We start from the raw sequence: 57,671 nt of genomic DNA, 5'->3' as shown, positions 1-57,671 counted from the left end.
GCAAATTGCTGGCCGCGGCACCCGACGCTTTGCCACTACCGCCGAATTTTCACGAGTATCAGGGAAGTATTAACCTGGATGGTGTCGTCTATACCGCCGTCCTTAATCCCTATGACGCACGCAAAGACTGGCCACAGATGATCAACGCCTTCTGCGAAGCGTTTCGCAACACACCCGATGCAACACTTCTGATCAAGCTTACCCACCACGATCCAGCCGACCTTATCCCCGAAATGCTTGAGGCTATCTACACCATGGGCCCTTCGGCATGTCGCGTATTGCTGGTCCATGCCTATTTGGAAGAAACTCAATATAACGCCCTGCTTCGCAACACGACGTACGCCCTCAGCGTGTCCAGGGGCGAAGGGCAATGCCTGCCATTGATGGAATACATGTCCGCCGGCGTTCCCGCCGTCGCCTGTCGCCATACATCGATGCTTGACTATATCGACGATGACTGTGCTTTCGTGATTGACTCCAGCCTGCAAATAGGTGCATGGCCCCACGATCAACGACAGGCCTACCGCACACTGCGCCAGCGCGTGCACTACCAGTCTCTGGTGAACGCCTATCGCTGCAGCTACTACGTCGCACGCCATGAGCCTGAGGTCTACAGGTCAATGAGCGAGGCGGCTGTTGGCTCACTGAAGCGGTACTGCTCCAATGCCGTTCTGCTGCCTCGTCTTCGGCAGTTTCTCGAGGAGCGTATCTCATCCTCCTCCACTGGGGAGAAATCCACGCCCTCCCTATCTGCCGGCGCAACATGACCTCATCCCGCCGGAACAATGAAATCGAATGCTTACGCGCCATCGCGGTGCTGGGCGTCGCTGTTCACCACATGCAAGGCAATCTGTTCAAAAACAGCCTGCCCTTCCTGGATGCCATGTTCAAACGCTGCGACTTCTGGTTCGGCGTCGATCTTTTTTTCGCCATTTCGGGGTTTGTAATTGCCCGCGGCCTGCTCCCTGAGTTGACTGTATTCAACGGCACACTGCGCCAGCAGGCAAGGATCATCGTCGCCTTCTGGATTCGGCGCGCCTGGCGACTTCTGCCATCGGCCTGGCTCTGGCTCGGGTTTACACTACTGGCCGTCCTCGCATTCAATGACAGCGGCGCCTTTGGCCATGTGCGGCCCAATCTGATGGCCACACTTGCGGGTATGTTGAACGTGGCCAACTTCCGTTTCGCGAGCACGATATTTCATCGTGAATACGGTGCCAGCTTCGTCTATTGGAGCCTGTCGCTCGAAGAGCAGTTTTACCTTTTGCTACCGCTGCTGGTGCTTTGCCTGCGTCGGCGCATCGATGTCTTCATGGCCGGATTGGTCGTAGCCCAATTCAGCCTGATACGAATGCCCCCCTTAATGGCATTTCGCACCGACGCGCTGGCATGGGGCGTGCTGCTGGCCTGCATGACGCGTTCGGCTACGTATATCGCGATCGAACCTCGGTACCTTCTTCGCCTGGGGCCCTTGCGCTTGATCGTACCGGCCTTGCTGCTGGCCGTCCTGGCCTTGCTGGCCGCACCGTTCACCGCGGTCTGGCATACCCGGATCGGTTTGATCGCCGTGTTGTCAGCAACCTTGGTTTGGATCGCCTCCTATGACCGGGGTTACCTGTTCCCACGAAACGGCGCGTCGCGATTGCTCGCCTGGATAGGGGCTCGCTCATACGCGATTTACCTTATCCACATCCCCACGTTTTTCTTTATGCGCGAGATTTATGACCGACTCGAAATCCCCTCTCCTGCGACTTGGCTCTCCGCGATACCACTGTGCACGTTCGCCGTCGGCCTGAGTGTCTTGCTGGCCGAACTCAACTACCGATATATCGAGCAACCACTACGACGTCGCGGCATTCGTATCGCGGAACATTTCTTGAATCACCAGCTTCGAGACGAACCGCAGGGGAGCTCTACCCTCATGCAATTAACGACAGACATGGGGCCAGACCGATTAAGCTCACCGGTCACGCAGGACTGACCTCTGCCGCCTGAAGGTCAGCCGAACGATGTCGCGCGTGCATCCAGATCAGGCACGGACGCTCCAAGATATGCCAGGATAGGGCGGCCAACACCACCGTGATCGGGATGGCGATCGCCACGCTCAGATAGTTACTCAAGGTTGGATTCACAGCCACGATAGTCTGCTGAATGACGAAACCATACAGATAAATCCCGTACGAATAATCGTATTTCGGCTTGAGCCAGCGCAATTGGCGAAGCGATGCAAGCCATAGCACCCCATAAGCAAAGGCCGGGTACAGCAAGATCGTACCCATCGGCGTAAAACGAAGCGCAACGTATCCCACCAGAAGCGATAAAGCCGGCAACCAATGCAATATCACCCGAGTACGGAACGAATACAGCAGCATGCCAAGTAGGAAAAATGGAACAGGATAGAACGAGTAGAGAATCCGCTTGACGAAGAACCCTCCGAGGGTGATATGCACGGGAGGATGCTTGACAAAGTATGCGAAGATCACACCTACCACGCCAACCACGATGATAGTTCCACGCCGCGAATTCGCTCCCAGTCCCAATGTCCCTGCGATCAGAATAATGGCATAGCACTCCAGTTCGATCGGCAATGTAGTGACCGCTCCATTGACTACGAATCCCAGGCGATTTCTATCAAATACGCCTGGAAGCGATCCTCCGACACTGCCGATCAGTGACATGTTGTGCGCGAGCCATCGATACGTCGCGGGATTGGAGAAGTACTCAGCCAAAGGAATGCTGGTAAACAAGGGACCCACCACCAAGGCTGTAAACATTGCGCAAACTATCGCGCCGGGCCATATGCGTGCCGCACGCAGTCCAACAAATCGGGTTGGCGAAGATTGTCTGGCATAACTTGCCGAGACCAGTAATCCACTGATCAGGAAGAAGGCATATACGGCCAGGCTGCCGAACGATTCGCGGTGTGTGAACCGCACCAACAGTTCAAAGGAACGGGCACCACAAATGCCGTATGAGTGCCCCAGCATGACCGCGAGTGCCGCACACAAGCGGATCAAGTCGAAGTTATTCCCATCGCGCGCCAGTGTTTCCGAAAGAGTCTTCATTCGCTCGCATTCTCATCCAAGCGCCACCCGCACACTCGCCAGGTATACCGCTGCCGCGTCCCTGGTATAGACCGCATCCTGATGGACTCCTGAGTCACCAAGCCACCGGCATATACGGCGCTACGCCCCATCGATGTCGGGAGAATACCCGAACAGCCTGCCTCGCGCTGTTTTGCGATGGCAATAGCCAATGCTAGAACCTACACTAGGCTCGCTATCTACCCTGGATTATGTGACCGCCATGAAGACCAGTGAAGCGGACCAATTGCAAAGAGCCTCTGATCTGAGCTTGTATGACGCTATCCTGAGTGGCTGGTACCAAAACGACACCAACGAAGTTTTCCGTGGCATCCCGGTAGGGCCTGGGGATACTGTCGTGGACGTTGGTTTTGGCGGCGGCGGCAGCAGTCTTTTTTGCGCCAGGCGCGGCGCCCGCGTCATCGCCATCGACCACGATCCGCCAGCGGTCGCGGCCATGGCTTCGAAACTGGCCGAGCTGGCGCCCCATTCGCACCGGGCACTGGTTGCCGATGCCCATCAGCTTCCGCTGGAAGACAACTCGGCCACCTGCGTTATCTGCACCGAAGTTCTGGAACATGTCGACGATCCGAAACGGGTTATGCAGGAACTGGTTCGCGTTGGAAACCCGGGCGCACGTTACTTGCTATCCGTCCCCGGATTCCAGTCGGAAGTCCTGCAGTTACAGATTGCGCCACCCATCTACTTCCAAAAGCCCAACCATATCCGGATCTTCACACAGCAGCAGTTTGTCGAACTCGTAACCGCCTCTGGCCTGTTCGTCGAGGCACAAACGCAATTCGGCTTTTACCACTCGATCTGGCAAGCACTGTTCTGGGCATGCGATGTCGATATAACTCGCCCGGATCACCCTGCGCTTCTGCACTGGTCCGAGTCATGGCGAGCCATTCTAGACGATACGCGATCGGGGCCTTCGCTCAAGAAGAAGCTCGACTCGGTCCTGCCCAGCTCACAAGTTGTCGTGGCGCGCAAACCCTGATCCGGGACAGGCGTTTACTGGAACACCCCGAAACGTTGAACACATAGACCCGTACCGGCATGAGCCCTTCCATTATCAAAGCCATCTGGCGCTATCGCGGCTTTATCCTTGGCAGCGTCAAACGCGAATTTGAAGCACGCTATCGCAACTCCCTGCTCGGCGCCGCATGGACGATATTGCAACCATTGGCAATGATCACTGTTTACACCGTAGTGTTCTCCGAGCTCATGCGCACAAGACTGCCCGGCATGGGTAGCCCCTATGCATACAGTACGTTTCTTTGCGCCGGACTGCTGACATGGGGCTTGTTTTCGGAAATCCTTCAGCGCGGACAGAGCGTTTTCATCGAAAACGGCAACATCATCAAGAAACTCAACTTCCCACGCATTTGCCTGCCAGCGATTACGGTATTAAACGCACTGATCAACTTCTGCATTGCCTTTGCTATTTTCCTGGCATTCCTGTTGGTCACGCGAAATTTTCCAGGCTGGATTGCGCTTTATGCAGTACCCATACTTATCGTGCAAGTAGCATTTGCGATCGGACTTAGCGTGATCGCCGGCGTGCTGAACGTGTTCTTTCGTGACGTCGGGCAATTCGTGGGCATCCTGCTGCAATTCTGGTTCTGGTTCACGCCCATCGTCTATTCGACTGCCACCCTGCCTCAATCGGCGCGAACCTTGATTCGCATGAACCCGATGACACCTCTAGCCCAGGCCTACCAAGGTATTTTTTTATACAAGCAAACACCGATATGGCGCGACATCTGGCCAGTGGCGCTGCTCGCCGTTGCACTTTGCGGGCTTGGGCTTTTCTTGTTTCGCCGACATGCGGGCGATATGGTGGATGAGCTCTAATGGGCGCGATTCAGATCAAAGGGCTTGGCAAGGCTTATAAGCAGTACCCTAGCCAGTGGGCACGTCTTGCAGAATGGATAGTGCCCTTCGGTGCTCAGCGCCACCAGAAGCACTGGGTTCTGCAGGACATCAACTTCGAGGTGAAGGCGGGCGAAGCGGTAGGCATAGTAGGCAGCAACGGTGCCGGCAAAAGTACCTTGCTAAAGCTGATTACCGGCACGGTGCGCCCTACGGCAGGCGAAGTAGTGCTGCACGGTAGAGTAGCTGCCATGCTTGAATTAGGCATGGGCTTTCATCCCGACTTTACCGGCCGTCAAAACGCGATCATGGGCGGTCAGCTATTAGGCTTGTCGCTTGAAACGATCAATAACCTCATGCCCGCCATCGAGGCATTCGCAGAGATCGGCGACTATATCGACCAGCCTGTTCGAACCTATTCGAGCGGCATGCAGATGCGCCTGGCTTTCAGCGTCGCGACGGTACAACGGCCCGATATCCTGATCGTCGACGAAGCGTTGTCAGTAGGCGACACCTACTTCCAACACAAGAGCTTCGACCGCATTCGTACATTTAGAAAAGAAGGGACAACACTATTGATCGTCTCGCATGATCGCTATGCCATTCAAACGGTGTGCGATCGAGCCATCCTGCTCGAAGCCGGCCATGTCAAAATGGAAGGGCCGCCGATCGATGTGCTCGATTACTATCACGCGATGATGGCCGAGCGGGATCACTACAAGATTCGGCAACTCGCACTGGCCGACGGTCGCGTGGCGACCATTTCGGGAACCGGAGAGGTATATATTACCGATGCACAGCTGCTTGACGAGAGCAACCAGCCGGTCAAGTCGGTCAAAGTCGGCCAGGATCTCAATCTCGTGGTATCCATCAAGGCACGTGTCGATCTGCCTCGGGTGGTTCTCGGTTTCATGATCACGGACCGGCTTGGCCATTGCATCTATGGCATCAACACGCATCGCCTGGAACAGCCATTGGAAAACATGGTCGCTGGCGAAGAAGCCACTTACTGCTTCCGCTTCCCGGCACGCCTAGGCAAGGGCAGCTATTCGCTATCGCTATCGCTTTCACGCTTCGACTCTCACCTGGACAAGAACTTCGAGTGGCGAGACAACGCGCTGATGTTCCATGTATTCAACACCAAGCGGGAAGACTTCGTCGGCAGCAGCTGGCTTGACGCCAAAGTGGACATAACCCGCCAGCCCATGCACGAATGACGCCCATTCAATTGGGTGCGTGATACATCCAGCGCAGCGTGTCGGACAAACTGAATGACGGCATGGCGCCGATACGTGACTGCAAGCGCGAGGGATCGCCGGCGAGGCGGCGAATCTCGTTTTCGCGCACAAAGGCCGGATTAACCCTCACCTCAATGTCATATCCCGCGATATCGGCCATCGCCGCCAATACCTCGCGCAACGAGTGGGGTACACCGGTACAGATATTGAACGTGTCGTCGCCGTTATCTGTTTCCAACAAACGACGATACGCCCAAACCACGGTCCGGACGTCCATAAATTCTCGCCATACATCGAGATTTCCAAGCTCGATATGACGATCACCACGGCTAAAGTGACTCACGATCTTGGGTACAAGGAAGCGGGGATCCTGACCAACACCGGTGTAGTTAAACGGTCTGCAAAATACCAGGCGAAAATGGGAAGACCATGTCCTTGCCATGTATTCCATGGCGAGCTTACTGACAGCGTAGTCGTTGGCCGGACGCAGCGGAGAGTTCTCATCAAGCGATGATTCACTGTCCGAAGAATTTCCATAGACGAGAGCGCTGCTGGCAAACAATACCGTCTCAGGCTTTTGCTGCAGTTCCGCCAACGCGGCCAGCAGATGCCGGCTTCCTACAATATTGGTGCGGTAGACCTTATCGACGTCACTGTGTGCCGCAAAAGCCACACCGGCGAGGTGAATCACCGCGTTGGGTTGTATACGTGCAACGGCCGTCTTAACCGCCGCTTCATCCAGCAGATCAACATGATCGTTGCCTCCTGGCGATACCAAGCCATGTACGGCGTATCCGGCCTCCTGCAACTCTTTTGCGAGGTAACGGCCTGTAAATCCCCCTAAACCGGTGACAAGGACTCGCTTGCCGCTCTTTTCAGAATGAAATGCCATGGGTATTTCTGCGCAGGTCTGCCTCGATCATCATCCGACACAGGGACTCCAGGGAAGTTTCGGCAGCCCAACCCAGCGCCTTGCGGGCCTTGGTCGCGTCTCCGATCAATAAGTCCACTTCGGCCGGGCGATAATAGCGGGGATTTATCCGCACCACGGTTTTTCCGGTGCGCACATCAATACCTCGCTCCTCCAGTCCCTGGCCCTCCCATGCCAACGGCATATCCGCCGCCGCGAATGCCAGGCTGGCGAAATCACGCACCGTCTCGGTTCGCTCCGTGGCCAATACGTACGTATCCGGAATGTCCGCTTGCATCATGCGCCACATTCCTTCGACATACTCCTTCGCGTAACCCCAGTCTCGCCGTGCGTCCAGGTTGCCGAGCTCAAGCTGGTCAAGTTTGCCCAATCGAATCTTGGCTACGGTATCGGTGATTTTTCGCGTCACGAATTCACGCCCGCGCAAGGGGGATTCATGATTGAACAGGATGCCGCTGGCGCCAAATAGCCCATAGGACTCGCGGTAATTAACCGTGATCCAGTGCGCGTAAAGCTTCGCAACGCCATAGGGGCTACGTGGATGAAACGGAGTGGTCTCTGATTGGGGAACGGCCTCCGCCTTGCCAAACATCTCTGAAGTGGATGCCTGGTAATACCTTATGCGCGGATTGACCATCCTGATGGCCTCCAGGAGGTTCAACGCCCCTACCCCCGTGATCTGGGTTGTGGTTACCGGTTGGTCGAAGGAGACACCAACGAAGCTCTGCGCGGCAAGATTGTAGATTTCGTCAATGCCAAACCTATCCAGCAAGCGTACCGCCGCACCCATATCATTCAAGTCGAATTCGGCCAGCTCAAGCTGAGGATGCTCGGTGATACCCAGCTCCTCGATACGCCAGAAATTGGTTGAACTCGTGCGCCGATACGCACCGACAACCTTGTATCCCTTTTGCAGCAGAAGTTCGGCCAAATAGGCACCATCCTGCCCCGTGATGCCGGTAATCAATGCAGCCTTCATGCCTGAGCCTTAAGAGATGGATGCCAGCGATGTTACGCGTGTACCTGCTGCTGTCAATTCGCCATGCCGGCCGGACAAATTACGAATCTTGGCCGGACTTCCACAACGTAAGCCACTGCGCATGATCAGGATCAAGCAGCATTTGCCCCAACCTGGCCGTCGTCACTTGCCAACTTAGCCCAGCCTCGCCAACTGACAGCGTCTCCTTTTTCGCTCCTGCCGAGCAAGCCCGGATGACATCGGCCAGATCATCAACGGAATTACCATCAAAATACTGCGCGAACGCCGAAGCCACTTCTCGAAAAACGGGAATGTCTCGGGCGATAACAGGCACGCCTCGATGGGCGGCCTCAAGCAGAGGAAGTCCAAAGCCCTCCGCTTCGGACGAGGCGATAAGTGCTCGAACCACGCCATACAGCGCTTCCAGGTATTCGTCACTGGCATTTTCCAGCCAGACCAGCCTGGATTCGCGCGCAGCAAGCGCGCGCAATCGAGCCGCCAACGCATCCGACATCCAGCCAAGCCGGCCGACAATCACCAGACATGCCGCGCTGCCTTCCGTCCAGAGGCGCTCGAATGCATCAAGCACCATGGCATGGCCCTTACGTGGCTCGACAGTTCCGACCATCAGGAAAACAGGCCGATCGCGCAAACGTCCCAGGAGCTCATTTGCATCCGCTGGCAAGCCTGCGCTAGGCCGCGTCGCCATCAGATCGCTGCCTGGATAGAAATAGCCCAAAGCTAATGATTCTTTACGCTGCGGTGGATGCAGTTCAAACCACTGATGAAGATCATTCACCACGGATTTCGAGATACCGATCAACGCATCTGCATAACGTCCAATGCAGGCCAGCCAACGCGCATGCATGGGAGCGATCTCTGCCGGAAACCATTGTGGACGAAGCACCGGCAGCAGGTCATAAACCGTAAACACTATGCGAACACCTCGCGCGCGCCATGCGGCAAGCAGACTGGCATTGGCGGGCAATTTATCAGCCACCCAATCCAGACCTAGCAAGAGATCTCCCGCATCAGGCCGCACTTCCGCCTCAAGCAAACCGACATCAGGGTGGTCAATCAGGTGCAATGCATACGCATGAGCAAAAACATAGCGGCCATCAACCAGCTTCACCGGCTCGACTCGCCACGGCAAATTCTCATCCCGCAAAAGCTGCGACAAAACTCCGCGCACGACACGCTCTATGCCGGTATGCAACGTGCTTGAGGAAGTAGCTGTCACATCGACGAACATTCGCGGCCGATAAGGCCGATGGCGGTTCAACACCACCAAATCTCGCGCATCGGCCAGTAGTCGCGCGTTCTCGGTCGAAGCAGCCTCATAGCGCTGAAGGTCAGCCAGCAACTTATTGCTATTGGCACCCGCCGATCGCCTTGCAAGCAGCTCGATTGCATCCTTGTATCGCGAGGCGGCCTTGGCCGGATGATGCCGCTCCCTCACCCATTCTTGACCCGCCTTGCCCAACGTCATCCGCAAGGATTCGTCCTGGTGCAGGCACTGCAATGCGACTACCAGGTCGTCGTCGGCGAAGGCGTCGTCGATCTGTAGCGTAACGTCGCGCGATAGTTCGGCCGAGGAACCATGTGCATTGACTATCAATGGGATGCCCTGCGCCATCACATCGAAGATCGCCGCAGACGTTTCGCCACGCGAGTCCGTTCTCAATTGCACGGCCACATCGCAGGCCGCCAGATAATCGGTATAACGGTTGGCGTCGACGAAACCGGTGATATGCAGGCGCCGCCTGCATTTGGCTGCGTGCATGACGGCAAGCAGCTCCCGCCCATAGTCACCACCATGATTTTCGCCGACAAAAATGAGATGGCATCGCAAGTCTTCCGCGAGCGAAGACTGCAGCCAGGCATCGAGCAGCCGATGATTCATCTTGGTCGGCGCCAGCATGCCAAAGCTGCATACCACATAATCATCGGCACCTATACCGAGCGCTCGGCGCGACGAATCACGATCTCCGTGCGTAACAGCCCGGGAAAAGGGGGCCACCATGAACTTGGACGCCGCGACTGGGCCATAGCGGCGACGCGCCAAATCCACCGCATGATGCGAATGCACGATCACACCCTGTGCAGCATCAATAACCTCAAGACTGACTGGATACGTGTTGATGGCAGCACCGCGCCCGTAGTGCAAGTCACGCAACAGCGCCGGATAGCCATGACTCCTGTACAGATCCTGCTTGAAAAGCCTGTCATCCCGAGCTTGATGTGCCATCCAGTTGCGGACCGCCCCCAGGAAGAAATCGTGCAGGACAACGACGCCTGGACGCTCCCTGAGTGCTTCGAACATGCCTGCATGAAGCGGCGAATTTCCTACGTGATAGAGAATACGCAGGTCGGCATTGACAGGAGATTTCAACCACTCCAGCGAACGAATCGGGAAGTTGGCACGTACCCACGGATCCCTGACTTCCAACTGATCGGCGACCACATCAATGTCGTAATGGGTGGCCAGCTCTCGCAGAAGGCGCGCACTGTAGTCCGCTATTCCGGACCGCTCGGGCGGCAGTGGCGACACATAAATAAGACGGGGGCGATTTCCCCGCAAAGTAGTTGTTGCCTTACCGGGAAGATGATTTTCAATGGCTTCCAGCGCCCTTCGCGCACTATCGGACCAGGCAAATTGACCCGCCCTCAAACGCCCATACTCGCGAAGCTGCTTGCGCATGGCAGCATCACTGAGAACGTGCTGCATCTTTTCAACCATTGCACTGATGCTGCGCGGATTAAACAGCGCATCGGCCCGACCGATTACCTCGGGAAGGCTCGCCGTATTCGACCCGATGACAGCCGCACCGCAAGCCATAGCTTCCAGAGCGGGCAGACCAAAGCCTTCGTGAAGCGAGGGCGCCACAAACAATTCGCAACTGGAATAGAGCTTCGCGAGCTCGGCATCTTCTACGCCACCGGTAAAAAGAACCGCCCCCTCGCTCAATCCTGCACGACGCGAATATATGCGCAGCTGCCGCTCGACCAGAGGATCACAGCGCCCGGCCAGCACTAACACATGCTTCTGTCTTGTAACCACAGGTAATTCGGCATAGGCCGCAATCAGTGCGTCGACATTTTTATGCGCATCGTACCCCCCGGCATAAAGAAGAAAGCCGGGACGGATACCGTAATCTCCGCGCCAACGCTCCCAATCCAGCCCACTCGCGGGCATGGGTTTGAACGCTTCGTCAGCAGCGGCATGTACCACTGCCACACGAGAGGGCTCCAGGTCCAGCCGCTCAATGACTTCGCTGCGCGAGGATTCGGATATCGCCAGGAGCAGGCCGCAACGTTTCAGCAGGCCCAATCGCCTGTAATACCAGTGCTGGTATTTGGGATCATGGAGATACCGATCCGGATGTAGCAGCGGAATGAGGTCATAGAGCGTGGCAACATGTCGCTCATCATCCTCCCCGGCTCCGAGCGCCGCGATCGAGTCATCGCCCCAGCCCTCGAACATGCTGCTGTGCCAGATGCAATCAGCATTCATATCCGCAAAGAGATCCGCCTGCACTGCCTCCGCAATGCGCGCACGTATCTGGTTATCGGGAATGCACCCCGCGATATCCTGTGGCAACTCTCTAACAACAATCCGCGAACGCGGAATCAATCCATGGAACTGCTCTACCAGTTCTACCGTGCTATCGACGTGACGCCCATTCAACACGAGCCATAGTTCGTGCGCGGAAGCGACTTTTGCGAACGCCTTCGCCATTGAAAGGGTGTAGCGTCCGATACCCCGATGCCGACTATTCGACTGAGCCCCCTGCAAATCCAGAGCAATCTTCATCTAGTCAATCTCGTCACTGGCATGACCACATATCGCGCGCAGCTCGATTTGGCATGCCCTGCATTGCGGATCATTGCGCATGCAATCGGGCACGCCATCGCAGACTCAAGCTGGGGAACATGCGCGCGATCAGCCGAATGACCGGCCTCACAACCGGCCGCTTGACGAGCCAACGGAGCACAGTCCGCAATGTAGCCTTCACATGTGTCCACCGATGTGCCGATCTCCTCAAAGGCGCCGTCACTCGCCATGATCGACTGGTTACAAGCGTTGCCAATTCACGTTCGAGATTACGGATGCGCAGCAATTGCCCGTCTCGCTCCCGCAATAGCCATTGCTGTTCGGACTGCAGCATGTCCAAACGATCCCTCAACGTCGAGACATCGTGCTCGGCGGTCACAAGCAGCGCGAGCCTACGTGCAGCCAGCTCTCGCCAATGGACAGTATCTTGCTGACTCATCTCGGAAGGACCCGAGGGAGGCGTCACAGCAGGTTGGTCACCATTTTCCATCATCGTCATTCCATCAAACAGTTTGGCGCCTTTGCACCAACGGATTAACCAACTCGAGAACCCATAACCGGCGCCTGGCACGCATCATCGAGTTGATTCAATCGCTGCTCAAGTACAGCCATGCAAGCATCCGCCGAAAAACGTCTTTGCATATCAGCCAATGCCTTTACCCCGATGCGCGTACCGAAGGCGCGATCCTCGTACAGCTTCCGCATGTGCTGCGCTGCGTGCAGTGGATCTGGCTCTGCCCAATACTGGCCCTTGCCATGCTGATATTCACCTTCCCGCACGGGAACCATGTCGAAATCCACGAGGCAGCTGTTGTCCGGCGTCATGTACTCCATGTTGCCCGAATAAGACGTCGCAACGACGGGCTTCCCCATGCACATCGCCTCCGCCATGCCCAGTCCGAAACCCTCGGATCTATGCAGTGAGACATGCACATCCACACAGCGATGCAGGGCTTGCAGATCGGACCGCTCCAGCATGTCATCGCGCAACATGATCCGGTGATCGGCTGCCGCAGCGGCAGCCAGTTGCATCAGGAGGACGATGTCACGATCACCATTGAACGACTTGATGAGGAGACTCACCTTCTCATCCCCGCGCGGGAAGGCCAGGCAAAAAGCCTTGATCACAGCAAAGGGATTCTTCCTGGCAATCGATGAATTGAAATCGAAGGAGCAAAAATAGACGTAGCTATGTTCATCCAGTCCGAAATGATGACGCATCAATCCGCTATCTTCGCCCAGAACAACCGGCAATGGCACGCGCGTAATCGGCTTGTCAGTAACGCCACGCAATGCACGCTCGACGAATTCCGAAGAGACCATAATTTCATCAACGCTATCCAGCGCAGGTAACCACGCGTCGGGGAAACGCTCCAGCTCCCAGAACCAATAACCGATGGTGTAGCGGTCTCGCCCTCCCCCGCTTCCGTAGAGCCTGCCCAGGGCGTCATCCCAGTGATCGGGATTAACAAAGATCAAGTCGCGCCGGTACTCCGGAGCCAGCCGGAAATGTCCCGCCAATGTACGGTCATGACGCGCGTGCGGGATATCAATATCCACATCGTGCAGCGATACCGGGAATCCTGATTCCAATAGCGCCCGGGCATAAAGTCTTGCGCATTCGCCAAGCCCCAGCCAGCGAGACAGGAATCCGTGTAAATCAATACCCTGCGCCTCGGCCTTCGCATGCGCCGCAAGACGATGCGAGAAAGGGTGAGCCACCTGCACTGATTCGCCCCCCCACCCCAGGTCCCGGTTGAAGCGGAAGTCGCGATACGCCGAGGTCGCCAATGCCCCACGAACGCGAATCCGCCAGGAAAGGGGAATCCAGGACCGAAGCATCGACCAGTAGCGGTGATTGAGCACGCCAGTAATCAGTCGCCACTTCGTAAACCGTGGTGTGCACCGGAAATAAATCGACACTTTTACCTCGCACGGCTCTTATTTGCTACCGACCGCCGCTTTCCTGTGGCGAAGCCGACTGCATGAACATTGTGGTGCGAACGCCCCCTATCGACTCCGACCATGAACAGCTGGCCCACTCACCCTTGGGGCCACCCAGCCCAAGTCGATCCGCTCTGTGACAGAATAATCGTTCTATTTGGAGTTATACATGAAACCTTTGCTCGTTACCGGTGGAGCCGGCTTTATCGGGGCCAATTTTGTCTTGCAAGCGGTGGCGGATGGGCTGCAGGTGATCAACCTGGACAAGCTCACCTACGCCGGGAACCTCGACACCCTCGCTTCCTTGCAAGGTAATCATCGACATGTTTTTGTGCAGGGCGACATAGGGGACCGCGCCCTCGTCGCAAAACTGCTCCGTGAGCACGAGCCTCAGGCAATTGTCAATTTCGCCGCTGAATCGCATGTTGACCGGTCGATCGATGGCCCCGCCGCCTTCATCGAAACCAATGTCGTGGGAACACTGGGCCTGCTCGAAACGGCGCGCGATTACTGGCGCGAGTTGGAGGGCAGCGCAAAGGATGCCTTCCGTTTCCTGCACGTTTCCACCGACGAGGTGTATGGCTCACTGGGCGAAGCAGGCCAATTCACCGAAACCACCGCTTACGCGCCCAATTCGCCCTATTCCGCATCCAAGGCCGCGTCAGACCACCTGGTCCGCGCTTTTCATCACACCTATGGCTTGCCGACGCTTACCACCAATTGCTCGAACAATTACGGGCCTTATCAGTTCCCCGAGAAGCTGATCCCACTGATTATCCAGAAGGCGCTGGCAGGCGAACCACTGCCCGTCTATGGCGACGGCCTCAATATTCGCGACTGGCTGTTCGTCGGGGATCATTGCTCGGCGATCCGCCGCGTGCTCGAGGCGGGCCGTCTGGGTGAAACCTACAATGTCGGCGGCAATGCCGAGCAAACCAACATCACGGTCGTAAAGACCATCTGCGCCCTGCTCGACGCTCGCCAACCGTTGGCTGATGGACGCCCGCGCGAGTCGCTGATCACCTACGTGAAGGACCGGCCGGGTCACGACCGGCGCTACGCCATTGACGCCAGCAAGCTGAAGCGTGAATTGGGTTGGCAACCTTCCCAAACGTTTGAAACGGGTATCACGCAAACTGTAGATTGGTATCTCTCCCATCAGGCATGGGTGAAGCGCGTACTCGACGGTAGCTATCGGATGGAGCGCCTGGGCACATGACCGCACGCAAGGGCATCATTCTCGCCGGAGGTTCCGGCACAAGGCTGTACCCGATCACGCAGGCGGTGAGCAAGCAATTGCTGCCCGTCTACGACAAGCCCATGATTTTTTACCCGCTGGCTACCCTGATGCTCGCGGGCATCCGCGAAATCCTGATCATCAACACGCCGCATGAGCAAGCACTGTTCCAGCGCTTGCTGGGCGATGGCTCCCAGTGGGGCATCCGCATCGAATATGCCGTCCAGCCTTCACCCGATGGCCTGGCCCAGGCCTTTCTGATCGGCCGCGACTTCATTGGCAATGATCCAAGCTGCCTGGTGCTTGGTGACAACATCTTCTATGGCGTCGGACTGACGGAACGACTGAAACGCGCGAGCTCGCGTGATCACGGCGCTACCGTATTCGGCTACTGGGTAAGGGATCCCGAGCGCTATGGCGTGGCGGAATTCGACGCCAACGGCCGCGTGATCGGCCTGGAAGAAAAACCGTCGAAGCCGAAGTCTCACTATGCCGTGACGGGCCTTTATTTCTACGATCAACGGGTATGCGACTACGCGGCGGACCTGAAACCGTCCCCTCGCGGCGAGCTGGAAATTACCGACCTCAACCGGCGCTATCTCGAAGACGGCTCGCTGCATCTTGAACAGCTTGGCCGTGGCTACGCGTGGCTTGATACCGGCACGCACGAATCGCTGATGCAGGCCGGCAATTACATCGAAACGATCGAGAACCGTCAGGGCCTGAAGGTGTGCTGCCCGGAGGAAATTGCCTACGCGCATGGCTGGATCGATGCAGAGCAAGTCATGCGCCTGGCCGCCCCTCTTGCAAAGACCGGCTACGGGCAATACCTGCAGCATCTGATTGAACAAGGGCACGTAGAATGAAAATCATCCAGACCACACTGCCCGGCGTAGTAGTGATCGAGCCGCAAGTGTTCGGGGATGCACGCGGATTTTTCTACGAGAGCTACAACCAGGCGAAATACGTTGCTGCCGGCATTAGCGCAACGTTTGTCCAGAGCAACGTTTCGCGCTCAAGCAAAGGCGTATTGCGCGGACTGCATTACCAGTGGCCCAATCCACAGGGCAAGCTGGTCAGCGTGCTTGAAGGTGAAGTGTATGACGTCGCGGTAGATATCCGCCGTGGATCTCCCACCTTCGGCCAGTGGGCCGGTGTCATGCTTACTGCCGACAATCACCGGCACTTCTGGATACCCGAGGGTTTTGCACACGGCTTCTGTGTGCTGTCCGATTTCGCGACCTTCACTTACCAGTGCACGGCGCTCTATGACGCCAAAGCCGACGCGAGCATCCGCTGGGATGACGCAAGTCTTGGCATCGATTGGCCGATCAGCGGCCCGCAGCTTTCCGAGAAAGATCTCAAAGCGCCGTTGCTTGCGGATGTATCCGCCGACCGGCTCCCTGTGTTCACCGCATGAACATCCTGCTGCTCGGCGCCAACGGCCAGCTAGGCCGCAGCTTTCTTGAGCACGGCGGACTTGCAAGACTCGGTCAAGTTACGCCGGCCAGCCGGGATGGCAAGCGCACGGATGGCGGTGTCGCGGTGGTTGCCGACCTCTCCGCACCTGACACGCTGCCGTCTCTGTTGGACACGATACGCCCGCAGCTCATAGTGAATAGCGCCGCTTACACCGCGGTCGATCGCGCCGAGCAAGAGGAAGATCTCGCCACCCGCATCAACGGAGAAGCAGTCGGGGTCATCAGCCGTTGGGCCGCGGCCAACGATGCGTTGGTCGTGCATTACTCCACCGACTATGTGTTCGACGGCAGCGGATCGACACCTTATCGGACAGACGCCGCTACCGCGCCCATCAGCGCCTATGGCCGAAGCAAGCTGGCAGGTGAAAAAGCACTGACGGCCAGCGGTGCAAATCATCTGCTGCTGCGCACCGCCTGGGTGTATGCAGCGCATGGCCACAATTTCCTGCGCACCATGTTGCGCCTGGGCGCGGAACGTGAGGAGTTGCGCGTCGTGGCCGACCAGCACGGCGCACCGACCAGCACCGACCTGATCGTAGGCGGCACCCTGGCGGCCATCCAGGCCTGGCAGCAGGCAGATACCGCGCAGCGCCAAGCCATGCAGGGTACGCATCATCTGGTAGCTAGCGGACATACCAGCTGGCACGGCTTCGCCACCGCCCTGCTCCAGGCGGCGCATGCGAAAGGTCTGCTTCAGCGCATGCCACGGGTTGTTCCCATCACCACGGCGGAATTCCCTACGCCGGCCAAGCGCCCGGGCTGGTCCGTGCTGGACAACACCAGTTTCCAGCAGCGCTTCGGCTATGCTCTGCCGGAGTGGCAGGACGGCCTGCATCACGTTATCGAGAAGCTCCACCTTCAGGCTGGTTGAACCATGCTGATTCCTTTGATTCTTAGCGGCGGCAGCGGCACGCGTCTATGGCCGGTTTCCCGCCGAAACATGCCCAAACAGTTCCTCTCCCTGACGGGCCAGGACACGCTTTTCCAGCAGACGGTGGCACGCACGCGCCTATTGCCGGACGTCGCCGCACCGGTTGTGGTTGCCAGCGAAGACCACCGTTTCCTGGCGGCGGACCAATTGCTCGAAGCAGGGGTCCAAGGTGCCACGATCGTGCTGGAGCCTGCAGCCCGCAACACTGCGCCGGCGATCGCGCTGGGGGCGCTGAAAGCACTGGAACTTGATGCAGAGGCCCTGCTGCTGGTGCTGCCAGCCGATCACCTGATCGGTGACACCCAGAGCTTTACCGCTGCCGTGCAACAAGCCCTCCCCGCCGCGCGCGATGGCTGGCTGGTGACCTTCGGCATTCGCCCGGACCGCCCGGAAACCGGCTTCGGCTATATCCGCCGGGCCGAATCGATCGGCGGTAGCGCCTTCCGCGTGGCGAAGTTCGTGGAGAAGCCGGACCAGGTCACGGCTCAGGGCTATCTCGATGATGGCGGTTACGACTGGAACTCCGGCATGTTCCTGTTCAAGGCCGCTCGCTATCTGGAAGAACTGGGTCAGCACGCCCCCGACATGCTTGCTGCGGTACGCGCCGCGTACGCCACCGGCCACGGCGATCTGGACTTCGTGCGCGTGGATGGGGCGGCGTTCGCCAAGGTGCCTGACAACTCGATCGACTATGCGGTGATGGAGAAAACCGCCCGCGCAGCCGTGATCCCGGTGAGCTGCGCGTGGAGCGATATCGGCTCGTGGTCGGCGCTGTGGCTATCGGGCAAGCACGACGAACAAGGCAACCAGCGCGAAGGCGACACCATGGCGGTGAATACTCGCAACTCGCTGCTGCGTTCGCATGATCGCCACATGATCGCCACCGTGGGCGTGGACGATCTGATCGTCGTCAGCACGCCGGATGCCACGCTGGTGGCTCACCGCGATGCCGCACAGGACGTGAAAAAGGTGGTCGATCAGTTGAAGGCCTCGGGCCGCACCGAGCACTCCTTCCATCGCGTCGTGCATCGTCCGTGGGGCAGCTACGACTCACTCGAAGCGGGTAGCCGCTTCCAGGTGAAGCGCATTGTGGTGAAGCCCGGCGCCAGCCTGAGCCTGCAAAAACATCATCATCGCGCCGAACACTGGATCGTGGTCTCCGGTACCGCCGAAGTCACCTGCGATGACAAGGTGTTCCTGATGACCGAAAACCAGAGCACCTATATCCCGCTGGGCAGCGTCCATCGTCTGAGCAACCCGGGCAAGGTTCCGCTGGAGCTGATCGAAGTGCAATCCGGCAGTTACCTGGGCGAAGACGATATCGTCCGCTTCGACGACGTCTACGGTCGCTCCTGATCACGCTTGACGCGGCAGCATTCATGGCAGTGCTGCTTTCGAGAGCCTGCCCTGGCCGATTGTCTCGCCATTCATTCCCGGCAACCAAAACAAAGCGCCCCCTGGAAAACCAGGGGGCGCCTATATTCACACCTGTGAACGACTCACCAGGCTGAGGCATAAACCAGGTTATAGGCATTCACCGAACCGATGCCGGTGGCGAAATCCCAGCCCGTGCCCGTGCCATAGGCCTTGTCGTAGGCTGAGGTAGAGGTCGACAACACCCCATACGTACCCGATGGCTTGTAGCAGCTGTGCGAGCCTGTGCAGTTCACGTCCATGTCACCCTGGGTGACGTCGTAGAACACGCACGAGCTACCCACCGTATCGCCGTCGCTGGAATTACAGGTGGCGCTACCCGCCGAGCCGTACTCCGTCTTGGCGATGGAGTAATAGGTCGGCGCCGGATTGCCTGCACCGGTGGTAAAGCTGTTGTGCTGATCCACCAGCGCCTGGATGCCCGCCATGATCGGCGAAGCGAACGAAGTGCCACCTGCGCCGGCCCAGCCACTGGGCGCACCCGTACAAGCTGCCCCTTCACCCTTGGTGTTGCTATAGCAATAAACGTAGTAGTGGCCCAACACACCGTTCGCCGCGAACAGCGAAACGTCGGGAATGTCACGCACGCCATCGCTGGGATTCCCCACCAGGCCGGACTGCCAGGAAGGCTTGGACCACCCCGCGCAACTGCCACTCACCACACCGCTGGTACTGGGCGAACCTGTGGCGCAACCGCTTGGGCCGCCACTACCCGAAGCCGTGGTCAGGAAATCTTCCTTGCCCACGCTGCTATTGCAGAAACCGCTCTTGCCATACGGCGTGCTGTAGCCCTCCTTGGAGGAGATCAGCGAGCTGGCGCAGGAATCGTTCCACGGAATTTCCGGGATGTAAGACAGCGCCGAACCGTAGGTCGAACTGTTGCTCGAACTCCAGTAGGTACTGTTGGTGCCGGCATAGGTGTCGCCAAAATCGGTGCCGCCCACGGCCACGTTGTAGGGCGTGGACGCAAAACCGCTTACCCCGATACCGTGCGTGGCATTGCTTTCGTCAGCGTCGCAGCTGGCGGCGCCTTCGTCACCCGCAGAGACGAACACCGAAATGCCTTCGGCGGCGGCGCTTTCATAGGTGGAACTGTATGCGGCATTCTGGGTCGCGCCGTTTTCCGCTTCGCACTCCCCGTAGCTCACACTCCAAACGGTCGGCGCATGGCCCGCTTCAAGCAGGTTCTCCATCGCGATCAGGCCACCGAAGGTGGTGGTGGTATCGGCGCAGGAAACCAGTTCAAGCGTGGCGCCCGGAGCTGCGGCACCGGCATATTCCACATCGAGCTCCGCCTCGCCATCGTTGCCGACCACATCGCCGGGGTTGGTGCAGCTTTCCGGATGAACCTGGCTGAAGCTGGCAGTGGGCAGGCCGAACGTGGAGCGGAACGTGGTGATGTCGCTGGTCGAGTACACATTGGTGTCTTCGATCAGCGCAATCGTTTCACCACTACCGTTGATGCCCGCACTGAATAGCGGCTTGAGGTTATAGATTGTCGCCAGATCAGCCGGCGTCACCGCGTAGTAGGTGGATCCGCTTTCGGAGAAGGTGTAATCCAGATGCTGCTTGTAGTTCACATGCGGGCGGAAGTCATTCAGTGACACCACGCCCTCCACCACGCCGGCCAGCGCAGCCGGAATCTGCGGCTCACTCATGTTGCCGATATGCGCCTCGCCGTTGACGTTGAGATGATGGATCTCGGTGCCGAACGCCTGGCGCACCTGTCCGGCGTTGCCGGAGAAGTCAATCGTCATGCCATTCTGATAAACCTTGTTGACCGCGAAACCCTCGGACTTCAGCCAACCGGCAATGACATCGATATCCATCTGGGATGGACCGTACTGCTCACCCAGCTCTGCGTTGGTCAACCACTTGTGATAGTTCGACGAACCCTTGGTGAGCTGCTGCTGCATCAAGGCCTGCAACGCCAGCTCACGATCAGCTGGACGCTTGAGCTGCAACTGCATGTTGTTCATAGCCGTCGAATCGTCGACGCGGCCATGGTCGTTGGCGGCCGTGGCAAAAGCCGAAACATTGCCCGGTATGGTGACGCGATCGTTGTTGTTCGGCGCCTGGGTAATTTGCGGCGTTGAAAGCAGGCCGATCGTAACGGCTGCATGGCTGTGCGTGGCGTAGGACGATGCCACGCTGGCTGCCAAAAGGGTCAAGGCAAGCTTGGCAGCACGGCGGCCGCCAGAACGTACGGATGCAAATCTCACGTGTGTTTCTCCCCAAGGATTTTTGTAAGAAGCGGTGCCCGTGAATGGGCGATGCGTCCCATGTCAGCGGCATGGCGGGACCACGCCGCACTGAACGCACATCGACAACTGACATCTTCGGTAAGAACAACTCCCCCACTTGCTTCACTGCGATGCATCCAGCACGAGCCCATGTGCTGCAGATCGCTGCCTTCCCCCTGTGGGATCTTTCTAACATGCAAATTGCGTGATCGATAGATGACACTTACATGAAATCAATCACACTTTTTTGTAGGTGAGAAAAATGCCGCACGCATGCGGTTTCACTGCACGCGCACAGCTGGCCGATCAACACACGTGCATGCATCACACTTCGCCGCGTGATACATCGATCTAAATGTTTATCGCTTCGTTCTCGCCCGCATTTGCCTCGAGTTAAGGCAGGACAAATGGAAACGCGCTGCGGCGTTTATGCACATGCGCGGCAATCGTTACGGCGACCTGCGCGCGTATGTTGCGTATGCACACGCACGCATCATCGTGATTTGGTGTGACACGCTCGCCCACCCCTCAAGCAAGCCGGGTTATCAACACGGCTTGCTTTAAACGCTCGCCGGTGGGCAAGCGCATGACCCCACATGCATTAATGCGCTGACAGCGGAAAATCATCTTCCTCAAGCACCGACAGCCGCGAAGCCAGCTTTTCTGCCGCCACCAGCGCCACGTTGCGCCTTCATGTGCGTTTGCAGCGAAAACGGATGTCATCCGGCCGGACTTTCGTCCCGGCTTCCCTATTGCGCTTGTAATGTTATTGTGAAGCCCGCGATGAGATTCCCGTAAGGCAAGCTCACATTTCTCTCACGCTGTGTACCGAAACTTTGCGTCGTACCCGCCCCGCCGTCAGAGGAGAACACATGAACAAACATTCCAAGCCCCAGATGACCCGCTACGGTGCCCGTGCTGTCCTTGCCCTGGCTGTGGTATCCGCCTTCGCCGTTCCGGTGGTGGCCCAGGCGGGTGCGTTCCAGCTGCCTACCGACAACGCTGCCGGATGGGCACGCGCCAACGCTGGCGGCTCGCTGTTCCCCGATGATCCCACCGCGGCCTTCAACAACCCGGCAGCGATGGCTTTCTTCAGCGCGCCGGTGCTGCAGGCCACGGCCACCATGATTCGTCCTTCGGCGCAGTTCAACGGTCAAACGCAGACCATCGACGGCGCCCCGACCACCGGCAACAACCCGAACGGGTTCGACAAGTTCATCCCCTTTCCCAACCTCGCCTGGGTCGCCCCGATCAATAACTGGTTTGCCCTCGGTGGCGCATTGACGGTGCCCTACGGCCTGGAAAGCGACTACAACCCGACCTGGCAAGGCCGTTACTTCGGCACCCGCACCGATCTTGAATCCATCAACGCCAGCCTGTCGGCCGCCTTCAAGCTCAACGACCGCTTCTCGCTCGGCGTGGGTGTGTCCGGCCAGCGCACCAAGGCGCAGCTCAACACCGTCCTTGATCCCAATGGCGCGGCGCAGGCGCTGTTCGGCTTGCCACTGCCGCCACAGCAGGACGACGAACAGCTCAATGTCGACGTCAAGCGGACCTTCTCCGTCGGCTACTTCGGTGGTTTCGAATTCAAGCCGACCGATCAGGACAGCCTGGGCTTCAGTTATCACTCGCGTATCCAGAACACGCTGGCTGGTAACTACGCGGTCTACGGCGGCGCGGAAGGCAAGGCGCTGCTGGCCCTTGCACCGAAGCTGGATCCCAGCCTGCCGACGATCAATCCGAATGGTGCCTCGGCCAGCGCACGGTTCGATACGCCGGCCTATGCCAGCCTGGACTGGCTGCACTCGTTCAACAGCAACCTCACCATGGCCGCCACCGTCAAGTGGACGCAATGGTCGACCTTCCAGGACCTGGTGCTGATGTCGAACGGCCAGCAATTGCTCTCGCTGCCCGAGGAATACAAGGACAGCTATCTGTTCGCCGTCGGCGGCGATTACAAGCTCAACGAGCGCTGGACCCTGCGCGGCGGTATCGGCTATGACCAGACACCGACCGTCATCCTCAGCCGCGACCCGCGCGTACCCGATGGCGCCCGCAAACTGCTCGGCGTCGGTGTCGGCTACAAAGCTACCGACCATGTCAGCCTCGATCTGGGCTATCAGCACCAATTCGTCAGCAACACGCCGGTGCACCTGGTCGACCAGCCGATACTCGGCGGCGCCACAATGGATGGCTACTTCGCCGACTCCGGCGACGTGGTCAGCATCACCGGCACGTATCATTTCTGATCTGCGGACAACCGCTCCCACTCCGCCACATGGAGTGGGAGTACCGCTCAAAAGTCGACCGAGCCGCTCAGCAAGTAGGTTCGACGGTTGAGGAATGGCACAAAGGTTTCGTCGAATTGCGGTCCGTACAAAGTGCGGTCCAGCAGGTTCTTCACTCCCAGGGTGACGCTCCAGCGAGGGGTGCGATAGAAGACATTGGCCGCCACACTGGCTTGTCCCGGGATGTGAATGTAAGCACTGTAGTCAGACAGCTCGCCCCAGGTACTGCTGCGCGCCAGCACACCGCCGGCCACGCCGAAACCACGCAAGCTGCCGTGCTGGAACGTGTAGCTGCTCCATAGATTGAAGCGCCGCCTCGACGCCCCTAACGGCAGCGAGCCATCATCATTGTGGATCAGCGCATTGGTAAGCGCCGCGCTGACATCCCAGCCCGGGGCGATCTCGCCGTTAAATTCGACCTCGACACCCTTGTTCGATTGCCCCGGCCCGCTGATGAAGTAATACGGCGGCTGCAATGAAAAAAGATCCGCGCTGTTGTTCAGCATGATGCGGTAAGCCGCGACGGTCAGGCGTGCCTTGTTCTGGAACAGGTCTAACTTGGTGCCCAGTTCGATCTGTCGCGACAAGGCCGGCGGCAACGGACGGTTGTCCTTGCCCAGCCCTGTATCGGGCTGAAAGCCGTTGGACGTATTGGCGTAAATCGACATATTGGGCGTGAGCTTGTAGACCACGCCATAGTTGGGTACCCACTGCACTCGACGCTGGTTCCAGGGTGTGCCATCGGGGTATTCGGTTTGCAGTTCGTATCCCGTACGCCGCCATGCCACCAGTACCTGCCAATGTGAGCCGAGGGCAACCTGGTCCTGCAGGAACAATCCCGTTTCCGTAGTCCATGCTTCGCCCGAAAAATAGCCGTTGGCGTAATCGTTCGCGGAAAGCGCCGATGCAGCCGGCGGCAGTGGCCCTCCGGTGAAGATGTTGTACGGCATGCCTTCGCCATTGTTGCTGAAGGCGTAGTAGCCGTTGCCAAGCTGGATTCGCGAATAATCAAAGCCAAGCACGATCGCGTGCTGCATCCAGCTATTGCCAAACGATGCCGTGACATCATTTTGCAGGACGTAGTACGCATCGGAGGTCCGGTAATCCTGCGCGGTCGCCGTTGCATCGCCGTCAGGCCGCATGCCATCCATCAGCCAATATTGCGAATCGATGGACTCGCGCACGTACTGTGCACGGCTGCGGAACGACAGGATCGGGTTGAAGCGATGTTCCAGCATGTAGTACAGCCGACGAGTCTCGACCGCCGTGTTATCACCCGGATTATCCAGCCGCACGCCCGGCGGCGCGGCGGACGACAGCGTGCCATCCAGCAGGATGGTGTGATCCGGAATCGGCGTGTGATTCATCATCCAGGACACGCCCGCGACCAGGGTTGTTTTGGCGGTAGACCAACCAATCGAAGGCGCCACATAGCGATCGCGCTTTCCGTGCACGCCTTGCAGCGTGCTGCCGGAGAAATCACCGTTCATCACCAGGCGATAGCTGAGCGATTTGCTGTTGTTCAACGCACCGGCAAGATCCACGCCCAACTGCTTTTCACCATGCTCGCCGATCGAAAAGGTGAGCTGATGGATCGCCTCGGGCTGCGGTTTCTTCAACACCACATCGATCAAGCCGCCGAAATTGTTGTACGCCGAGGTATCGCCGAGGATGGCTTCCGGCCCCTTCAACACCTCCACCCGCTCCACGCCGATCATCGGCGGGAAATCGCCGACACCCATGATGTTGTTCGGCATGCCATCGGTCATGCCGTTGCCGGTGGTGAAGCCACGTACGTCGAAAATCGGCAGACCGCTTGAACCATCGACATACTGCGCACCCGCTACGTTCTGGATGGCTTCGGCGATGGTCTGGACCTGTTGCGATTGCAGCAAGCCCTGCGTGACGATGCCCACCGACTGCGGAACGTCGAGTGGATCGGACACGGTACGCGTCGGACCACTGCTTACGTCCGCCATGAAACCTTCGTCTTTGCCCACCAGGCCGATGGCCTGAATCGGCAGCAGCGTGACGGCCTGCGTGCTCGACGCAGCACGGAGTGTGGAGGGCTTTGCTGTACCGGGCTTGATGACAACGGTACGCGCATCAACGAAGGTATACGTCATACCGGTGCCTTCGAGCAGTTTGCTCAAAGCGGCTTCGACACCGAAGGTACCTGTTGCATCGTGCGAACGCAGCGCGTCGACCGTCTGCCCGGCCGTCAGCACCTGCACATTCGCCTGCTTGCCGAACGCGATCAACGCGCTGGAAAGCGGCTGGGCAGGAATGGTGAAACGCATGCCGACCGGTTGCTCCGCTGCATAGACCGATGCCACGCAGGCATTGCTCACAGCAAACATCCATGTCAGGCAGCCGTAAGCTGGCAGCCAGGCAAACCGGCTCATGTCATACAGATTAACCCTACGCAGAGGTCATGAGTCTGACATGTGGCGCGGCGCTTTTCACGCCTCGGATATGGCATTTTTTCCAGTCCTAATCTTCTTCTGCATACTCCGTAAGGAAGAAGCAAGCAGCCTAGCGACGCGGCGCGCGTTCAACGTCGGAAAGGATCACCTGATTACCCTCATTACTCACCCGCAGAGGGAATACTTGTGGCAGGGCATCCAGCCAACTATCGATGGCATCGGTGCGGATGCTGCCGGTGTAACTGAGTTTGCCAAGATCGCCGTCCGCGATATGCAGCGGACGCGTGCTATAGCGGTTCAGATTGGCGATCACCACGCTGAGTGGTTCGTCGATGAACTCCAGCCGGTCATCGCGCCATGCCGTGGCCTGCTCCGGCGTGATGCTGCCAACCGTCATGCTCGACGTGCCCGGGTCATACGACACCAACTGTCCGGCAGTCACTTCCAGCGCACCGGACTTGGTTTCGCCCGGTTTCTGGTTGACATCGGTAATCTCGACCCGCCCTTGCGTCACTGCAATAGTGACGCGTTCGCCCGTGCGGCGCACATCGAATGCCGTCCCGATGTCCCGCACCGAGATATCGCCCGCCCTCACCACGAATGGACGGCTATGGTCGTGCACGACCTGGAAGAAGGCTTCACCATTCTTCAAGTCGACGCGACGCTGTCCTTGGCTGAATTGCGTGGTCATGGTCGACGCCGCACCCAGCGCAACCTGCGTTCCATCCGACAAGGTGATGTTGCGGTTTTGCGCGATGGCGCTGTTGTAAACCCGGGTGTGGACGCCACCTTCCCTATTCGACCATGCAAGGTACATCGCACCCGACAGCATCACGATGGCCACCGATGCTGCCGCTGCCAGCGGCAACCACGGACGGCGCGGCGCGGGTGGCTGGGCAAAGGCCTTGATCAGGCTCTGGCGCGACAGCGTGTCCAGCGAATCCAGCCGTGAAGCCAGCTCGTTGACGCGCTCGAAGGTTTCCAGGTGGCGGATATCTTCCTGGGTCCATGCCAGCCATTGATCCATGGTGTCCGCCGAGGCATCCGGAGCGCGCAGGCGCACCCACCAGTCGGCAGCGATATGCAACATGTCGTCTTGCCTGTTCTTCGCCATCACGGCATCTCCTTCTCGTCCACCCGCGCGCGGCAATGTGCCAGCGCGTTGGCGACGTGATAGCGCACCATGCGCTCACTGAGGTTCATGGTCTGCGCGACGGTTCCGAAGTCTCGTCCTTCAATCACATGCATGACAAAAGCCTGGCTGGCCTTGGCGGGCAACTCGCGCAACGCGCGCCGGATACCCGCCACCTGCTCCACCGCCATTGCGTGATGCACCGGCGTGGACTCGCCCACCGGTTCGTCGCTGGCCTGCACCGCGGCGAAATCACTGCGTACCTTGCGCTTGCGCAAGCGGTCGATCGCCAGATTGCCGGCGATCTTGAACAGATAGCTGCGCAGGGATTCGATCTCTTCACGGTTATCCATCGTAAGGACGCGCAGGTACGCCTCCTGCGCGACTTCCTGCGCGTCGGAAAGCGAACTCAACCGACACTGCAGAAAGGCAACCAGGGCGCGATTATGCTCACGGAAGAGCTTCTCGATCTCGTCCACGTGCACGGACAGCGTTACCGTATTCATAGCCATAGGGGCCGTTGCGCCTAGCTTACCCAAGACGTTTCAGCACGGTGGTTTTGCAATGACGGGACGACCGCCACCAGGCACTCCTGCACCAGAAACGCTGGCAATGCCGGTATAGGCTGTTCCAAGGCCTGGGTCAGCAACTGCTCGGCCTGCCGTCGGAACGCCTCGCGCCGGCGGAATGCCGAGCGGTGGTGGCTGGGCACCTGCGCTTCCGACTTGTGCATCTGGGTGGAAGGCAAGACATACCACCCACCCTCGGCCGGCTGGCCATGCTGTTCCGTCCAGAACGCATCGTAGTCGGCGTACAGGGGACGGCCGCTGCGGCGTAACGGATACGCATCATTGCTGATCGCCAGCAGCTTGCTGATGCCGTAATGCTGCGCGAACGCATAGACCAGCGACAACATCAGCTGCTTGGGCCGCATGCCGTACATATTGCGGGTCAGCTCGCGAACCCGTGCCCTGGCGTGTTCGCCGCGCGGGCCTTGCAGGCATCCGATCATGATCGCGGGTTGTTCATCCGACACGGTAAAGACGATGCTGTAGAGCGGATTTTCATTCGCGTCGCAAAGCTGCAGGCACAGCTCACCCTCGCAACCCTTCAAAATCGGCGGCCGCATGCAAAGGGTCAACACCGAGCCGTCCTTGCCAATCAGGCTTCCCAAACTGGCGCGCCCCAGGCCATAGACCAGATCAAACAGGCCGCTCGGCAAATGCGTCAACGCAAAGCGATAGTGCCGATGCACCTGCTCCACGCGTTGATGCCGACGCCAAGTCGCATTGACGTAACGATGCATGTGACGCTCCAGCAAGCGCGGGTCGCGTTGCCGGTAAACGCGCATCTGCGGATGAGCGGCAATAAACGATAGAAAACGCGCCTGCCGCAACGGCATGCAGGCACTACGCACGATGTACTTCAGTGCCGTCACGCCACGCTTGTACCAGGGGCCGCTCCAATCCCCGCGGTCGCGCAAGGACAGCAGCATGTTCGCCAGCCCACTGTCGCGCCAGGCATCGGCGACACCGGCGCACCGCATCGCGGCAGCCATGCATTTTTCGACCAAGGACCGCTGCGCACGACGCGGGCGGCGTGAGTCCGGCGCATACACGCCCGATGGAAGAAAAGCTTCGATGCCGATACCCAGGACACCGGCAGGGGGATGGTTTGGCTTGTTCAAGGCATTCGCCCCAGGAGACGTTCATTCAACATGTCTCCTAAAGACGTATCAGCGCCTCGATTTTGAAATCCTCTCCCCCACAGGGACTACCTTCGGATCGCCCGAATAGAAGACGAACTACTTTCGGAAATGGGAAACGGCGTCCCCATCGCCTGGAACAGCGCCGCCGTATCCGTCATGCGAGCCGCCCTGGCCTGGATCTGCGCCAGCCGGGCATTTTGCAGATGCTGCTCGCTAAGCACCGTTTCCGGATAGGAAACCGCTCCCAGTCGATAGCGCGCATCCGTGTCGTTGAACGACTGCTCGGCAACCGCTGCTTCGCTGCTCGCCGCCTGTAGCGCCAACGCATCCTGGTCCAAGGCGGTCAGCGTATCGGCCACATTCTGGAACGCGTTGAGCACCGCCTGCTGATAATGCGCCAGTGCAGCGTTGTAATCGGCAATGGCCGCCTTGCGCTGCGCCATCAAGGCGCCACCGTGGAAGATCGGTTGGGTCAACCCGACTCCCGCGCTCCAGATCGAACCAGCGGCGGTAAACACGTTCGATGGATTGAAGGCCGCGGTACCGATCGACGCCGACAACGAGATATGCGGAAACAGATTGGCGGTCGCAACACCGACTTGCGCAGAAGCTGCATGTACCGCAGCTTCCGCCGCGAGCACATCCGGACGTTGCTGCAATAGCTCGGAAGGCACGCTCACCGGCACATCCGTCGGCAATTGCAGATCCGCCAGACGAAGATTCGACGGCGCCTGATCCGGCGTACGCCCCATCAACACCGCCAACGCATGTCGCGCGCGCAACGCCTGGGCACGCAGGCCGGGAATCGAGGTATCGATGCTCGCCGCCTGCTGCTGCACCGACAGAAAATCATCGTGCGACGCCGCGCCGAGTTGGTAGGCGTGTTCGGTGAGATCCGCCTGCCGATGCGCCAACACAGACAGGCGCTCGCTGGTATCCAGCTGCTCGGCCAAGGACGCGGCATTGATCGCCGCTATTACGATATTCGCCGCCAGCGCGCGTTTCGCCGCATCAAACTCATAAGACTGCTGATCCACTTGTGCCGCGGTCTGCTCGATGCCATGACGGGTTGCTCCGAACAGGTCGAAGTTGTAGCTCAACGCAAACTGGCCGGCATAGACGTCGTAGAGATTGGTCGGCGGTCCCAGACCCGGAAACCCTATTGCGCGCTGGCGGCTGACCTGGCTCTGCGCATCCAAGGTCGGCAACATGTTCGCGCCCACTTGCGCCCGCAACAGCTGATGCGCAGCCTGCAGTGTGTGTTGGGTTGCGGTAAGCGAAGGGTTGTTGCGCAGCCCTTCACCCACCCACGCATTCAAGGTGTCGTTGTTGTACATGCGCCACCACGCCGGCACCGCGCGCGCACCGAGGCTGAAATGCTGGGCTACGCCATCCGCCTTGGCGCTGTCGGCAGGCGTGGGCTCCACGGCGTAATGCAGGGGCGAAGGCGGCGCGGGTGGTTTGGCCGGCGGCGCGAAGGCGCAGCCAGTCAAGGCCAGCGCCGCGGCCAACAGGGTTATGCGTGTCGACGACATGATGATTCCAGGCTTCATACGACTACCTCCGGTTCGGGCGTCGGCTCGTCGGCACGCACGCGGAACCACGCCGCGTACAGCGCCGGCAGGTAGAACAAGGTGAGCACGGTCGCGACCGTTATGCCGCCCATCAAGGCGGTCGCCATTGGGCCGAAGAAGTTGCTGCGCAGCAAGGGAATCAAGGCCAGCACGGCCGCGGCGGCCGTCAAGGTGATCGGGCGGAAGCGGCGCACGGTTGCACCGATGATCGCCTCCCAGCGCGGATGGCCCGCGCGGATATCCTGTTCGATCTGATCCACCAGTATCACCGAGTTGCGCATGATGATGCCGAACATGGCAATCGTGCCGAGCATCGCGACGAAACCGAATGGCTCATGGAACAGCAGCAGCGCAGCGATCACGCCGATCAGGCCCAACGGCGCGGTCAGCACGACCATGAAGGTGCGGCCGATGCTTTGCAGCTGGATCATCAGCAAGGTCAGCACCGCGATGACCATCAAGGGCATCTGCGCATTGATCGAACTCTGCGCTTTCTCGTTCTGCTCCACCGAACCGCCCACCTCGATGCGGTAACCCACCGGCAGATGACTGCGGATATCGGCAAGCTTGGCATCGATCGCGTTGGTGACATCCAGGCCTTGCGCGCCTTGACGCGTATCCGATTGCACCGTGATGGACGGCTGGCGGTCGCGTTCCCAGATCACGCCATATTCCAGCCCGTAAGTGACATGACCGAGCTGCGCCAGCGGAATCGCCGTGCCATTAGGCGAAGGAATCGCCAGTCGCTCGATCTGGTCCGGATGGACGCGGTCGCCAGTCGTGCTGCGCAGGTCAACGGCGATCAGTTTGTCGCGCTCGCGATACTGCGTCACCGTGGTGCCAGACAAGGTCATGGCCAGGAAGTTGGCGATGTCCTGCGAACTGATGCCGAGCTGGCGCGCCTTGATCTGGTCGACTTCAAAACGGACTGAACGCTCGGCCGGCTCATCCCAGTCGAACTGGACATTGGTCGTGTCGGGATTGGCGCGCATCACCGCGGCCACCTGTTCGGCGATGCCGCGCACCGTGGCGATGTCGTCGCCATCGACGCGGAACTGCACCGGGAACCCGACCGGCGGACCGTTTTCCAGGCGACTGACCCGGCTTCGCACCGCAGTAAAATCGCGCTTCAGCTCGCCATCCAGATACGTCGCCAGCTGCTCGCGCTGTTTCACGTCCTTGGCAGTAATCACAAACTGCGCGAAGTTCGGCTGGGCCAGCTGCTGGTCCAGCGGCAGATAGAAGCGCGGCGCGCCGCTGCCTACAAAACTGACGTAGCTGGCGATTTCCTTGCGCCCCTGGATGGCCGCTTCGAAGCGTTTGGTTTCCCGCAACGTCGCCGCAAACGACGCGCCTTCCGGCAAACGCAGGTCGACCAGCAATTCCGGACGATCGGAGCTCGGGAAAAATTGCTTGGGCACCAGCCCGAAGCCCGCCAGCGCAATCACAAACAACACCACGGTAGACGCCAGCACCAGCCAGCGATTGCGCAGGCAGAAGTCCAGCCAGCCCCGAAAGCGGCGATAGAACGCCGTGTCGTAAATCTCGATGTCGTCGCCGTTATGCACCACCGGTGCGGCTTTCGCCGCACGCGCCTCGCGCCAGCCTTGCGGCAGGAAACGCGACCACCACTCTTGTCCCGGCTTTGCCTGCTCGTGATGTTCCGGCAGCATGTGATAGCCCAGCAACGGGATCACGATCACCGCCGCCAGCCAGGATACCAGCAAGGCAATCGCCGACACTTCGAAGATCGAACGCGTGTATTCGCCGGTGCCCGACTTGGCGAGCGCGATCGGTAGAAACCCGGATACCGTCACCAGCGTACCGGTCAGCATCGGGAAGGCCGTGCTGGTGTACGCAAAGGCCGCCGCACGCACCCGGCCCCACCCCTGCTCCAGCTTCACCGACATCATTTCGACCGCGATGATCGCATCGTCCACCAGCAAGCCGAGCGCCAGCACCAGTGTTCCCAGTGACACTTTGTGCAAGCCGATGCCGAAGATATCCATGCACAACGCAGTGGCCGCCAGCACGAACGGTATCGAAATCACCACCACCATGCCGGTGCGAAAACCCAGGCTGAGCAGGCTCACCAGCAGCACGATGGCCACCGCTTCGGCCACCGACTCGAGGAAGTCATCCACCGAACGCGATACGGCACGCGGCATGCTGGTCACTTCCGACAGTTTCAGCCCGGCTGGCAGGCGTTTTTGCAGCGTGCTGGTCTCCTGATCCAGCGCCTTGCCGAGCTGGATCACATCGCCGCCAGGCTGCATGGTGATGCCGATGCCCAGCACCTGCTGGCCCATGAAGCGCATCACCTGGCTGGGCGGATCGTCGTATCCGCGACGAAGGCTGGCGAGATCGCCGAGGCGAATGCTCTTGCCGTTGATGTGCAACAGCGTATCGGCCAACGCATTCATGTCGTCGTACTGACCACTCGGCCGCACGAAGATCCGGTCATCCGGCGTGGTCAGCACCCCGGTCGATGTCACGGCGTTCTGCTCGTTGATCGCCTGTCCGATCTGCTGCGGACTGATGCCGAGCTTGGCCAGCTGCACATTCGGTATGTCGATGTAGATGTGCTGATTCTGGTCGCCGAAATAATCGACCTTGGCGACGCCCGGCACATGCAGCAGTTCGGCGCGCAACTGATCGGCGTAATCGTGCAACTGTGCCGGTGTATAGCCGTCGCCTTCCAGCGCATAGATGTTGGTGTAGACGTCGCCGAACTCGTCATTGAAGAACGGCCCCTGCACGCCCTGCGGCAGTTGCGCAGCGATGTCGCCGACTTTCTTGCGCACCTGATACCAGGTTTCCGGCACGATGGAAGCAGGCGCCGAATCCTTGATATTGAAGAAGATCAACGATTCGCCCGGACGCGAGTAGCTGCGCAAAAAATCGATCGCCGGCGTTTCCTGCAATTTGCGCGAGATGCGGTCGGTGACTTCCTCCTGCACCTCTTTGGCGCTGGCGCCGGGCCAGAACGTCTGGATCACCATCACCTTGAAGGTGAACGGCGGATCTTCCGATTGCGACAGGTTCTTGTACGACAGCAGGCCGAACAGCGCGATCATCCCCATCAGGAAAAACACCAGGGACTGATGGCGCAGCGTCCACGCTGAGAGATTGAACCGCTCCTGGCTGCTCATTGCGGTGCATCCTCGGCGTGCGGCGGCGCGATCGGCGCAACCTTTTCGCCCGCAGACACCGTATGCACGCCCTGCATCAGCACCCGTTCGCCGGGTTTGAGGCCATCGGTGACCAGCACATCGCGCTCGCCGTAGCGGGCAACGGTGACATTGCGCAGCTCCAGGGTGGAATCGGCGGGACGCACCACCCACACCGCAGGATGTTCGCCCTGATGGAACAAGGCCGTGGCCGGAATGCTCACGGCGGCCTTGGACGGCTGGGTTCCTTGCAGGACGGCATCCGCCGTCATGCCCAATTGCAGCCTGCTGCTCGGCTGATCGATGGTCAGCTTGACCAGATAAGTACGCGATTGCGGATCGGCGGCCGGTGCGATCTCGCGCACATGCCCGCTCAGCACCTGCCCCGGCAAGGCGGGCAAGCTGATCGTGGCCGGCTGGCCGGTGACGACGCCGTCGATCCGGCTTTCCGGCACGTCCAGATACACCTCGCGCTCGCCCGACCAGGCGAAGCCGAACACCTCCTGCCCGGCCGCCAGCACCTGCCCCACATCGGCCTGCCGGCTGGTGATCGCACCATCGTGATCCGCCACCAGAGTGGTGTAGCGCGACTGGTTCTGGGCCAGCTGAAACTGCTGCTGCGCCTGGTCGCGTGCGGCCAGGGCAGAGGCGTAGTTGTCCTCGGTCTGTTCCAGCTGGAGTTGGCTGATCAGGTTCTGTTTGGACTGGGCTTCGTCACGGTCGCGCTGCTGGGTGGCGAACAGCAGACGATGCTGGGCCGCCTCCAGTGCCGCCTTGGCCGCTGCCAGCTGATTGCTGGCGTCGGTGGGGTCGAGTTGCGCCAGGGCCTGCCCTTGCTTCACCCGGTCGCCCGGATTGACGTAACGCGCACTGAGCTGCCCGCCCACGCGGAACGACAACGGCATTTCGTAGCGCGCGTGCGCTTCGCCGGGAAAGCGGCCAGCCGTGACGGCGGCGGCGGCCTGCACCGGCAGCGCGATCACCGGGGTTGCCGCGTCAGCCTCCGGCGCGTGGCGCCCGCAACCGGCCAGTAAAACCAGCGCAGCAGCCAGAGCGCATGGCAGCCAGACATGCCTGCGCGTCAGCCCGCGAGGCGTAGGGGATGGTTGGTTATTCACAAACCGCTCCTGGGGAAAGGGGATATGGGTGACGCGGGGGACCTGCCCCGCTAATACAGTCACGAACTCTAATACAGTGTTGTATTTGAATTCAATGTCGAATCAAAATACATAGGCCATCCGTCGTGGTACGATGGCGCATGCCACGCAAACGATTGACCCGGGAAGAAAGCCGCGAACAGACCCGCCTGCGCCTGCTCGACGCGGCAGCGGTCAGCATTGCCAAGAAAGGCCTGGCGGCCACCAGCGTTGAAGACATCGCCGCCCAGGCCGGCTACACCCGGGGCGCGTTCTATTCGAACTTCAAGAGCAAGACGGACCTGTTCATCGAGTTGCTCAAGCGCGATCACCAGAGCATCCAGGAAGATCTGCAAAGGCTGCTCGACGCCGACATGTCCAGCGAGGATCTGCAAAAGCAGCTCACCCTGTTCTATGCCCAGGCCTACCGGGACCACACCAGCTACGTGATCTGGGCCGAGGCACGCCTGCACTCGGTGCGGGATGCCAAATTCCGCCAGCGCCTGAATGCGCTGTGCCTGGAAAAACGCGATGTGATTGCCTACTTCATCCTGCAGTTCTGCAAGCGCATGAAAATGCCGCTGCCGGGACCGGCACCCGATCTCGCACTGGCCAGCATGGCCCTGATCGACGGCATCCTGTACTTCAACACGAGCATGCCGAACGAGCTGCCGGATGCGGCAGCCGAAGCACTGCTGGGAACGATTTTCAGCCGGACATTTTTTGGCGCGCAGGCCTGAGCCTGGCAACTCGCCAGACTGGCGATGTCGCGCTGAAATCCCGCATCACCATCAAACCTGCTTCGAAGAGCGACGAAGCTTGTATTCGTCATAGCCGACGTAAATGCCGCCGCCCAGCGTCATCAAGGCCAGCAGGTACCAGGTAATCAGGTAGCTGAGATGGTTGTTGGGGAAGTTGATCACCGTGGTACCGCCTTCCGGCCATGTATGTCCGGTACTTCCGGCGGCGGCCGGCGCAGCATCCACGTCGATGAAATAAGGCGCGACGCGGGTCAACCCACGTGCGGCAGCAATCGCCGGCACATCGCGCGTATACCAGCTGTTGCGCGCCGGATCGTTGCGGCGCAGGAACGATGACGGCTCGGACATGCGCAGCAAACCGGTGATCGTGGTCTGCCCGGATGGACCCGGCGTGCAGTGACCATCACGTCCGCACCAGTCTTCCGGCGCAAAGCCGCGATTGATCAGCACGATGGAACCATCCGCCATCCGCAACGGCGTCATCACAAAATAACCGCTGCCTTCGTCGGAAGCCGCCCAGATCAAGGTCTGGCGATCATGCAGAAACTCGCCGGTGACGCGCACATGCCGATACTCGTCATCCTGCGCATTCACTTTTGCCCATTGATCGGGCGCAGGCGGCGCAACCGGCGGCGCGTGCACGCGCTGGTCCACTCGCGTAATCAAATCGCGCTTCCAGGCCAGGCGCCGTACCTGCCAGTTGCCCAGTTCGATGAAGCCGACGAACAGGCACAGGCCCAAAAGTGCGAACAGGATCAATGCAACCGGGCCACGTGGACCGCGCGCGACGTCTGGAGGGGGGAAATTGGCGGAGGACATACGTCAATGATCGCATGAGCCGCGAGTGCGTAGCTGGGACAGGTTGGCGCAGCGTGCCCAACCATGCCCGCTCGTTTCCCGGAAATTTGTCGGATTACCCGCGGATCAAATCCGGCGCAACCAACCTGCACGTCAAGGCAGGTTGGCTGGATTCTGCATCAACGACGGCATCATGTTGTCGTTGAGATGGAACATGATCCAGATCGATCCGCTCAAGGTAATCACCACCAGTACGATGGTGAACACCAGCGCCAGCATGTTCCAGCCGCCTTCCGATTTGGTGTTCATGTGCAGGAAGTAGACCATGTGCACGATGATCTGAATCCCCGCCAGCAACAGGATCAACGCATCAGCCGGACCGGACTTGGCAAACGCTCCACTCATCACCAGCCAGAACGGGATCAGGGTCAGCAACGAGGCCAGCCCGAAGCCGGTCAGATAGCCTTTCATCGTGGCATGAACGGCGCTGACGCCGTCGTGTTCGTCATGCTCGTCGTGGCCATGCTGCGCTTCGGCATGCTCGCTCATGGCAGCACTCCCATCAGATAGACGAAGCTGAAAACACCCACCCACACCACGTCCAGGAAGTGCCAGAACATCGACAGGCACATCAGGCGGCGCTTGTTGGCCGGAATCAGCCCTTTCTTGCTGACCTGTACCATCAGTACCACCAGCCAGATCAACCCGCACGTGACGTGCAACCCATGCGTACCGACCAGGGTGAAGAATGAGGAAAGGAAAGCACTGCGCTGCGGCCCCGCACCGATCGACACCAGGTGTGAGAACTCGGTCAGCTCCAAGCCGATGAAGCTCGCACCAAGCAGACCGGTAATCACCAGCCAGCCCATCATCGGTCCGCTGCGGTTCTGCTGCATTTCCAGCACGGCGAACCCATAGGTAATCGAGGAGAGCAGCAGCAAGGTGGTATTGATCGCCACCACCGGCAACTCCAGCACCTGCGCGGCCGATGGGCCACCCGCGTAATCACGGCCAAGCACGCCGTACGCCGCGAACAGACAGGCGAAGACCAGGCAGTCGCTCATCAGATAGAGCCAGAAGCCGAGCAGCGTGCCGTTTTCGACATGATGCTCGCCTTCCACATGGAACTTCAGTGGCTCGGGAGAGCCGCTCATGGTCATGGTGGTATCAGACATGGGCGAGCAGCTCCGTGCGGGATGCCTCGGCCTGCGCCACTTCTTCCGTCGGGAGGTAGTAGTCGCGCTGGTAATTGAAGGTATGCCCGATGGCTGTGGCGAGCAGCGCCACGAACGAGATGATCGCCAGCGGCCACATGTACCAGATCATCGCGAAACCGAACACTGTGGCGAAGCCGGCCATGATGATGCCCGCCCCCGTGTTCTTCGGCATATGGATCGAGCGGAAGCCACCCAGCGGCCGCTGGTAGCGATGCTGCTTCATCTGCCACCACGCATCGATGTCGTGCACCAGCGGGGTGAAAGCGAAGTTGTACTTCGGCGGTGGCGAGGACGTGGACCATTCCAGCGTGCGCCCGTTCCAGGGATCGCCGGTCTTGTCGCGCAACTGCTCGCGCCGCATGAAGCTGACCGCAAACTGGATCAGCATGCTGAAGATGCCCAGCAGAATCAGGAACGCGCCAAACGCCGCCAGCTCGAACCAGATCTGCAGCGATGGATCATCGAAGTGGCTCAACCGGCGCGTGACGCCCATCAAGCCCAGCACGTACAGCGGCATGAAGGCGAAGTAGAAACCGATCAGCCAGAACCAGAACGAGCACTTGCCCCAGAACGGATCGAGCTTGAAGCCGAACGCCTTCGGGAACCAGTAGTTGATCCCGGCGAACAAGCCAAACAAGACGCCGCCGATGATCACGTTATGGAAATGCGCGATCAGGAACAGGCTGTTATGCAGCGAGAAATCCGCCGGCGGCACCGCCAGCAGCACACCGGTCATGCCGCCGATGGCGAAGGTCACGATAAAGCCCACCGTCCACAGCATCGGCACTTCGAAGGTAATGCGGCCGCGAAACATGGTGAACAGCCAGTTGAAGATCTTCGCACCCGTCGGGATCGAAATGATCATCGTGGTGATGCCGAAGAACGAGTTGACGCTGGCGCCCGATCCCATCGTGAAGAAGTGATGCAGCCACACCAGATAGGACAGCACCGTGATCACCACGGTCGCGTACACCATCGATGCGTAACCGAACAGACGTTTTTGGGAGAAGGTAGCAGTGACCTCTGAAAAAATGCCGAACGCCGGCAGGATCAGGATGTAAACCTCCGGATGACCCCAGATCCAGATCAGGTTCACATACATCATGGCGTTGCCGCCAAGCACGGTGGTGAAGAAATTGGTGCCGGCGTAGCGATCCAGCGCCAGCATCGCCAGCGCCACCGTAAGCACCGGGAACGCCGCCACGATCAGCACATTGGTGCACAGCGCGGTCCAGGTGAACACCGGCATGCGCATAAGGGTCATGCCCGGCGCACGCATCTTGATGATGGTAGTGAGCAGATTCACGCCGGATAACAAGGTCCCGACGCCGGCAATCTGCAAGGCCCAGATGTAGTAATCCACCCCCGCATCCGGACTGGACACGATGCCGGACAACGGCGGATACGCCAGCCAGCCGGTGCGCGCGAATTCGCCGACAAACAGCGACATCATCACCAGCACGGCACCGGATACGGTCATCCAGAAACTGAAATTATTGAGGAACGGAAACGCCACATCGCGCGCGCCGATCTGCAAGGGCATCACGAAATTCATCATGCCCGTCACCAGCGGCATGGCGACGAAGAAGATCATGATCACGCCGTGCGCGGTGAAGATCTGGTCGTAGTGGTCCGGCGGCAGATAGCCTACGTTGTGACCGAATGAGATCGCCTGTTGCGCGCGCATCATGATGGCGTCGGAAAAACCGCGCAGCAACATCACCAGGCCAAGGATGATGTACATGACGCCGATCTTCTTGTGATCGATGCTGGTGAACCACTCGCGCCAGAGATAACCCCAGAGTTTGAAGTAAGTGATGACAGCCAGCAGGGCCAGTCCGCCCAGTGCCACGACGATGAACGTGCCCACCACGATGGGTTCGGGCAGGATCTCATGCCACGTCAGGCGGCCGAAGATCAGTTGGGTAAGGTCGGGATGCAAAGACATCGTGGACACCCGTTCACTGTGTTGTGGCCATTGGCATGGCTGCCGTGCCGTTCGAATCGTGGCCTGAGTTCATGGCTCCTTCCTCGACGGCTGTACCCGCGGCCCTGTTATCCACACAGGTGCTGCCAGCCGGCACGCAATTGCCGAGGATGGCCATGAACAGGCCCGGCGCCACGCCTTCGTAGTAGTGCACCGGCACCTGCTCACTCGGCTGGGCCAGCTTCACATATTCGTCACGGCTCAGTTCGCCGCCACCTGCCTTCACCTTCTGCACCCACTGCGCGAAGTCGTCATCACTCAGGCCGTGGAAGACAAAGGTCATGTGATTGAAGCCATCGCCGCTGAAGTTCGCCGAAAAGCCGTCGAACTCTCCCGGCTTGTTGATCACCGCATGAAGCTCGGTCACCATCCCGGGCATGGCATAGATCTGGCCTGCCATCGCCGGAATGAAGAAGGAATTCATCACGCTCGAAGCAGTGATCCTGAACCGGATCGGCCGATCCACCGGCGCGGCCAGCTCATTCACCACCGCCATGTTCTGCTCGGGGTAGATGAACAACCATTTCCAGTCCAGTGCCACCACATCCACTTCCAGCGGCTTGGCGTCCACCGGTACCGGCTTGCCGGCCGCCAGACGATCCAGCGGACGGAACGGATCGAGCTTGTGCGCACTGACCCAGGTGAGCGCGCCGAGCGCAATGATGATCAGCAGTGGCGCCGACCAGATCAGCAGCTCCAGCATGGTGGAATGACTCCACTCCGGATCGTAATGCGCCTTCTTGTTGGAGGCCCGGTAATGCCAGGCGAACAGCAAGGCCATCAAAATCACCGGCACCACGATCAACAGCATCAGGATCAGCGAGTCGATGATCAGGTTGCGCTGCTGCAGCGCCAGATCGCCGGAGGGCGACATCAGCACGCTATGGCATCCCGACAGCGGGATAAGGCCAAGCAGGAGCAGTCTTCGGAAAGCCTTCATGGACATTACCGGCGACGCAACTGAAAAGGGAAAGGGGTACTGCTTGTGTAAACAAGGTACGCCGAACAGCGGGCCACGTGCAATTGGTCTGATCGAATTCATTTGCAGCATCAGCCTCAGCATCGTGCTCGCAGAGGGCGGCAGCGAGCGAAATAACGCTTTCAGGCGTACGAAATTGAAACATGATCGTGCGGCGACGCGGTTTTTTGCCCTCCCCCGTATGAGGGATGCCATCGAACCGTCACGCTTGTGCTCAATGTGACATCGCTCTAGCCATGACGCCGCGACAGTGCCATGCTGTGCCCGCCGCACCCTACCTTGACCGAGTAACGACGATGTCGACGACGTTTGAGGACCCGCGCAAACCAGCCGGCTTCAGCCCGGAAGATATCGGCCGTATCCAAGCCCACGCCAAGCTGGCGCCCGGCGAAATCGCGATCGGTGTGGTGATCGGCAGAACCTCCGAGTATTTCGACTTCTTCGTGTTCGGCATCGCCTGCGTGCTGGTCTTTCCGGCGGTGTTCTTCCCCTTCGAAAGCCCGCTGGACGCCATGCTGCTGGCGTTCGCGATCTTCTCGCTGGCGTTTATCGCGCGTCCGATCGGCACCACGCTGTTCATGTCGTTCCAGCGGCGCTGGAGCCGCGGCACCAAGCTCACCATTGCCTTGTTCCTGCTCGGCAGCTCTACCGCGGGCATGGCCTTCCTGCCCGGATACACCATCATCGGCAGTTGGGCGATCGGCCTGCTTGCTTTCTTCCGCATTCTGCAAGGCATTGCACTGGGCGGATCGTGGGACGGCCTGCCCTCGCTGCTTGCTCTCAACACGCCACCGGAGCGGCGCGGCTGGTACGCGATGCTTGGGCAGCTCAGCGCGCCGATCGGCTTCATGATCGCCAGCGCCCTGTTCCTGTTCCTGCATACGCAACTCAACCACCAGGATTTCATCGACTGGGGTTGGCGCTATCCGTTCTTCGTCGCCTTCGCCATCAACGTCGTGGCGCTGTTCGCGCGTCTGCGACTGGTGGTGACGGAGGAATACACGCACGCCATGGAAGAGCGCGCACTCGAGCCGATCGGCATTTTCGACATGCTGCAACGCCAGGGCTACAACATCTTCCTCGGTGCGTTCGCGGCCCTGGCCAGCTATGCGCTGTTCCATCTGGTGTCGATCTTCCCGCTCTCCTGGATTTCGCTGGGCACCACGCAGTCCATCAATCAAGTGCTCACCGTGCAGATCGCCGGCGCGGTCGTCGGCATCCTTGGCATCATTGCCTCGGGCATCATCGCGGACCGCATCGGCCGGCGCACCATGCTGGGAACTGCCGCGGTGCTGATTGGTGTCTTTGCACTGTTTGCGCCCTTGCTGCTGGGCGGCAACAAGCTTGCCCAAGATACCTTCATCCTGGTGGGATTCCTGTTGCTCGGCTTGTCGTACGGACAAGCAGCCGGCAGCGTCACCTCGAACTTCGAAATTCACCTGCGCTATACCGGCGCCGCGCTGACATCCGACTTTGCCTGGCTGATCGGCGCCGCCTTCGCGCCGCTGGTGGCGTTGGGCCTGTCTTCGCGCTTCGGCCTCGTCGCGGTGAGCGTGTATCTGCTTTCCGGTGTCGCGTGCACCTTGATCGCACTGCGCGTCAATCGCGCGCTGGCTGAGCGCGAATAAGCACGCTTGTTCCGTTGCACCGCCGCATCCACGTCGCCATCGGCATCCTTGGCGAGCCCTTCGCGGATCATCGCAAAATAGTCGCGCGCCCCATCCACGCCGTCGTCGCGATGGATGTCTCCGTCCGCAGCAAATCGATCAACATCGCCGCCACACGCCGATGAACAACTCTTTCGTACATACGCACTGATTACGCACGTACACCAGCTAGGTAACCTCTGATTTATTCCACCCCTCACGGCCGTCATGCCCGCGAAAGCGGGCATCCACCTTGCTCTGGTGCGTCCTTAAAAATGGACGCCCGCTTTCGCGGGCATGACGGCCGTGGCGCACCTGAGATTTCTGACCGAGCAGGACAGACATCGAATAAATTAGGGCCTGTTAGCACTATTGGCGTGGCCCGCGCCAATAGTGCTAACAGGCCCTAGAGCACCCCTAAAAAAGCATTAGCAACAAGGTTCCCCGTCGCGAAAGAGATCCAATGCTTATCGATAACATCATTTCCGCATTCGCGGAATGACGTCGCATCGTGATGACATGCACAATAAAGATAAATGTGCACTTCGCGTGAAAGCAAAAAAATTTCACAGCGACATGTCGACGTCACAAAACGTGCATAGAACACACCTATCTTCGCGCGACCGACAAAAAATTTAAGCGCGAGAATCCCATGATAGAGATGAATCGCCGTAAATTTCTTTCGCTGTCAATCAAGGCTGCTGCCCTGGGGATGACCGGATACACCGTTGGCGGTGCATTCAAGCCCGCACAAGCGGCAACAACTGAAACCACCGGATCCATCACCGACATCAGGCACGTGGTGATTCTCATGCAGGAGAATCGCAGCTTTGATCATTACTTCGGAACGCTTCAAGGCGTGCGCGGTTTTGGTGACAAAGCAGGCATCACGCTTTCGGGCGGCTATTCGGTGTTTGACCAGCCCAACGGCACATCGCGCCAATATCCATGGGCGTTCAACACAACGTCGCCCGCGTCGGGCCAGAGCAGCGAAATCATCACGCAATGTGATGGCAATCTCGATCATTCGTGGCTGACTCAACATGGCGCGTGGAATAACGGGAAAATGGATTCCTGGGTGTTGGCCAAGGCCAGCGTGCGCACGCTCGGCTACCTCACCCGCCAGGACATTCCGTTCCACTACGCGCTGGCGGATGCCTACACCATCTGCGATCACTATTTCTGCTCGATCCTCAGCTCCACCGGCCCCAATCGCACTTACCTCTGGGGCGGCATGATCGATCCCACCGGCCAGAATGGCGGCCCCGCCTACGATGGCGGCTCGGAATCCGGACTCACATGGGAGACCTATGCCGAAGAACTGCAAGCCGCCGGCGTGAACTGGAAGGTGTACCAGAACGCCTCCGACAATTTCGGCGACAACGGCCTGGCTTATTTCACGCAGTTTGCCGACGCATCGACATCCAGCCCGCTGTATCAACAAGGCATGGCGTCGGTGCCGGATGTGAGCGGTTCCACCCCGAACGACATCGCCGCTGCGATCCAGAACGACGTCGTCAACGGTACGCTGCCGCAAGTGAGCTGGGTGGTGGCCAGCCAGGATTACTCCGAACATCCCGATGCACCGCCTGACAACGGCGCGTACTTCATCAACCTGGTCTTGCAGGCGCTTGCCGCGAATACGGAGGTGCTCAATTCCACGGTGTTGATTCTCAACTACGACGAAAACGACGGCTTCTTCGACCACGTTCCGCCGCCGATCCCGCCCGGCGGCACCGCCGACGAATTCATTACCGAGGATGGCATCACCCAGCCGATCGGCATGGGCTTCCGCGTACCAATGATCATCTGCTCGCCGTGGACGCGTGGCGGCATCGTGGATTCGCAAGTCTACGATCACACCTCGGTGATCCAGTTTCTCGAAACCTGGACCACCGCCTTGGGCACGCCAGCCATATGCTCGTACATCAGCGCGTGGCGGCGGCAGGTGAGCGGCAATCTCACCGGCGCGTTCAACTTCGCCGATCCCGTTTACGGCCTGCCGACCAACCTCCCCGCGGCGACCACTACCATCAATCGCACGCTTACCTGCGATCCGCTACCCAACCCAAGCGACAGCAACGCCTCCAACAGCCTGCCGCAGCAGGAAGCCGGTACCCGTACAGCGTGCGCCCTGCCCTATCAGCCGGACGCCAATATCTCATCGATCCAGTACGGCTCGGACGGCCAGATCCTGATCTGGATCGAGATGCTCAACGTCGGTGCCATCGCAACACGCGCGGTAGCCATGGCGATCTACGCCAATGCCTATCGCAGCGGCGGCCCGTGGCAATACACGGTGAGCCCGTACAGCAACGGCAGCAATGGTTCGGTCACCGACTTCTTCAATGTCGGCACCGGTTATGGCAGCGGCAGTTACGACCTCACGGTGATTGGCCCCAACCGCTTTCTGCGCCGGTTTACCGGCGATCTGAATAACGCCGGCAAGAATTGCAGCATTACTTCCTCGTATGCCAACGATCCGGTATCCGGCCAGCTGGCGATTTATTTCGCCCTTGCCAATGCCGGCAGCGAGTCGGTCACCTTCACCATCACCGCCAACAACTACACCACCGAAGGTCCATGGACCTACGCCGTCGCGGCAGGCGCGACCGTCGACACGTATTTCTCCGCGGTGGCCAATACGCAGGGCTGGTACGACTTCACGATAACCATCAGCGGCGATAGCAGCTGGATTCGCCGATACACCGGACACCTGGAAAACGGCAGCGCCTCGGTCACTGGTTGAGGCGCCGCGAACACCCAACATGCGTTCACCGCCGTCTCCTGGATGACGGCGGTTACGGCCGAATGACCTTGGCACACTCGCTCAACCTTGGTCAGATCGAGTCCAGTCTGTGGCCGGATGACTCAACCCGAAGCCGCCGCTACGACACGTACAACGGTCTCTGCCATACCTAATGCAGCTTCACCTTCGGCGAAATCGATCTGCGCAGCAGGTTGGCCGCAATCTCGATCATGGTGTGCCACCAGCCATGCAGCGCAACGGTGTGCATGCGGTAGAGCGATAGATACATCAGCTTCGCCAGGATGCCGTCCACAAAGATCTTTCCGCCGGTCAATCCACCCATCAAGCTGCCGGCGGCGCCCAATTCACCGAGCGAGACCAGCGAACCAAAGTCCCGGTAGCGAAAGTCTCGCAGGGTGGCATCGTTGCCATCGCGAAGCCGGAGATCAATCGCATGCATCAGGAACGACGCCTGCTGGTGAGCAGCCTGCGCGCGCGGCGGTACCCAGGAGTTTGGCCCCTGCCAAAGGCACTGTGCGCAGTCGCCCAGGGCGAACACATTCGCATCGTTTTCTGTTTGCAGTGTCGGCCGCACCAGTAGCTGGCCGAGCTTCCCCACCGATAGGCCATCGAGCGTGGCCAGAAAGGGAGATGCCTTGATGCCGGCCGCCCAAACCATCAAGTCGGCCGGAATGAAGCCTCCACTCTTTGTCCTGAGGCCATCGGGAACCACTTCAGCCACTTGCTGGCTGGCTGCGATAGTGATCCTGTTCTTTTTCAGCAGCTCGGCCGCGGCAGTGGACACTCGCTCCGGCAACGTATTGAGGATGCGCGGCCCGGCTTCGACCACCGTGATGTCGATGTCATGGATGGGGTCCAGACCATGCAGTCCATAAACGGACAGCACGTGCGCCGTTTGCCGAAGCTCGGCAGCCAGCTCGACACCGGTGGCGCCACCACCAACAATCGCGATCCTGACGCGCTTGGCGCCGTCGCTCTGGCCAACGCGTTCGGCGCGGGCACAGGTGGCAATCAGCGCCCTTCTAAAGCGCTCGGCATCTTGAACGGTGTCCAGCGCGAAGGTGTGCTCTTTCGCACCCTCGACACCGAAGAAGTTGGTGACGCTGCCAACGGCGATGACCAGCGTGTCGTAGCTCAGCGTGCGAGGTGGGAAAATTTGCTGGCCGCTGTCGTCGACCACTTCGCCCAGCTGGATGGTCCGCGCCGATCGGTCAAGTCCGCTCAGCGAGCCTTGGCAAAATTCGAACCCATGCCAGTACGCTTGCGCTGCGTAACCGATGGCATGAACCAGAGGATCCATGGTGCCCGCCGCAACCTCATGCAGCAGTGGCTTCCAGAGATGTTCCGCCTGCCGATCGACCAGGGTGATCGAAACATCCGTCTTCTTTCGTTGCCGTCGACCGTACCGGTTTCCCAGGCGCGTCGCCAACTCCAGACCACCCGCACCGCCCCCTACTATGACTATTCGATGCATAACCTGTTTAAGCGCCTCCAGGCGCAACGATCCGTGTATCAGCAACCGGCTGAGTGCGGGGAAATGATGTCAGGCCTATAGCTAAAACCGAGTTATCACGGGATCTTTGTCACCCACGCGATGCGTGGCACTGGTGATCTCCCGCAGGGCTTCGAGCAGCGCATCGACGTCTTCGATGGTCGTGTAATACCCCAAGCTGGCCCGGATCGTGCCACCGATAGGCAATGTCCCAATCGCTTGATGCGCCATCGGTGCGCAATGGAAGCCGGCGCGCAGGGCGATGTCGTATCGGTCAAACAGCAGCTCTCCCACGGATTTGGGCGACTGGCCGATCAGATTGAACGAGACCACCGGCGTCTTCTGTTCAACATCAGTGTGGCCGTAGACGATCACCTCCGGCAGCGTTTTCAATTCGTCCAGCAGGTGTTGGAGCAGCCGCGTCTCATGCCGGCGGATCGTATCGACGCCGGTTTCCATCACCCACCGCGCTCCCGCTGCCATCGCACGGATCTGCGGCATGGGGATCGTCCCAACTTCAAACATGTCCGGCACGACAAGCTGGACGGCAAGCTCGCCCGAGTCACCGCCCGTACCACCTTCCATAAACGTTTGCAGCGGCACGTCTTCGCCGACGTAGAGCGCACCAACCCCAGGCGGACCATAGAGCGACTTGTGCGCAGGCAGCGCAATCAGGTCTGCGTTGAATCGTTTCGCATCAACGGGAAGCGCTCCCGCAGTCTGGGCGGCGTCGAGCAGGTAATACTTGCCGTATTGCTTGGCGAGGCGGCCGATCTCTTCCACCGGGAGGATCGAGCCGATCACATTGCTTGCGTGCATCGTCGCGACCAGCCGGATGTTGGGCTTGGTCCGCAACAGTTGTTCGTAGGCAGTCAGTGAGAATGGCTCATCGTCGGTGTACGGCACCACGTGCAGCTCGAGCTGTTTTTCACGCACCATTTTCCGCACCGGCCGTGACATCGCGTTGTGCTCAAGCGCGCTTATCACGATGCCGTCGCCGGGCTTCCAGGGAAACGCCTGGATCGCGAGGTTGAGCGATTGCGTGCACCCACCCGTGAAGACAACGCGTGACGGATTGGACACATTAAGCAGATCAGCCAATGCCTGCCTCGCTGTATCAAGCGTCGCGGCCCCGTGACGCGACGTCTGGGAAGTACCTCTTTTCGCGCTGAGGAACTGACGAAAACCCTGATCCATGGTTTCGTAGACCGTTTCCGGTTTCGGCCAGGATGTCGCGGCGTTGTCGAGATAATGCATGGCGGTGGCCTGATTAAGCGGTAGGGGACGCAGCGAAGCATGACCCTGGCGAATGCATATCGCCAATACAATTAGTCGAAGCTAGGTATAGATGAAATGCATATGTTCGCCAGGCGGCTGCCGGCGATGAAAAGATGGATCTCGCACCCGCCAATTCAGAACTGGATATAGGTCGTGATAGTGACGTAATTTCCAGCCAGCGCATGGCCAGCCCGGGCAAACGCACCTTGCTCAAAATGCGTAAGGTCCAGGTCGAGGCTCACGTAATCATTGAATTCATAGCCCGTGGTAAGGCGATGGTATGAGCCGATGTGCTGTGCGCGGGATGCGTTGCCGGGAATGATGGGGATCAGGCCCCTGCCATAGAAAGCATCCTCCCGACTGGCCCGCCACAGCTCCACATAATGCGCGCCGACGGTCAGCTTGTCCGTGAGATGAAAGTCCACGGATGGATCCACGTCGATGAGATTGGCTGCGGTATTGAGGTTGGCGTCGGTCAGCAGCGGCGCTGGCCCGATCAGCGGATGGAAGGTGGTGGTCGTTCCATCACCGGGATGGTGGCTGCCGCTGGCGTAGTCGGACCGCAAGCCGATGCGTGGCATGAAAGGAAGATCGCGAAGGGTGTAGCCACTGGTGGAGAAAAAGGCCCAGGCCTTGATCGGATGATCGGCAAAATCGCCGCGCTGGATAATCGGCTCAATATCGTAGTCCCAGTGCGGCGTCGCGCCGAAGAACCGGGTGCCGTAACTTTCGCGGTGATCGTCGCCTTGCAGTTTGTAGATCTTGCCGTCGGCATTGTCGAAGCCGAGCCAATACAGATCCACCGAGCTATACGGACCTATGGCATTCCGCGTCGCGTAAACACCCCACAAGCGTTGCGTCGGATCATTGCCGTCGTCGAAGTAACCCGGCTTGTTGAGGACAGGCCGAAGCTCCAGCGCACGTACCGTCCACGCATCGCGTTGCCACTGAACCACATTGCCGTCAAAGGTGATCAGGATATTGGCGTTGTCGCGCGGCGCGACGAGCCGATAGCTGCCGAGGGTGATTTGCTGGCGGCCAAAACGCCATGTCCAGCGCCCGCTGTCGTTATCCATGAACCGGTAATCGATAAAAGCCTGCTGGAAATCCAGCAAATCCTTGTCCGTAGGCCGCGGCCCGCCAGGGCGCCCCGCCTCAAGATGATTGCCGAGTTCTACAAACAATCGCAGTCCAGGTCGGATATGCCAATCGGCATGCACCAGCAAGCGATGCAAAAGCGTGGCGTTGATGCGCTTGGAACCCAGCAATCCAAAATCATCCGGGCGTCCTTCCAGCACTTGTTCGCGAATACGACCGCCGAAGGAGATATAGCCTCCATGGCCATCCTCGACACATTTATAGGTTTTCTGGCCGCACAGATACGAAAAGTCATCATCGTAAGACTGCGTCGCGAAGCCGCCTTCGCCACTCTGCGCTGACTCGGGAGCGGCGGCGAACAGACTCGTTGCCAGCGTCAGTCCGGCTAGAAACATAAGGCCGCCCAAAAAAGGGCGTAACCATCTGGCGGGCAGCTCACGCTGCCGCTGTTTTTTGATCGGTGACATAAGACATCCCTCTGCATTGCAGTAGAAGCAGGGAGCGCAAACCGCTGCTCCGCTTCTTGAGCCGCGCAGGCATTCCTGCGGCCTGTTGCAGAGATGGTGATGTCTTATCTCATATATATCCAATACATGATTTTGACGTCATGCATGCATGAAATGCATGGATGCGTTTGGACGGCCCATCCGCTCTTATAGCCTCGCGTCGCGCTACGGCGTCACGTGTCGAGACTGGCGCGTAGCGTCTTGAGAAACGCCTCACTCGTGGGCCCCAAATGCGCGTTGGCACGCCGGATAATGCTCAGCGGACGCTGAATCATCAGGCGCTTGATGGGAAGCACCTCCAGGCTGCCCTCGTCCAGCTCCTTGCTGATGCTGATGCGCGGCAGCCAGGCGATACCGCCGCCGTGCATGGCGGCCTGCTTCAACGCCTCGGTATTGCCAAATTCCATCACGCTGCCCTGCTGGACGTCGTTGGCATCCAGCGTTTCGGTAATCAGTTCACGGGTACCGGAGCCCTTTTCGCGCATCAGCAGCGGCTGGCCGTTGATGTCGGTCGCCAGCAAGCGCTTCTTGTTCAGCAGTTCATGGTGTGCGGCCACCACCGGCACCAGTTCGTCCTTTTGGAACTGTTCGGCCACCAGTCCGCTCACATGCAGGGGACCTTCGATAAAGCCAAGGGTGAAGCGCATATCCGCAACGCCTTGGGAAATCTGCTCGGTATTGCCGACAAACATGGTGATGCGCACGCCCGGGTTGGCGCGGCGAAACACCGCCAATCGCTGCGGCAGCACGTAGGTACCGTTGGTATTGCTGGCGCCGATCGACAGGTGACCCATGCGCGCATCGGCGATTTCCCGCATGGCCGCTTCGGCGGTGCGCGAGATATCGAACAAGCGCGCCGCATATTCGTGCAGCACTTCGCCGGCATGGGTCATGCGCATGCCGCGCGGCAGGCGCTCGAACAGCGTGACGCCCAAGCGCGCCTCGAAATCCTTGATTTCACGGGACAAGGCCGGCTGGGAGATATATAGCCGTTGCGCAGCGGCAGAGATGCTGCCCGTTTCGGCGATCGCATTGAAGACAGCCAGGTGATGGAGGTTCATATGCATTTTATATATGAGTGGCTTCGGCTAATTGTATTAGATCTATGCATGCCCGGCGCTCACACTTTGCTCCGCCCGGAAGGCGCACGTCATCGTCTTCCGCAGTCATCGCATTTGAAGAGGAGTTTATGTCATGCGCCGTCTTTCCCTACTCGTCGCAGCCGCTGGCCTGATGATGTCCGTCGCGGCCGTCGCGGCTGACCAGCCCGCCGGTTTCTGGGCCACCCCCACGATTGCCGGCTACGGCAAGATTCACTATCTTCCCAACGCCGCCTATAAACCCGTCGCGGACCAGACCTACAAGATTGTGTTTTCACTGACCCAGGGTGCGAAATCGCCCGATCAGGTCAATCCTTCACTCGATCACGTCGCGCGCACCGTGAACCTATATGTCGCGGCAGGTGTTCCGCTGGATCACCTGAAGTTTGTCGCGGTGGCCGCCGGCGCCGCTACGCCGCTGGTTCTCAATGATGCGCAATATCGCGCTGCCTACGGCATCCCCAATCCGAATCTTCCGCTTATCGCCAAGCTGCGTGCGGCCGGCGTGGATGTCGCGGTTTGCGGCCAGGCGGTTGCCGAGCATCAATTCCAGTACGGATGGGTCGATCCGCATGTCACGCTGTCCTTGTCCGCGCTGACCACCATCACGACGCTCGAACATCAAGGCTATGGCCTGATGCAGATGTAAGGCATCGATTTTCTCAACGGAAATCTTGGCAAGGGGTACCTCAGAGGTACCCCTTAGGAGAGGCACATGTCTATGAAACCTACTGTTATTGCGGTGGCCCTGGCGCTTATTGGCGCGGTCAGTGTCGCGAGCGCCCAGACCGCCAACACACCGGACGTAAGTCCGCCCTGGCAACACGGCCAGAATAACGATGCCGTCAATCGCGGTTTCGAATTCACGGTGCCGGATGCCGACAATCTCGCGGATTTTCACGGCAATCCCGATCATCCCGCCTTGGCGCTTTACGTCGGCGGCAACTACTTCTTTGCGATGGCGCCGCTGGTCAAGGCGTTCGAAGCCAAATATCCCGAATACAAGGGACGTTTGTATTGGGAAACGATTCCGCCAGGACTACTGGTGAAGCAGATTCAGGCGGGCGGAACGGTGACCGTCGGCAACATGACCTGGACCGTCAAACCCGATGTCTATCTCGCCGGCCTCAAAGCCGTACAGAAGCAGGTGGATGCGGGCCTGCTGCAGGCACCTGCCGTGCCCTATGCCACCAACACGTTGACCATCATGGTGGCTGCCGGCAATCCCATGCACATCGAAGGGCTGTCCGACTTGAGCAAGCCAAGCATCAAGCTGGCCATGCCCAACCCTGCGTTTGAAGGTATTGCGCGCCAGATCGAGGCGTCGCTGCAGAAGGCGGGCGGCAAGACCCTCGAAACGCAGGTGTACGACACCAAGGTGACGCAAGGTTCGACGGAACTGACGCATATCCATCACCGTCAGACGCCGCTGTGGATCATGCAAGGCCGTGCCGATGCAGGTGTGACCTGGCAATCGGAAGCCGTGTTCCAGGAGCAGGCCGGTCACCCGATCAGTCACGTCGACATTCCTGCGAACCAGAACACCACGGCCATCTACGCCGGCGCGATCGTCAAGGACGCTCCACATGCGCAGGCAGCACAACGCTGGTTGAACTTCATCCAGTCAAAGGAAGGACTGGCCATTTTTGAACACTACGGTTTCAAACCTTACGTCGCATCGCAGTCGGGTTCGTAAGGCGAAAACGGCGGCACGAACCATCTATCAGGGTGACTCTTATGAACACGTCTCTCACAATCAAACAGAATGCCGGCTTCCAGCAAGCGTGGCGTCTGGCAGCCATCGCACTTGTCGCGGTCCGCTTCGTCCAGGGCTGGATCTATTGGGGTGGCGGTTCGCGTCGCTTCTTCTACGCGCCATCCAAGCTGAATCCGCATGCGCCACATTGGATGGCATACAAGTTCCAAACCGCGATGCCGGGCGCGTTGTTCGGCATGGACCACGTGGTGTCCTGGCTGCTGCAGCACTTCGTATGGCTGTACACCGGCGTGATCGTATTCAGCGCCGTGGAACTGCTTGCCGGACTGATGTTGATCACCGGTACGCTAACCCGGTTGGCTGCAGCCAGCACCATCGGTTTGTCGTTCGTCCTGATGTTGTTGTTCGGTTGGCAGGGTGCGACCTGCATCGATGAGTGGACCATGGCCGCTTGCAATTTCGGCATGGGCGTAACCTTGCTGCTTGCCGGTGGTGGCGCCTGGTCGGTAGACAGCTGGCTGGCACGCACTCGTCCGCGCCTTGCTGAAGCAGATTGGTTCAAGTGGCTTGGCGGGGATGCGCCACTGCCGATCAGCGAACGGGCTTTCACCAAATTGAGCGGCATTCTGTTGGCCGTCAGCGTGATCTTCATCGTCGGCACCTACAGCTACTTCCGCGGCTCCGTGTACACGCCATTCCATGGTGGCCCGGTAAGCCCCACCGCGCACCACTGGTCGCTCAGTGAAGGTCAGCTCACATCGCAAGGAGCCGTCACGTTCAAGGCCTATGTCGATGCAGGTACGCCGGAAGCGCCATCGAATGTCGTGCGCGCCACCCTTTCGAACAGTGACGGCGCGGTCGCGAAAACCTGGACGGCCGAACAACTGGCCAAACTGCCGAAGCAGGCCTTCCACAACAATTACGACTATCAAAAGATCCACACCGGACCGTTTGGCCTGGTCGGACCGATTGGCTCCATGGCCACCGTGGCCCTGCCGGCTGATGTCAACGCAACGACGCTGGTGCCGGGACGCTACACCTTGCAGCTGACCTCAGTGAATGGCCGCTCGTGGACGCTCCCGCTGACGCTCCAATGAAACCCTTTCGATGCAGCTCGGCCGCCATGATCCCTTTGATCATGGCGGTCTTCGCGTTGACGTATCTGACCCTGCCCCATGTCCATCGTGTGCAGCCTTGGCATCAGCTTCCGCTTACCGGGCTGGACGGTAAGCCGCTTCCGTCGGCGGCATGGCATGGGCGCTTTGTGCTGCTCAACTTCTGGTCGACCGATTGCGCGGCATGCCTGGCGGAAATGCCTGTGCTTGAGAAAGCTTCAATACGTTACGGTGCATCCGGACTGAACATCGTGGGTGTCGCGTTGCCGTATGACGATCCAAACCAGGTCGCCGCCGTCGCGGCCTTGTCGCACGTCACCTATCCGCAGTCGTGGGATTCGTCGGGGCAGTTGGACAAGTTGTTTGGCGGCATCGCTGTCGTGCCGACAACCGTCCTGGTTGATCGCGATGGGAAGATCGTATTCCGCCAGGAAGGTCCGCTCAACGACCGCGAGCTGGCTTCACTCGTTCAAGCTTACGGGCTTGATTCAAAGCCTTGAGTCACCGAGCACAAACACAACTCCACAAAACGTCAAATGCCTGCCATGGCGCGATTAAACCCGCATCCACTGGGCGTTTTTATTTTGGTTTTCCCGGCAACCGCGACCTGTGCGAGTCAATGTCGATATGCACGCAGCTTTAATTGATGACTCATAAAAAAATGAGCCATCAAAGCGAACCTCAACTTTTCAAACCGCCTCACCGTCGTCCCGGCGGAGGCCGGGACCCAGCGTCGTCGCAACACCCAAGGCACTGGGTCCCGGCCTTCGCCGGGACGACGAGCAAAAACATGAATACGCATCAGGCAAGAGAGCAGCGTTTCGTTATCAGCCATCCACCGGCCTTGCATCAACAATGTTTGACGTGGCCACCTCAACAACAGTCACACCGATCTGTCATTCAAACCATGACGCATCGACAAAGACAATTCATGCATCGGCGCATGCGTCCACTGTCTGCATGTGGCAGAAAAGTTACGAAGTTAATTTCTTGCAAAACATGCACTGAGCCGCCTCAAGACGCACTCAACGCACAGAAAACATAAACATCGCCCAAACGCAGCTTATGACGAAGTGATCGATTCACATCATTTCTACGGCTCATGCACATCCACGGCGCGCAAATACGCACGGCTATAAATGGCGATTTACGACGCGCAGATTTCTTCAAGAAAGCGTCTTGGCAATCTCCGGATTAAACCGGTTATTGGACGAGCCATTTATCTATTTTGATCACGCGTTGAGACTCTCGGCAGCCAAACCGCCCTGTTGACGGCTGCATGAAGGAACCAGCATGACCAGGCAAAGCGTTGTCTTGATTGGCGGGGGATTGGTGGGCGCGCTGTTGGCCCGACTTTTGGCCAAACGCGGTTTCGCGGTAGACGTCTTTGAAAAGCGTCCCGATCCGCGGCGTATCCGCTTCGTTCGCGGCCGTACGATCAACATGGCCATCGCCGAGCGCGGCATGCAGGCGCTGCGTATCGCAGGGCTCGCCGAGCATGCCTTGCTGAAGTCGGTGATGATGCGCGGCCGCATGGTGCATCCGTTGGGCGGCGCGGCCGGCCTGCAGCGCTATGGCCTCGACGATAGCGAAGTGATCTGGTCCATTTCACGTAATGGGCTCAACACGCTGCTGGTGGATGCGGCGGTAGCGGCGGGCGCCCGGTTTCACTTCGGGCAGGCGTTGACGGCTGCCGACATCGATGCACAACGCATCACGCTGCTTGACGAAAACAACGTGCAGCGTCAACACGACGCCAGCTTGCTGATCGGCGCCGACGGGGCCGGCTCGGCCCTGCGTGCAGCGATGCACCTTTACCAGCCGCTTGGCATCGGTGTCGAACCGCTCGGCCATGGCTACAAGGAGCTGGAAATCCCCGCCGCCGCGCGCAACAACCGCTTCGCCATCGAGCCACATGCCCTGCACATCTGGCCGCGTGGTGGCTATATGTCCATCGCCACGCCGAATATCGCGGGGAGTTTCAACGTCACCCTGTTCCTGCCGCTGCAGGGACCGCATCCCAGTTTCGACACACTGCCCGATGCCACCACCTGCAGCGCGTTTTTCCGCCGGGACTTTCCCGATCTGTATCCGCTGATGCCGCGCTTTGCCGACGATTACGACGGCCATCCGGTCGGCACACTGACCACGCTTTATCTCGATCGCTGGCACATCGATGGGCGGGCGGTGCTGGTCGGCGATGCCGCACATGCCATCGCGCCGTTCCACGGCCAGGGCATGAACTGCGGTTTTGAAGACACGGTCGTACTGGCCGACCTGCTGGCAAATTGCGGCCGCCGTACCGCCGACGCGTTTGCGCAGTTCCAGCACATTCGCAAGCCCAACACCGACGCGATCGCGGCCATGACGCTGGAAAACTATGTGGAGATGCGCGACTCGGTCGCCGATCCCCATTATGTCGCCAAGCTCGAACTCAGCTCCCGGCTGACTCAGTGGGCACCCGACTACTTCATGTCGCGCTACCGCATGGTGACGTTCACGCTACTGCCTTATGCCTATGCGTATGAGCGCGGCCGTGCGCAGAATCAATTGCTCGAACACTTGCTGCACGATTGTCCCGATCCACGCCGCATATCGGCGGATGTTGCGGTCGCCACACTGAAGGCGGCCTTGCCTCCACTCCCGCCGCTGCGCCTGGATCACACGCTGGCGGACACTCATCGCGCCATGCCCCTTGAACTTGTGCAATCCATGAATAGGCATGCGCGCGCGTCCATCCGTAGCTGGATTTAGCAGCGCATGCATGGTCCGCCGCTGTTGGCCCTGCGTGATCGCATCGCAAATCTATCGTACGTGGGTGGTTGTATGAATGCGCCGCTGCTTGAACGGCCGCAACCGGCATCAACAGAGACTTATCTCTATACCAGCCCTTATGCCGGCGCCGTGGATTTTTCCGCCCTGCAACGGCGCCACGCATCCGGTGATGCCATCGACCGCGTCTCGCTCGCCGATCTGTTGCGCAACGGCTTTGTTTACCCGCCGCACACCATCTATCGGGACGTGAAAAATCTGGTGACCGGCTTTACCTTGCAAGGTGAGCCGGGTAGCGAGCCGCACTTTCACTTTGCCTACCAGTCGGATGCGGCAACCTCCCGGCCACCTGCGGACGCCGTCACCGACAAGATCCTGCTGCGCACCTACCACCGGCTGCTCGCCCAGGCCGTGCAGCGTTGCACCGCTGATGTGAAGCATCCCTGGTTTCTGCAAAGCGGCGGCAAGGACTCCACCTCGCTGGCCATCGCCGCCGCGGATGTACGCCCGGATACCACCTGCATTACCTACCTGGGCGGCAAGGAAGAGAATGAAGTCGAGTCCGCGCGATTCGTGGCACATCGACTGGGCCTGCGTCATGAGCGAATGGTGTGCGATCCCGGCCGAGCCTACGATCGCTACCTGGCCCTGGCGCCGCGCATCCCCTTGCTGACCGCCGACTTCGCCACCCTGTCTTATGCGGACCTGGTCACCGAGATCGCGCACCATCAAGGTGATGGCATCATCGATGCCTTGGGCGTGGACCCGTACTTCGGCGCGCCGCTGCATCTGCGCGACTACCTGCTGATTCTGCTGGCAAGAAGCCTGCGCATACCAGGCGCATGGCTGAAGCGATCACCGATCAGCCGCAGCTTCAAGCTTTGCTTTGCGCTTGGCACCTTGCAGATGAACGCATTCGAGCGCTACTTCCCCGGCTCGCGTTTCAGCGACGCCGAAGTCGATGGACTCCTTGGCTGGAACGTATCGGCGCATTCGCACCAACGCGTGGAAGCGTTCCGCGACGATATCGAAGCGGCGAAGTCAGCCGAGGCGGTGCGGCGCATCGTGCTGGTCGTGCTGGAGGCGGCGGGATTCGCCAAAGGCATGTACGTCGCGGCGGCGACCGGCTCGCGCCTGGCTTATCCTTATTGTGATCAGCAGCTTTGCGAGTGGATCTTTCATCACGTTCCGGATGATCGCCTGATGGGGCCCGGCAGCTTGAACAAGATTCTGATGCGCCGGCATATTGAGCAGCGCTTTCAGCAACTGCCCTATGTGGAGTCCAAGGGCTCGTTTCGCTTTGATGTGTTGGGGCTGGCGAGGCAGCGCTTTGAGCAGGTGCATGACTTCGCCTTGCAGGCGCGGGCGCTGCTTCCAGGTGCGCCAGAATGGTTGGAAGATCATCGCCGGTACCTGGACAACAAATTCTTTGCTTCGAAGTTTTATCTGCTGGCGGTAACGCTGCCGTGGTTGCTGAAACACCAACGCTTTTCTTCCTCTCCCCTCCGGGCGACGCAAAGCTAGTCCCTGTGGGAGAAGGGACCGAGGTGAGGGGCCAATCTTGCGATGATGTTGATGCGCAGCGTGAGCATCTAGAGAAACATCACGTTGTAGTCATGAAGTTCGAGGCAAGCGCAGCCCCTCACCCCAGCCCTCTCCCCGAAGGGGAGAGGGAGCTGTTACGGCATGAGTGAGAGATCCGTAGCGCCGACGCTTTTCCTCCTCTCCCCTCCGGGCGACGCAAAGCTAGTCCCTGTGGGAGAGAGGACCGAGGTGAGGGGCCAATCTTG

43 protein-coding genes (1 of these 43 running past the window's edge) are annotated in these 57,671 nt (G+C 59.4%); 21 read left to right on the top strand and 22 right to left on the bottom strand.

The features are described 5' to 3' along the window. Together ISP19_RS04410 and ISP19_RS04405 are read left to right on the top strand one after the other, a co-directional pair. Positions 1-767 carry the 3' portion of a glycosyltransferase gene (locus ISP19_RS04410; RefSeq protein WP_204680137.1) on the top strand. 550 nt of this gene lie to the left of the window's left edge, so only the last 767 of its 1,317 coding nucleotides appear in the window; its start codon lies beyond the left edge, outside the window; it ends in the stop codon at positions 765-767. Continuing rightward, positions 764-1,981 (top strand): acyltransferase family protein, encoded by a 1,218-nt coding sequence (locus ISP19_RS04405; RefSeq protein WP_204680136.1) that lies wholly within the window; start codon positions 764-766, stop codon positions 1,979-1,981. The genes ISP19_RS04410 and ISP19_RS04405 overlap by 4 nt, the downstream gene beginning before the upstream one ends. On the opposite strand, the gene ISP19_RS04400 is transcribed toward ISP19_RS04405, so the two are convergent. Next, positions 1,968-3,065 carry an acyltransferase family protein gene (locus ISP19_RS04400; RefSeq protein ID WP_204680135.1) on the bottom strand — a complete coding sequence of 366 codons (1,098 nt, stop codon included), beginning with the start codon at positions 3,063-3,065 and terminating at the stop codon, positions 1,968-1,970. The genes ISP19_RS04405 and ISP19_RS04400 overlap by 14 nt on opposite strands. A 241-nt stretch (positions 3,066-3,306) precedes the next feature. Here ISP19_RS04400 and ISP19_RS04395 point away from each other — a divergent pair, with 241 nt between their 5' ends. From ISP19_RS04395 to ISP19_RS04385, 3 genes are read left to right on the top strand one after another with little or no spacing between them, the layout of a single operon-like run. Continuing rightward, entirely contained in the window at positions 3,307-4,083 is a 777-nt protein-coding gene (locus ISP19_RS04395) for a class I SAM-dependent methyltransferase (RefSeq protein WP_204680134.1), read from the top strand. Between the two features lie 59 nt (positions 4,084-4,142). Then, positions 4,143-4,940: an ABC transporter permease gene (locus ISP19_RS04390; protein ID WP_204680133.1), complete on the top strand. Its 798-nt coding sequence runs from the start codon at positions 4,143-4,145 to the stop codon at positions 4,938-4,940. After that, the gene (locus ISP19_RS04385) at positions 4,940-6,175 is read left to right on the top strand and encodes an ABC transporter ATP-binding protein (protein ID WP_204680132.1); all 1,236 of its coding nucleotides are present in this window, start codon (positions 4,940-4,942) and stop codon (positions 6,173-6,175) included. The genes ISP19_RS04390 and ISP19_RS04385 overlap by 1 nt, the downstream gene beginning before the upstream one ends. A gap of 7 nt (positions 6,176-6,182) precedes the next feature. Here ISP19_RS04385 and ISP19_RS04380 read toward each other — a convergent pair whose 3' ends face one another. The 4 genes from ISP19_RS04380 to ISP19_RS21465 all read right to left on the bottom strand — a co-directional run bounded on the left by ISP19_RS04380 (position 6,183) and on the right by ISP19_RS21465 (position 13,807). Further along, positions 6,183-7,088, bottom strand: coding sequence for a GDP-mannose 4,6-dehydratase (locus ISP19_RS04380; protein WP_204680131.1), 906 nt, complete (start codon positions 7,086-7,088; stop codon positions 6,183-6,185). Beyond that, a complete protein-coding gene (gmd, locus tag ISP19_RS04375; protein ID WP_204680130.1) occupies positions 7,072-8,106 on the bottom strand; it encodes a GDP-mannose 4,6-dehydratase in 1,035 nt (344 codons plus the stop codon). Before gmd ends, ISP19_RS04380 begins: the two co-directional genes overlap by 17 nt. Positions 8,107-8,185: 79 nt before the next feature. Next, on the bottom strand, positions 8,186-11,920 hold the full coding sequence (locus ISP19_RS04370) for a glycosyltransferase (protein ID WP_204680129.1): 3,735 nt from the start codon (positions 11,918-11,920) through the stop codon (positions 8,186-8,188). A 555-nt stretch (positions 11,921-12,475) separates the two neighbouring features. Beyond that, positions 12,476-13,807, bottom strand: coding sequence for a glycosyltransferase family 4 protein (locus ISP19_RS21465; protein ID WP_204680128.1), 1,332 nt, complete (start codon positions 13,805-13,807; stop codon positions 12,476-12,478). Between the two features lie 247 nt (positions 13,808-14,054). Here ISP19_RS21465 and rfbB point away from each other — a divergent pair, with 247 nt between their 5' ends. From rfbB to ISP19_RS04340, 5 genes are read left to right on the top strand one after another with little or no spacing between them, the layout of a single operon-like run. After that, the gene (gene rfbB / locus ISP19_RS04360; RefSeq protein WP_204680127.1) at positions 14,055-15,104 is read left to right on the top strand and encodes a dTDP-glucose 4,6-dehydratase; all 1,050 of its coding nucleotides are present in this window, start codon (positions 14,055-14,057) and stop codon (positions 15,102-15,104) included. Beyond that, on the top strand, positions 15,101-15,988 hold the full coding sequence (gene rfbA, locus ISP19_RS04355; RefSeq protein ID WP_204680126.1) for a glucose-1-phosphate thymidylyltransferase RfbA: 888 nt from the start codon (positions 15,101-15,103) through the stop codon (positions 15,986-15,988). Before rfbB ends, rfbA begins: the two co-directional genes overlap by 4 nt. Then, complete coding sequence (gene rfbC / locus ISP19_RS04350; RefSeq protein WP_204680125.1) at positions 15,985-16,542, top strand: dTDP-4-dehydrorhamnose 3,5-epimerase; 558 nt, start codon at positions 15,985-15,987, stop codon at positions 16,540-16,542. The genes rfbA and rfbC overlap by 4 nt, the downstream gene beginning before the upstream one ends. Further along, entirely contained in the window at positions 16,539-17,474 is a 936-nt protein-coding gene (rfbD, locus tag ISP19_RS04345; RefSeq protein ID WP_204680124.1) for a dTDP-4-dehydrorhamnose reductase, read from the top strand. The genes rfbC and rfbD overlap by 4 nt, the downstream gene beginning before the upstream one ends. 3 nt (positions 17,475-17,477) lie before the next feature. Further along, complete coding sequence (locus ISP19_RS04340) at positions 17,478-18,890, top strand: mannose-1-phosphate guanylyltransferase/mannose-6-phosphate isomerase (protein WP_204680123.1); 1,413 nt, start codon at positions 17,478-17,480, stop codon at positions 18,888-18,890. 143 nt (positions 18,891-19,033) lie between these two features. On the opposite strand, the gene ISP19_RS04335 is transcribed toward ISP19_RS04340, so the two are convergent. Continuing rightward, the gene (locus tag ISP19_RS04335) at positions 19,034-21,190 is read right to left on the bottom strand and encodes a S53 family peptidase (RefSeq protein ID WP_204680122.1); all 2,157 of its coding nucleotides are present in this window, start codon (positions 21,188-21,190) and stop codon (positions 19,034-19,036) included. Positions 21,191-22,083: 893 nt separating this feature from the next. Here ISP19_RS04335 and ISP19_RS04330 point away from each other — a divergent pair. After that, positions 22,084-23,460: an outer membrane protein transport protein gene (locus ISP19_RS04330; RefSeq protein WP_204680121.1), complete on the top strand. Its 1,377-nt coding sequence runs from the start codon at positions 22,084-22,086 to the stop codon at positions 23,458-23,460. A 47-nt stretch (positions 23,461-23,507) separates the two neighbouring features. Here ISP19_RS04330 and ISP19_RS04325 read toward each other — a convergent pair whose 3' ends face one another. From ISP19_RS04325 to ISP19_RS04295, 7 genes are all read right to left on the bottom strand, one after another. Further along, complete coding sequence (locus tag ISP19_RS04325) at positions 23,508-25,904, bottom strand: TonB-dependent siderophore receptor (protein WP_204680120.1); 2,397 nt, start codon at positions 25,902-25,904, stop codon at positions 23,508-23,510. Between the two features lie 130 nt (positions 25,905-26,034). After that, positions 26,035-27,039, bottom strand: a complete 1,005-nt coding sequence (locus tag ISP19_RS04320) for a FecR family protein (protein WP_204680119.1) — start codon at positions 27,037-27,039, stop codon at positions 26,035-26,037. After that, positions 27,039-27,569 carry an RNA polymerase sigma factor gene (locus ISP19_RS04315; protein WP_204680118.1) on the bottom strand — a complete coding sequence of 177 codons (531 nt, stop codon included), beginning with the start codon at positions 27,567-27,569 and terminating at the stop codon, positions 27,039-27,041. The genes ISP19_RS04320 and ISP19_RS04315 overlap by 1 nt, the downstream gene beginning before the upstream one ends. Positions 27,570-27,583: 14 nt before the next feature. Then, on the bottom strand, positions 27,584-28,744 hold the full coding sequence (locus ISP19_RS04310; protein WP_204680117.1) for a VirK/YbjX family protein: 1,161 nt from the start codon (positions 28,742-28,744) through the stop codon (positions 27,584-27,586). An 86-nt stretch (positions 28,745-28,830) separates the two neighbouring features. Next, complete coding sequence (locus tag ISP19_RS04305; RefSeq protein WP_204680116.1) at positions 28,831-30,300, bottom strand: efflux transporter outer membrane subunit; 1,470 nt, start codon at positions 30,298-30,300, stop codon at positions 28,831-28,833. A 14-nt stretch (positions 30,301-30,314) separates the two neighbouring features. Beyond that, a complete protein-coding gene (locus tag ISP19_RS04300; RefSeq protein WP_204680115.1) occupies positions 30,315-33,491 on the bottom strand; it encodes an efflux RND transporter permease subunit in 3,177 nt (1,058 codons plus the stop codon). Continuing rightward, positions 33,488-34,627: an efflux RND transporter periplasmic adaptor subunit gene (locus ISP19_RS04295; RefSeq protein ID WP_284384665.1), complete on the bottom strand. Its 1,140-nt coding sequence runs from the start codon at positions 34,625-34,627 to the stop codon at positions 33,488-33,490. Before ISP19_RS04295 ends, ISP19_RS04300 begins: the two co-directional genes overlap by 4 nt. Positions 34,628-34,767: 140 nt before the next feature. Between ISP19_RS04295 and ISP19_RS04290 the strand changes: the two genes are divergently transcribed. After that, entirely contained in the window at positions 34,768-35,385 is a 618-nt protein-coding gene (locus tag ISP19_RS04290; protein WP_204680114.1) for a TetR/AcrR family transcriptional regulator, read from the top strand. Between the two features lie 51 nt (positions 35,386-35,436). Here ISP19_RS04290 and ISP19_RS04285 read toward each other — a convergent pair whose 3' ends face one another. From ISP19_RS04285 to cyoA, 5 genes are all read right to left on the bottom strand, one after another. Beyond that, entirely contained in the window at positions 35,437-36,225 is a 789-nt protein-coding gene (locus ISP19_RS04285; protein WP_204680113.1) for an SURF1 family protein, read from the bottom strand. A 132-nt stretch (positions 36,226-36,357) separates the two neighbouring features. Next, a complete protein-coding gene (cyoD, locus tag ISP19_RS04280) occupies positions 36,358-36,753 on the bottom strand; it encodes a cytochrome o ubiquinol oxidase subunit IV (RefSeq protein WP_204680112.1) in 396 nt (131 codons plus the stop codon). After that, on the bottom strand, positions 36,750-37,379 hold the full coding sequence (gene cyoC / locus ISP19_RS04275) for a cytochrome o ubiquinol oxidase subunit III (RefSeq protein ID WP_204680111.1): 630 nt from the start codon (positions 37,377-37,379) through the stop codon (positions 36,750-36,752). The genes cyoD and cyoC overlap by 4 nt, the downstream gene beginning before the upstream one ends. Next, a complete protein-coding gene (gene cyoB / locus ISP19_RS04270; protein WP_204680223.1) occupies positions 37,372-39,339 on the bottom strand; it encodes a cytochrome o ubiquinol oxidase subunit I in 1,968 nt (655 codons plus the stop codon). Before cyoB ends, cyoC begins: the two co-directional genes overlap by 8 nt. A gap of 43 nt (positions 39,340-39,382) precedes the next feature. After that, positions 39,383-40,348, bottom strand: a complete 966-nt coding sequence (gene cyoA / locus ISP19_RS04265; protein WP_204680110.1) for a ubiquinol oxidase subunit II — start codon at positions 40,346-40,348, stop codon at positions 39,383-39,385. On the opposite strand from cyoA, the gene ISP19_RS04260 reads away from it, so the two are divergent. The 3 genes from ISP19_RS04260 (at position 40,347) to ISP19_RS04250 (ending at position 44,782) form a co-directional block, all read left to right on the top strand. After that, positions 40,347-40,610 carry a hypothetical protein gene (locus ISP19_RS04260; RefSeq protein ID WP_204680109.1) on the top strand — a complete coding sequence of 88 codons (264 nt, stop codon included), beginning with the start codon at positions 40,347-40,349 and terminating at the stop codon, positions 40,608-40,610. The two genes, cyoA and ISP19_RS04260, sit on opposite strands and share 2 nt — an antisense overlap. 73 nt (positions 40,611-40,683) lie before the next feature. Further along, positions 40,684-42,015 (top strand): MFS transporter, encoded by a 1,332-nt coding sequence (locus ISP19_RS04255; RefSeq protein ID WP_204680108.1) that lies wholly within the window; start codon positions 40,684-40,686, stop codon positions 42,013-42,015. 670 nt (positions 42,016-42,685) lie between these two features. After that, positions 42,686-44,782 carry a phosphocholine-specific phospholipase C gene (locus ISP19_RS04250; RefSeq protein ID WP_204680107.1) on the top strand — a complete coding sequence of 699 codons (2,097 nt, stop codon included), beginning with the start codon at positions 42,686-42,688 and terminating at the stop codon, positions 44,780-44,782. Positions 44,783-44,951: 169 nt separating this feature from the next. On the opposite strand, the gene ISP19_RS04245 is transcribed toward ISP19_RS04250, so the two are convergent. From ISP19_RS04245 to ISP19_RS04230, 4 genes are all read right to left on the bottom strand, one after another. Beyond that, positions 44,952-46,277 carry an NAD(P)/FAD-dependent oxidoreductase gene (locus ISP19_RS04245; RefSeq protein ID WP_204680106.1) on the bottom strand — a complete coding sequence of 442 codons (1,326 nt, stop codon included), beginning with the start codon at positions 46,275-46,277 and terminating at the stop codon, positions 44,952-44,954. An 81-nt stretch (positions 46,278-46,358) separates the two neighbouring features. Next, positions 46,359-47,552 carry an aminotransferase class V-fold PLP-dependent enzyme gene (locus tag ISP19_RS04240; protein ID WP_204680105.1) on the bottom strand — a complete coding sequence of 398 codons (1,194 nt, stop codon included), beginning with the start codon at positions 47,550-47,552 and terminating at the stop codon, positions 46,359-46,361. A gap of 155 nt (positions 47,553-47,707) precedes the next feature. Next, positions 47,708-49,066, bottom strand: coding sequence for an alginate export family protein (locus ISP19_RS04235; RefSeq protein WP_204680104.1), 1,359 nt, complete (start codon positions 49,064-49,066; stop codon positions 47,708-47,710). A gap of 284 nt (positions 49,067-49,350) precedes the next feature. Beyond that, on the bottom strand, positions 49,351-50,238 hold the full coding sequence (locus ISP19_RS04230; RefSeq protein WP_204680103.1) for a LysR family transcriptional regulator: 888 nt from the start codon (positions 50,236-50,238) through the stop codon (positions 49,351-49,353). Between the two features lie 133 nt (positions 50,239-50,371). Here ISP19_RS04230 and ISP19_RS04225 point away from each other — a divergent pair, with 133 nt between their 5' ends. The 6 genes from ISP19_RS04225 (at position 50,372) to ISP19_RS04200 (ending at position 57,405) form a co-directional block, all read left to right on the top strand. Continuing rightward, positions 50,372-50,926: a DsrE family protein gene (locus ISP19_RS04225; RefSeq protein WP_204680102.1), complete on the top strand. Its 555-nt coding sequence runs from the start codon at positions 50,372-50,374 to the stop codon at positions 50,924-50,926. Positions 50,927-50,992: 66 nt separating this feature from the next. Then, positions 50,993-51,973 carry a substrate-binding domain-containing protein gene (locus tag ISP19_RS04220; RefSeq protein ID WP_204680101.1) on the top strand — a complete coding sequence of 327 codons (981 nt, stop codon included), beginning with the start codon at positions 50,993-50,995 and terminating at the stop codon, positions 51,971-51,973. A 41-nt stretch (positions 51,974-52,014) separates the two neighbouring features. Beyond that, complete coding sequence (locus ISP19_RS04215; RefSeq protein ID WP_204680100.1) at positions 52,015-53,091, top strand: TQO small subunit DoxD; 1,077 nt, start codon at positions 52,015-52,017, stop codon at positions 53,089-53,091. Between the two features lie 26 nt (positions 53,092-53,117). Then, positions 53,118-53,609 carry a TlpA disulfide reductase family protein gene (locus tag ISP19_RS04210; RefSeq protein ID WP_204680099.1) on the top strand — a complete coding sequence of 164 codons (492 nt, stop codon included), beginning with the start codon at positions 53,118-53,120 and terminating at the stop codon, positions 53,607-53,609. A 793-nt stretch (positions 53,610-54,402) separates the two neighbouring features. After that, a complete protein-coding gene (locus tag ISP19_RS04205) occupies positions 54,403-55,863 on the top strand; it encodes an FAD-dependent oxidoreductase (RefSeq protein ID WP_204680098.1) in 1,461 nt (486 codons plus the stop codon). A 72-nt stretch (positions 55,864-55,935) separates the two neighbouring features. Beyond that, positions 55,936-57,405 (top strand): asparagine synthase-related protein, encoded by a 1,470-nt coding sequence (locus tag ISP19_RS04200; protein ID WP_204680097.1) that lies wholly within the window; start codon positions 55,936-55,938, stop codon positions 57,403-57,405. The last annotated feature ends 266 nt before the right edge of the window (positions 57,406-57,671 follow it).

Source organism: Dyella flava, from assembly GCF_016904955.1.
Lineage (GTDB): Bacteria > Pseudomonadota > Gammaproteobacteria > Xanthomonadales > Rhodanobacteraceae > Dyella_B > Dyella_B flava.
Note: the sequence above shows the minus strand (reverse complement) of the source record. Positions and strands in the feature narration are given on the sequence as shown.

Excerpts from the sequence above, each read along its gene's own strand:
- ISP19_RS04405 (WP_204680136.1), top strand. The coding sequence starts at position 764 with ATGACCTCATCCCGCCGGAACAATGAAATCGAATGCTTACGCGCCATC.
- ISP19_RS04400 (WP_204680135.1), bottom strand. The coding sequence starts at position 3,065 with ATGAAGACTCTTTCGGAAACACTGGCGCGCGATGGGAATAACTTCGAC.
- ISP19_RS04395 (WP_204680134.1), top strand. The coding sequence starts at position 3,307 with ATGAAGACCAGTGAAGCGGACCAATTGCAAAGAGCCTCTGATCTGAGC.
- ISP19_RS04390 (WP_204680133.1), top strand. The coding sequence starts at position 4,143 with ATGAGCCCTTCCATTATCAAAGCCATCTGGCGCTATCGCGGCTTTATC.
- ISP19_RS04385 (WP_204680132.1), top strand. The coding sequence starts at position 4,940 with ATGGGCGCGATTCAGATCAAAGGGCTTGGCAAGGCTTATAAGCAGTAC.
- ISP19_RS04380 (WP_204680131.1), bottom strand. The coding sequence starts at position 7,088 with ATGGCATTTCATTCTGAAAAGAGCGGCAAGCGAGTCCTTGTCACCGGT.
- gmd (WP_204680130.1), bottom strand. The coding sequence starts at position 8,106 with ATGAAGGCTGCATTGATTACCGGCATCACGGGGCAGGATGGTGCCTAT.
- ISP19_RS04370 (WP_204680129.1), bottom strand. The coding sequence starts at position 11,920 with ATGAAGATTGCTCTGGATTTGCAGGGGGCTCAGTCGAATAGTCGGCAT.
- rfbB (WP_204680127.1), top strand. The coding sequence starts at position 14,055 with ATGAAACCTTTGCTCGTTACCGGTGGAGCCGGCTTTATCGGGGCCAAT.
- rfbA (WP_204680126.1), top strand. The coding sequence starts at position 15,101 with ATGACCGCACGCAAGGGCATCATTCTCGCCGGAGGTTCCGGCACAAGG.
- rfbC (WP_204680125.1), top strand. The coding sequence starts at position 15,985 with ATGAAAATCATCCAGACCACACTGCCCGGCGTAGTAGTGATCGAGCCG.
- rfbD (WP_204680124.1), top strand. The coding sequence starts at position 16,539 with ATGAACATCCTGCTGCTCGGCGCCAACGGCCAGCTAGGCCGCAGCTTT.
- ISP19_RS04340 (WP_204680123.1), top strand. The coding sequence starts at position 17,478 with ATGCTGATTCCTTTGATTCTTAGCGGCGGCAGCGGCACGCGTCTATGG.
- ISP19_RS04330 (WP_204680121.1), top strand. The coding sequence starts at position 22,084 with ATGAACAAACATTCCAAGCCCCAGATGACCCGCTACGGTGCCCGTGCT.
- ISP19_RS04325 (WP_204680120.1), bottom strand. The coding sequence starts at position 25,904 with ATGAGCCGGTTTGCCTGGCTGCCAGCTTACGGCTGCCTGACATGGATG.
- ISP19_RS04320 (WP_204680119.1), bottom strand. The coding sequence starts at position 27,039 with ATGGCGAAGAACAGGCAAGACGACATGTTGCATATCGCTGCCGACTGG.
- ISP19_RS04315 (WP_204680118.1), bottom strand. The coding sequence starts at position 27,569 with ATGGCTATGAATACGGTAACGCTGTCCGTGCACGTGGACGAGATCGAG.
- ISP19_RS04305 (WP_204680116.1), bottom strand. The coding sequence starts at position 30,300 with ATGTCGTCGACACGCATAACCCTGTTGGCCGCGGCGCTGGCCTTGACT.
- ISP19_RS04300 (WP_204680115.1), bottom strand. The coding sequence starts at position 33,491 with ATGAGCAGCCAGGAGCGGTTCAATCTCTCAGCGTGGACGCTGCGCCAT.
- ISP19_RS04290 (WP_204680114.1), top strand. The coding sequence starts at position 34,768 with ATGCCACGCAAACGATTGACCCGGGAAGAAAGCCGCGAACAGACCCGC.
- ISP19_RS04285 (WP_204680113.1), bottom strand. The coding sequence starts at position 36,225 with ATGTCCTCCGCCAATTTCCCCCCTCCAGACGTCGCGCGCGGTCCACGT.
- cyoD (WP_204680112.1), bottom strand. The coding sequence starts at position 36,753 with ATGAGCGAGCATGCCGAAGCGCAGCATGGCCACGACGAGCATGACGAA.
- cyoC (WP_204680111.1), bottom strand. The coding sequence starts at position 37,379 with ATGTCTGATACCACCATGACCATGAGCGGCTCTCCCGAGCCACTGAAG.
- ISP19_RS04260 (WP_204680109.1), top strand. The coding sequence starts at position 40,347 with ATGGACATTACCGGCGACGCAACTGAAAAGGGAAAGGGGTACTGCTTG.
- cyoA (WP_204680110.1), bottom strand. The coding sequence starts at position 40,348 with ATGAAGGCTTTCCGAAGACTGCTCCTGCTTGGCCTTATCCCGCTGTCG.
- ISP19_RS04255 (WP_204680108.1), top strand. The coding sequence starts at position 40,684 with ATGTCGACGACGTTTGAGGACCCGCGCAAACCAGCCGGCTTCAGCCCG.
- ISP19_RS04250 (WP_204680107.1), top strand. The coding sequence starts at position 42,686 with ATGATAGAGATGAATCGCCGTAAATTTCTTTCGCTGTCAATCAAGGCT.
- ISP19_RS04245 (WP_204680106.1), bottom strand. The coding sequence starts at position 46,277 with ATGCATCGAATAGTCATAGTAGGGGGCGGTGCGGGTGGTCTGGAGTTG.
- ISP19_RS04240 (WP_204680105.1), bottom strand. The coding sequence starts at position 47,552 with ATGCATTATCTCGACAACGCCGCGACATCCTGGCCGAAACCGGAAACG.
- ISP19_RS04235 (WP_204680104.1), bottom strand. The coding sequence starts at position 49,066 with ATGTTTCTAGCCGGACTGACGCTGGCAACGAGTCTGTTCGCCGCCGCT.
- ISP19_RS04230 (WP_204680103.1), bottom strand. The coding sequence starts at position 50,238 with ATGAACCTCCATCACCTGGCTGTCTTCAATGCGATCGCCGAAACGGGC.
- ISP19_RS04225 (WP_204680102.1), top strand. The coding sequence starts at position 50,372 with ATGCGCCGTCTTTCCCTACTCGTCGCAGCCGCTGGCCTGATGATGTCC.
- ISP19_RS04220 (WP_204680101.1), top strand. The coding sequence starts at position 50,993 with ATGTCTATGAAACCTACTGTTATTGCGGTGGCCCTGGCGCTTATTGGC.
- ISP19_RS04215 (WP_204680100.1), top strand. The coding sequence starts at position 52,015 with ATGAACACGTCTCTCACAATCAAACAGAATGCCGGCTTCCAGCAAGCG.
- ISP19_RS04210 (WP_204680099.1), top strand. The coding sequence starts at position 53,118 with ATGATCCCTTTGATCATGGCGGTCTTCGCGTTGACGTATCTGACCCTG.
- ISP19_RS04205 (WP_204680098.1), top strand. The coding sequence starts at position 54,403 with ATGACCAGGCAAAGCGTTGTCTTGATTGGCGGGGGATTGGTGGGCGCG.
- ISP19_RS04200 (WP_204680097.1), top strand. The coding sequence starts at position 55,936 with ATGAATGCGCCGCTGCTTGAACGGCCGCAACCGGCATCAACAGAGACT.